Consider the following 57,671-nt stretch of genomic DNA (forward strand, 5'->3'; position numbering starts at 1 on the left):
ATGATGAGCAAGATTCTCTCATTCAGCAGAGTCTTACCGTATCAAGGATAATAGGACTGCTAATTACCCGCCCGAGTTCAATGGCGACAGAGAGTTCTGCGGAAAACTTGGTAGCTCTTGCATTGGGGTAGGGATGCTGTAAAGCGCGGTACGACTCGGATACGGTTACTGGATGGCAACTCTCGGGTTAATCCGGCACACAGCGTTAAGAGAACCCGGTAGAGGTGGCAATCGCCGGTAGTCAGGATTTCGCAGGTCAAGAATTTCTGTCGGGAGTATCGCTTCGAAAAAACTGATACTCTGCCGCGGATAGCCAGTTCATCACCTCATGAAAGCGGGCCGTGTACAATTTATCCGAACCGAACCTTTGGCGGCGTCGGTCGGATCGTGCAAACGTCTCGTCATTTTGAAGCTATCATGAAACAAGGGCAGTGTATCTGACGATGATTGTCATCGCCGGATTCCCCCTTCAGGATCTCCCATCATGCTAGTACCTTGGTCCGATGGTCAAACGATTAATACAGGTAAGATAATGTTCCATCGCTCACTGAAAATTACCACTTTACTTTTCTCCTCAAGATAGCAAGCGCCAATTTTATAAGATGAACGTCATATGGAAAACTTGAGTACGGCGTTATCAGTGGTGGCGGTGTTAGCGGAACCGCTGGGGGAAAATGCTACGCTGATAGGTCCTGTTCATTATCAGTCCTTCGCAGCCAGCCGTTTTGCCCGCGCTTCATTCGCGTATTTTCACCTTGAAGATTTCGAGAACGGCATCCTTGATACTTTCAACGCTCTGGCACCGCATGGAATGGTGTTGCAGCCTGCCGGCCAGGCCGCGCCGGCCGAAGCGGAAGATGGCTCGACAGATAATTCGCACTCTTTGCGTAATACATGGTATGCAGACGGCGACTCGATCCTGACATTCTCGTTCAGTAAGGAATTACTCGGCGAGCTGCCTACCGATGCCGGTTTGATATGGACTGACATGGGGCTTGCCAACATTCGCGGCGGTTTTAAAAGTGTGCTTTTTGAAGCTTTCGATGTGTCAAATAATTTGCTGGGAGCGATCGGTCCATCCGCGATGGGAGATGGATTATTCGCGGGTCAAACGGCGGAAGACCGGTTCTTTGGCGTTAGCAGCGCCAACGGCGTCGGTTCCATACGAATAACTTCGTTGAGCAGTACCGAGCAAGGGATGGATCAGTTCCGGTACCACCTCCCGGAGTCTGCGCAATTCGACGCGAATTCTGAATCAGCCGCCCTTGCCTTGCTTGTGGTCGGACACGGGGGAAGCGGGTTTAAACGACGGCATTTGCAAAGCTGAATCCGTAAGGCCCGGATTCGGGCACGCATAAGCAGGGTTGCGCAATGCGAGAGAGATGCAGTTGCGACGAATAGACCGCCAAGAGATCGATGCGGATATACGCGCATCAACCACCCGCCTGCTGTTTTCCCAAATGGCTGCGTTTGCGGGCATAAGCGAAATAAACGATGAGGCCGGTCAAGGCCCAGTACAAAAACAATCTTATCGTGTTCCAGCCCAGGCTGACGAATAGCAGTGCGCATCCTGCCATGGCCAGTGGACCGACGATCCAGATCATCGGTGTTTTGAACGGCCTGTGCCGCTCAGGTTCGCGGCGGCGCAGAATCATCACGCCCAGCGCCACCATGAAAAATGCGAAGAGGGTGCCGGAATTCGAGACATCGGCCAGCATGCCGACCGGGAACATCGCAGCGAAGAAGGCCACGGCGATACCTGTGACCAGGGTGACGACATGCGGGGTATGAAAACGCTTATGCACATGGGAGAAGAACTTCGGCATAAGCCCGTCGTGCGACATGGTAAACAGAACGCGGGTTTGCCCATAAATCATCATCAGCACCACGGAGGGCAGGGCGACGATGGCGGCAGAAGCCACCCAATTGCCGACCACCGGGTAACCTACCTCACGTAACACAAAAGCCAGGGGTTCCTTGGATAAGGATAGTTCGGCACCTGGCTGGGCGCCGACAGCGCCCACTGCGGCATACGCGACGATTAGGTAAAAAACCGTGCATATCGTCAATGAACCTATGAGCCCAATGGGTACGTTACGGTTGGGGTTGGTGGTTTCTTCCGCCGCCGTCGAGACGGCATCGAACCCGATATAGGCAAAAAAGATGGACGCGGCGGCGCCGAGTACGCCCACACCGGAAAACGGTGTACCCCAGCCATTGGGCAGCATAGGTTCAAAGTGGGCGGCATTGACGGCGGGCAGGGCCAGAATGATAAAGGCAGAGAGCGCGATTATTTTTACGATGACAAGAATAGCTGTGAACCTGGCGCTCTTTGAAGTGCCTATGATCAGGAGAAACGTAACCAAAAGCGAGATCAGGAATGCCAGCAGATTGAAACCGCCTGCAGAGGTTGTGCCCGCTGTTGTGCCTGTTTCGGTTTCAGTTGCAAGAACAATAAAATCGTAAGGTCCCGCGGTCAAAGCCAGGGGCAGCCCATACCCTATCTCATGGAGGAAGCCATTGATATAGCCGGACCACCCGACGGCAACCGCGGCTGCTGCGACCGCATATTCGAGAATAAGCGCCCAACCCACCATCCATGCTGCCAACTCTCCAAATACCGCGTAGGAATAGGTATATGCGGATCCCGCAACGGGCACCATCGCTGCGATCTCGGAATATACCAGCGCTGCCAGTGCGCAGACAAAACCAGCAATGACAAACGAAAACATCATGCCTGGCCCGGCTTTATCTGCAGCAACCGATGTCAGCACGAAAATGCCGGTGCCGATAATAGCGCCGATACCAAGCATGGTAAGGTCGAAGGCCCCGAGCTGGCGCTTGAGCCCTCTCGTGCGTGCTGACTCAAGTATGTGATCCAGGGACTTGACGCGCTCAAACAACATCTGTTTCTCCAGTAAAAAGGGAGCAAAACGAATTTGCTCGCGCTCTGAATTCAATGAGGATCTAATGAGCTATCGGCGGGCGCGTTGTACTCCGCGGAGACGTACTCAGCGGTTCCTCAGGTCCAGTGGGAGTTTTCGCAAGGCGCATTCTAAACCAGCCGAGCGCGACGCGATGAAAATGCTGCTTTGAACCGCAGAAATTGCCTGAAGCGCAGTAAAATATCGGCATTACCGGCTCAATCCGGCAAATTGTCCGGATATACCAGACTAGCTACCCCTTCTTCATCCTCTTCTTGATTTTTGTATAGCCAGGCAGTGAGGGGACACGCCATAAATACCAGGATGCCACTGTTCGATAAGGGCTGCAGGGCATGCCGGCTGTTTCCATCGCTTTGCGAGTGGGAATAGTATCAAGAGTTTTCAGGAACCGGTAGCCCTCGCGCACGCCAAAATCATCGACCGGCAATACATCGATACGGTCGAGCGTATAGATGAGCAGCATTTCGACCGTCCAGCGGCCAATACCCGGCAGCGCTACAAGGCGGGCGATGAGTTCATCATCGGACATTTCGCCCGCGATATCGCGAGTTGGCACAAGGCCGCTCAATGCGCCTTCAGCAATGCTTCTTATCGTGCTGATCTTGCGGGTCGAAAAACCGCACAAACGAAGTTCTTCAAATTGGGATGCCAATATTTGGGCCGGGCTGGGAAATGCATCTTCGGGGTACAAATCCAGAAATCTGCCGATAATGGCGTCGGCGGCCCGAGCGTGCAATTGCTGGTATGCCACCGCTCTCACCAGTGCTTCGTAAGGCTCACGCGCTGGTTCTGGCCGATGCATGCATGGCCCCACCGATTTTATCAATCGTGACCAGTCCTCATCAATGAGAGAGAGATGGCTGGCGGCAAGGCAATATATATCAACTGGAGAACTCGTGTCCTTCGTTGCTGTGTTTGCCATTTGTCGGATCTCTTGCCTGATTTTTGAACTGAATTGTTGCCTCTCTGCAGCCCGGCGCGATAGTCACTGTACTGGATAAGGAGAATTGGAATGATAGCGTTTTCCTCGAACTATCGTTTGAACGTTCCCGACGCCTCGTTGATATTGGACGAGTTGTAACAGGGGCACCCTGCAATATTAATGGCGGGGGGCAGTTTTTTTGAGTGCGAGCACTACGGTGTGAATGATTACCGGCGCTATCAGTATGAGAACTATATTGCCGAAGATTTTGAGGAGACGAAATGCGGGAATTTCGACTCGACATGGATCGATCCAATTGGACAGTACGGTATCGGTGGTTTATTCTTGCCGGAGGCGAAAAGCAACAGTATCTGATGCGCACGCAGCGGCTAAAAAGCATTGTCGCCAGGCAGCATGAATAGAACCGCTGATGCAGGAATTCAACCGAGGAGAGCAATCAATGGATATTCGTGGATGGGCCGCGCACGGTGCAAAACAGAAGCTGGAGCCATTTTCATACAATCCCGGTCCCCTGGGTCCGGAAGAAGTGGAGATCGCTGTCGAGTATTGTGGTCTTTGCCACTCCGATCTGTCGATCTTGAATAACGATTGGGGCTTATCCAGATATCCGGTCGTACCGGGCCATGAAGCGGTAGGCCGGATCGTGGCGTTGGGCCAATATGCGAAAGGCTTACGGATGGGCCAGCGTGTGGGCGTGGGCTGGAATAGCAGTAGTTGCATGCACTGTCACCAGTGCATGACCGGCAACAACAACCTTTGTGCGGAAGCGGGTGCGACCATCATCGGGCACCATGGAGGCTTCGCAGAAAGAGTGCGTTCGCATTGGGCCTGGGCAATTCCTTTGCCTGATGCGCTCGATATTTCTTCCGCCGGTCCGCTGCTGTGTGGGGGAGTCACGGTATTTGCGCCACTGGTCATTTATGGCGTCAAGCCAACGGATCGAGTGGGCGTCGTGGGTATCGGCGGTCTCGGTCATATGGCCATACGATTTGCCAATGCCTGGGGTTGCGAGGTCACGGCGTTTACCTCGAATTCGTCGAAGGCTGACGAGCTACGGAAGCTGGGCACGCATCGCATGGTATCGAGCCGCGACAGCGCCGATATTCTCAAGGCGGCCAATACACTTGATTTTCTACTCGTCACCGTCAACATTCCGCTCGATTGGAGCGCGCTGCTAAAGACACTGAAGCCGAATGGCCGCATGCATGTCGTGGGCGCTGTGCTGGAACCGATGCCCATTCCGGCATTTGACCTGATCTTTGGCCAGAAAAGCGTTTCCGGATCGCCGACGGGCGCCCCCGCGATAATGTCATCCATGCTGGATTTTGCCGCGCGGCACGATATCGCGCCACAAGTCGAACACTTTCCGCTAAGTAAAGTGAACGATGCGATCGAGCACCTTGCGGCTGGCAAGGCGCGCTATCGCATTGTCCTGGATGCTGATTTTCACTGAGAAAATCAGGGAGAAACTCTATTTACAGGGGTATATCGAATAAAAAACAGCAAAAGGTATTTCGATAGCCGGGATAACCCTTCCGTAACGTCTTGTTACAGAAGAAAGCAGGAGAACGGGAAAGGAAAGATGGTATTTCCTGTATCTTGAATGGTTGAGGCGTTTTGCCAATGTCACTTTATGGGACCAGGCCGCGTTGCGGCTTGGTCAATGCTTGTCCCTGACCGAGTGCTTCCGCGGTCTTGCCGTTCTTAAGACGATAAACGCGTGTTCTGGATTTTGTTGCGCCCACACGTTAATCTGGACCGGTGGAATTGGATTGCACTGGCATATCATCAAAATCAACAGTTGCAGGCGAGCTGTAAGAAAAACCGGGACAGTATCGGGCGTGTTTTTAGCGTTATGAGATCTGTCATCGTAAGGCCGATAGCTGATACTGATGCTGTGTCAATGTAAATCAGTGGTCACGGGCAAGATGCGTTTGAAATGATTTTCCTACAGCCTCGTCAGGTGGCGGCAGGCCTCATCTTATTCTTTCATGATGCACTCTGAATTCCATCGTACGGAGCGTATCGGATGGCTTCGAGCTGCTGTGCTCGGCGCCAATGATGGTCTCATTTCGACCAGTAGCCTCGTGGTGGGCGTTGCGGCTGCCCAAGCTGGTCGCGAGCCGGTTCTCCTCGCTGCTTTGGCTGGGTTGGTCGCTGGTGCTCTCTCCATGGCCGCCGGCGAGTATGTTTCGGTTAGTTCGCAGGCCGACGCCGAATGCGCCGATCTTGCTCGCGAACGTCGCGAACTGGCCTCTGACCCGGAGCGCGAGCGCGCCGAATTGGCCGGCATCTACGAAGCTCGCGGGCTGACTTCCGATCTCGCCGACCAGGTCGCTGGTCAGCTTATGGCTCATGATGCGCTTAACGCCCACTCCCGGGATGAACTTGGGATTTCGGAGACGACCCGAGCCCGGCCTCTTCAAGCCGCTCTGGCCTCGGCGCTGGCATTTTCAGCAGGCGCGGTTCTACCCGTTCTTCTGGTCTGGTTTATTCCGATAGCTCACCTAAACTCATTGGTTGTCGGAAGCTGCTTGATCCTGCTGGCAATTCTCGGGACTTTGGCTGCGCACCTGGGTGGCACCTCAGTTCTCCGCGGGGCAGCGCGAGTCACCTTCTGGGGAGCGGCAGCAATGGGTGGTAGCGCACTTGCTGGCCATCTTATCGGCACTGTTGTCTAAGTGTTCTCATTGAACTCCATATGTGGGGTACCGCACAGACGTCAAACTTCCCTGAATGGAAAGATGTCTTGCTTGCAGGTGCCGCAGCAATGGACGATTGCTGCCGTATCGCTGAGTTGCTTTACGGCGGAGTACCTAGCTCTTCCATACCTCTCACTGTCGGCTTCCTTGAGATTATCAGTGATCAGGAGTTGCACGTAACAGCCTCTATACAGCCTCTGACCTAAAGGGTAACGGACTCAGTCTCGAAGTAAAGACCGTGCCCCACAGATTGATTTAGATATAAAACGGGATTCCACGCATCTTAGCTTAGGGGTGGTGATTGAGCCGATGGTCGGGCGACATTTGACGTTTCCCGACCGTTTCCCGATACGGCTACCATTACATCGGTGTTGCACTTCAAACTCGATAAAGCCATGGTTGCATCAAGGACAATAATCCCCACAGTTCTAGTCCTGTTAGTGATGTTCCTTGCCAGCGTTGAAGTCAAGGCCATGCCCAGCTTTGCCCGTCAGACCGGCATGCCCTGCATCGCCTGTCATTTACAGGCCTTTGGCCCCAACCTTACGCCTTTCGGCCGGAATTTCAAACTGACGGGCTACACGATGTCTTCCGGTAATAATACGAAACTGATTCCGCTCGCCGCGATGGTTCAGGGGTCGTTCACACATACCCAAAGAGGCCAGCCTGGCGGTGCGGCTGATCACTTCGGTTCCAATAACAATGCCACCATGGACCAGGCTTCCATTTTTTACGCCGGTCGTGTCACATCCAAGGTGGGCGCTTTCGTCCAAACGACTTTTGATGGCGTGGAAGGAAAAAATCTGATTCTCGATAACACCGACATCCGTTTTGCGGATCAAGCAAGCTCGGGGAGCCAGCAATTTGTTTATGGCATATCAGCGAATAACTCCCCTACGGTTTCAGATCTTTGGAATACTACGCCCGCATGGAGTTTGCCGGCAACGTCGTCAGCCCTGGCGCCGACCCCGGCTGCTGGAACACTGATCGAGTCGCTGGCCGGTCAGGTCGGTGGCGTAACCGCCTATATGATGTGGAATAACCTTCTATACGTTGAAAGCGGTGGCTATGCCAGTCTTCCCAAAAATGTGCAGCAAACTGTGAATACGTTTGACCCCGAGCAAAATAAAATCGACGGCGGCGCGCCTTACTGGCGTGTCGCGCTACAGCACAATCATCAGGGACACTACGGCGCAATCGGCTCTTTTGGCATGAGAGCAAATGTAAACCCGCAGCGAATGCAAGGAGCCGGCACCGACCAGTATACTGATTTTGGGTTTGATGCTACCTATCAGTATCTGGCAAATCTCAGGCATATCTTCGAACTCACTGCCACTTACATTCGAGAGAACCGGAACATGAATGCCAGCATGGCGTTAGGACTCGCGGAAAAAAAGCACAGCAGCCTTGATACGGTCCGCGTCAGAGCCGCGTATACATACCAGCAAACCTATAGCCTTAGCTTGCATTATGGCCAAACTTCGGGAACAGCGGATAATGTCATATATTTCTCTACTGACCCCATCAGCGGCAGCCGGTCGGGCAAGCCGAATAATCAAGCATTCACTGCTGAGCTGAGCTACGTTCCTTTTGGCAAAACTACCTCAACCTTAAGTACATTAGCGAACGTGAGACTTGCAGCGCAGTACGTCCACTATTTTCAGTTCAATGGAGGTATTCGCAATTACGACGGCTCGGGTCGCAATGCGGCCGGCAACGATACGCTGTTCCTGAGCGGTTGGCTGGCATTCTGATTTAACGGATAAATCGGGCATTCGCGCCGCTCTCTCGATACAAGACGCGTCGCGCTGAACGAATGAAAGAAGCGCCCCCGTTTCCTCACCTGCTCGCCGTTAGTTCAAGCTGCTCATTATTGGAGGAGGGGCATCTGCCGCTGCTACCGCTAACGTTTTGTCCAATGGCAATTCGCCGTAACCCATTGGGTAATGGGCGACATTCATTGCAAGTAATCTGGCGCATTCCGCCCACTCTACCTTATCTGGAGTATTCATCAGTTTATCTATGTGAGCTATACGATGCTCAAGTCTTGTCAGGTAGGACATAGTATTTTTTTCTTGTAGGTTGATTGAGGACGAAAAAGAGGCCCACGCGGGGGGCGTGAGCCTATAGAGAAGCGAAGCACTATCTAGTCAAGGATGGCTTCACAATTAATTCTGCCTCAATACGAATTGTTTGAACCCGAGAATAGAGGGGTAATTCCTTCTTTACTGATGAGTTTGAGGTATAGAAAATGTGATTCCCGTGTTCGGGAACAGCAAACAAAAAAATGCCCTTTGGCGAGGGTGGAGAGAAGTTTATTCCCGTGTACGGATATGTTGGGCAAAAAAAACCCCCACCGAAGCGGGTTTGAAGGACCTTAAGGAGAAGTAAACCACCTCAGGTTTTTTGGCCGAATCAGGATCGAATTTGAAAGCAAGACGCGGGGTGCGACAGGGGTGCCTACATTGATAAATTGATAACGTTACCAATGTCATGCAACTTCTAAAGGAGCCCATCATGAACACTTTAGCAAAAAAAGCACAACGCACTGCTGAAACGGTTAGTGACCCCCGTTGGGCCCCCGTTGTCGCGCGTGATACCAGTGCTGACGGCAAGTTTTATTACGCAGTCAGGACCACGGGCGTGTATTGCCGACCTTCCTGCGCAGCCCGTCCGGCGAGGCCCGAGAATGTCGTTTTTTACGCCACACGCGAAGGAGCGGAGAAGGCGGGTTTCAGGGCCTGCAAACGCTGCCAGCCGGACAAGCCCCCTCGGGCTGAGCAATATGCGACCAAGGTCACGCAAGCCTGCCGAATTATCGAAGAATCGGAAACGACCCCAACCTTGGAAAAGCTGGCGATGCAGGTTGGCATGAGTACCTATCACTTTCATCGCACGTTCAAACAAGTTGCCGGGCTGACGCCAAGGCAATATGCGGCGGCGCAGCGCGAGAAAAAGGTGCGCGATGAACTTGGCCGTGGCAGTACGGTAACGGATGCCATTTTTGATGCTGGCTATAATTCCAGCAGCCGCTTCTACGAAAAATCCAACCAGGTTCTGGGCATGACGCCGAGCAGTTATCGCGCTGGGGGTACGGATAGCGAAATTCGCTTTGCCGTTGGGGAATGCTCACTCGGATCGATATTGGTTGCTCAAAGCAGTCGTGGCATTTGCGCGATTCTCCTCGGTGATGATCCCGATAAGCTGGTACATGACCTGCAGGATGGTTTTTCGCACGCCTGCCTCATCGGCTGTGATGCCGATTTCGAAGAACTTGTCGCAAAGGTGGTCGGTTTTATCGAGGCGCCGGGTATCGGCCTGGATCTGCCGCTGGATGTGCGCGGGACCGCGTTTCAGCAACGGGTGTGGCAGGCCCTGCGCGAAATTCCAGTGGGACAGACCGCAAGTTACACTGATATCGCCAGGCGCATCGGCGCGCCGAAGTCGGTGCGGGCCGTGGCGCAGGCATGTGCGACAAATAAATTGGCAGTCGCGATTCCGTGTCATCGGGTGGTGCGTAACGATGGAGTGCTGGCAGGTTACCGCTGGGGCGTGGAGCGTAAGCGTAGCCTTCTTGAGAAAGAGGCGGAGGCGAAGATGCAAGCATGAATACGCCGACAAGCGAATTATGGAGTATCGCTCCCGCGCGGAATACAGCGCACCGGGTGAGTGCGTTTGATGGGTCGCGGATATCGAATGATCTGGACGCGCGGGGCTGCGCGGTGATCAAAGGATTTGTTTCGCTTGAAGAATGCGAGGCGTTGGCACGATTATATGTGCGGGACGACATTTTCAGAAGCCGGGTCGTCATGGCGCGCCACGGTTTCGGGCGCGGGGAATACAAGTATTTCAGCTATCCGTTGCCCGGCATCATCACCGAACTGCGCACGTCGATATATCCTCGGCTTGTGCCGATCGCCAATCGCTGGAATGAAGCAATGGGCATAGCGGTGCACTATCCGGAGAAACTTGCTGATTTCATCAAACGCTGCCATGAAGCGGGTCAGCTTCGCCCGACCTCTTTGTTGTTGCAATATGAACCGGGTGATTATAATTGCCTGCATCAAGACTTGTATGGAGAGCATATATTTCCGATCCAGATCACGATACTGCTATCCGAGCCGGGCCGGGATTTTACGGGTGGTGAATTCGTGCTGACCGAGCAGCGGCCACGCATGCAATCACGCCCCGAGGTCGTATCTCTCAGGCAAGGAGACGCAGTGGCGTTTGCTGTGCATCATCGGCCTGTGCAAGGCACACGGGGCGTATATCGGGTCAACTTGCGCCACGGCGTCAGCCGCATCCGGTCGGGCTGCCGTCAGACCGTGGGCATCATTTTTCACGATGCAATGTGAGAGCCAAAGGGATAAACATGACGCTCAGCCTGTTTGAAGACCTGACGCAATGCCAGGCGCAGCGGGAGGAGTTATGCGCCGGCGCGACCGTGCTGCGTGGCTTTGCGATGCGGGATGAAGCTGCCATTTTTGCACAGTTATGTGATATCACAACCGCCGCACCATTTCGCCACATGGTTACACCAGGCGGTTTTCGAATGTCTGTCGCGATAACGAATTGTGGTTCTTTTGGTTGGGTAACGGATCGCACGGGCTATCGCTATGATAGGGCAGACCCGGAAAACGGCAAGCCATGGCCTTCCATGCCGGGTATATTCCTGAAGCTGGCGCAAGACGCCGCGGCAAACGCCGGTTTTCCGAATTACGCGCCAGATGCATGCCTTGTCAATCGCTACGAGCCGGGAGCGCGGCTATCGTTACATCAGGACAAGAATGAGCGAGACTTCGGCGCGCCTATCGTTTCCGTGTCACTTGGGATTTCGGCTGTGTTTTTATGGGGAGGCTTGCGGCGCGGGGATAAGCCGGTGCGCATACAATTGACACATGGTGACGTGATGGTGTGGGGCGGACCAGCGAGGCTGCACTACCATGGCGTGCTCCCGCTTAAGGATGGGTATCATTCCCTTGCGGGTGCCTGCCGGATAAATCTGACCTTTCGTAAGGCGGTTTGAGGGTATCCAAAAATCGCGCGACTCCGGCAAATGAATTGGAAAGCAAGCATAAGGTTCCTTAGCGCCTGGTTCTGTTCTATGTTTTTGAAAGTAAATGTGGAATTCCCATTGGCGGTTGCGTCCTCACGATATAAACGAAGACAAAGAGACAAAGAGAGACAGGGTGAATCTGCCTGAACGAAATTTATCGATAGCATTCGGTTTGGCATTCGGCATAATGATGTCATTCGGGTCGGCCGCCCATGCGCAACAGGCTGAGGTTATCTCCGGCGGTACAGCGAGCCTTTATCGTCCTGATAATCAGGCAAAACAGAAAGAAGCTTTCACCGGCGGCACATGCGTCATCGAAACCGGCGCGTTCCCGATCGGCTTCAATGCTTACGTGGTGCCGGATGGCGATCATCCTTCTTACCCTCCATTTTGTTCTCCCGTACCGGCAGGACCGCTGAATCTGGTGATGGATATACTGGTGTCGGAGATTCGCGAAATACCACTGATCGTACGGTTGGTGAAAATAGAAGGTGGGGAAGCACGTGAGGTGCTGTCGATACCTGCTCAAGCATACACATCCGGCAACATCCCGCTTGCCGTCAACCTGGAACCGCTTGCCAAGTACGAGGTGCTGCTGATAGGCGATGATGGCAATGGCAAGGTTGCCAATCTGGTCAGCATCCCCTTTGATGTAAGAAGAGCGGGCGATTTTGTCAATACGGGAACAGGCATGGGGTTTGGTTTTCTATTTCTGGTTTTGGGTCTAGCGGGACTTGTAGGTGGCTTGATCCATTTCTGGCGCCCCAAACCGTCGACGACGAATAACCCCGTTAACCGCCTCTAGCAGCCTCGAAAGACTGAGGGCAGTTTGCGTTCACCTCGGGTGGGATATCGTCTATATTAAGGATGCGACTTAAAGCACAACGCCGTGTGCGGAAATCCGCTATCCGTGTTAGCGTGTATTGCCGATTTCAGAATTACCGAGGGTCAATGGTGCTGCGATTGAACGCGGCCACGACCTTATCGGCTGGGACACGAAACGGCCATATTCATTCAAATTCATATCGGATTAACGTCATTTCACAAACGATAAGGAGACAGCACGTCATGAATCAGACGATTCTCTTTGCGGCTTTTTTTGCGCTCACTACCGCATTCACAGCAAATGCAGGCGTGCTGGAAAATGGGAGTTGGTCCGCTAGTGGATGCGGCGCCATGCCAGAAACACCGGTTATCGACTCGAGTAGCGTTGCTGCTTTCAATCGAAGCGTTGGTGCAATTAATGCCTGGCAAAAACAAATGCAGGTCTACCATGACTGCATGATCAAGGAAGCAAATGCCGACAGCGTAACTATTAATCAGTCTGCAAGGGCAGGGCAGGGCAGGGGCGGATAAATGGGATAGTGGAAAAGATAAATGCGGAAGTCGCCGCCGGAAAGCGGAAAGTAGAGCAGAGCCAAAGCGCTTCTCCGTCTTTATCTTCCCCACCGGGGGCAGCCCCTGGGAGTCTGGCGTATTAAACCCGGATAATTCATTAGGCGGCTCTGCAAGCCTACGCGAGTGCTGGCGGTGAGTTTGCGGCCATTTTCGCCGCCATTTTTGCTACCTGCGCGGCGTTCATAGACCAGGCTATGGATTTCTCTCAACCGGCAATACTGTCTCGCAATCTGCCTTGTCATCATCTCGCGTCCTAATGGATTATCTGGGTGAACGAAAGAGGTTATTCTTTCGGCTCATGGCGGCAAGGACGCTATATATGCCGATTATGCCAATGACAGCTTCAACTAACAGCTGAGCAACTCGAAATATTGTCCCTTCTTCATATTGGAATGTATCGGTCACAGCAAAATCATTGAAGACGTTAAGTTCGATGCCGGTCACTGCGGTAGTCGTATTGCTCATTCTGGCACCGGCATCAGGTTCCTTGTTGGCACAGCCGGATGCTGAGTCGGATACTCAGTTGCCGACTCAACCAGTCACCCGGCCAAGCGTCTCATCGTCAAGCGCTCTGCCCACCCTCCATCCTGTTGTCATTACGGGTACTCGTATGGAACAATCGAGTTTCTTGCTGCCTATGTCCATTGACGTGGTGGAGGGGTTGGTGATCCAGGACTCCCAGCCACGCGTCAATCTCTCTGAAGCGCTCGCGCGCGTTCCCGGCCTGGTCATTCAAAACCGCCAGAATTATGCGCAGGACCTGCAGGTATCCAGTCGTGGTTTTGGCGCACGCTCCACTTTCGGCATTCGCGGCATACGGATGATCGTTGATGACATCCCTGCTTCAATGCCGGACGGGCAGGGCCAGGCCGCTAACATCAACCTGGGCTCGACCAAGCGCATTGAAGTGCTGCGCGGCCCCTTCTCGGCTATCTATGGCAATGCCTCCGGCGGCGTGATACAGGCATTCACCGAAGACGGCCCGGCGGAACACACGATATCCGGCACGCTGCTGGGGGGCAGTTATGGCACGACGCGCGGCGAGATCAAGCTCGGCGGCACGCTGGGTGGGTCGGGTGCGGCAGATATGGCAGGTGCAGCAGGTGCAGTAGCAGGCCCGTTCAACTATGTAGTCGATATTTCACGTTTTCAAACGGATGGCTACCGCGACCACAGCGCCGCTACACGCTACCAGGCAAGTGCAAAGCTTACCTATCGGTTCAATCAGGATGCCACGCTCACCCTGATAGCAAACGAGCTGCACCAGGGCAATACGCAGGATCCACTCGGGCTCACCCGTGCCCAAGTGAGCGCTAATCCGCGCCAGGCGGATACAACTGCAATCACCTTCAATACCCGCAAGAGTATCGACAATACACAGGGCGGCCTTGTCTATACGCATAAATTTTCACCCGCTAACACTGTCAAGCTCATAGGTTATACGGGAACCCGGCAGATTGAGCAGTTTCTCGCCGTGCCGCGCGGCGCGCAGATTCCGGCCACGAGCTCGGGGGGCGTTGTCGATCTGGATCGCGAATTTGGCGGCCTCGGTTTGAGATGGATGCATCGCAGCAGCGGGGAGCGTCCTCTGACGGTCACTGCGAGCATCGATTACGAGATTTCTAAAGAAAGACGCAAGGGATTCGAGAATTTCTCGGGGACGGCGTTGGGTGTGCGCGGAAATATGCGTCGCAACGAGGACGATACGGTCTCCAGCTTCAGCCAATATTTACAAGCCGAGTGGCAGTTTGCGTCAGCGTGGATACTTTCTGCCGGCGTGCGCCATACGGAAGTGAAATTCAGGTCGGAGGACTTTTTTATCCGGCCCGATAACACCAATGACAGCGGAAATCTGACTTTCCGCAATGTCATTCCAATACTGGGATTGCTGTATAAGGCGACGCCCACGCTTAATCTATACGTCAGCGGGGGGGAAGGTTTCGAGACACCGACTTTTGCCGAGCTTGCCTACAGGCCGGACGGCGCAACAGGTCTCAATTTTGCGCTTCGGCCGAGCAAGAGCCGGAATGTCGAAGCAGGGGTTAAATGGCTGGCTACGAGCAATACGCGTGTCAATCTGGCATTTTTTGAAACGCTGGTTAGCGGTGAGATACTGCCTGCGACGAATTCCGGAGGGCGAACCACTTTTCAGAACGCGGCCGACACGAGGCGCCGCGGTCTGGAATTTTCAGCCGACTCCCGCTTTGGCGCTGATCTCTCTGCCTATTTATCTTATACCTATCTCGATGCTGAATTCCAGGATTCGTATACCTACCTCCGAACCGGAGGGTTTTCCACAACCGTAGCCAACGGTAATTTCCTGCCTGGCGTACCTCGAAATACCGCATACATGGAGCTGGCATGGCGGCGCGGCTTGCCCGGTTTCTCGGTAGTAGCTGAGGCGATCTATCGAGACAAGGTTTTCGCGAACGATACCAATACCGAAGCCGCTAAACGATATGGCATCGCAAATATCCGGTTCTCCTATTCGCATCAGATCGGCGGCTGGAAGCTCAGCGAATTCCTGCGGCTGGACAATATCACCGATACGCGATATGTGGGCTCGGTAATCGTCAACGAAGGGAACAGTCGCTTTTACGAACCCGCGCCGGGGCGGAACGTAATGGTGGGCATGAGCGCAAGATATACGTTTTAACCAGAAGTTGTTCATGCCGCGTTGGGGGCAACATCCCAAGAGCTGATTACAAAGTGAGCTAACCCGGCTTTTCCGGACACATTAAAGGTAGATAATGTGAACGGAGGTGCCAAAATGGAGAAGAATGTTAGGAAACAGAATCCGGAGCGTGAGCAAAATCGCTACAGCAAGGAATTCAAACTTGAGGCAGTCAGGCCTCTGGAACTTGGACAGAAGCCTGCCACAGAGCTTGCATTGGAACTGGGGATTAAACCGTCCTGAAAACGCGGGTTAGCTAACCTTGCATTGTTTCCAGTAACTGGGTTTCAACAGGTGATGGCTCATGTGTCAAGAAGGCTGTGAATATTGGTTTATCTGGCTACTGTGCGTATGCCAGATAACACTTATCGTCGATCCGATGCAATCGTGACCCAAACTCCCGTGAAGTTGGCGTATCAGCGTTGTCATTTGAGACCACGCTTGAATAAAGGTTTGCTCACTTCCTGTTTTAAGTTTCCATCGATAAATTACAGTCAGCACAATTTGTAAATTCCTGATCAACTTATGTAGATACCTCAGAACCCTGTTAAACCGGACAGCATGCGGTTAGTCACCGGTTGCGGATGAATTGTCGGGTTTCACCCTATTTCCACAAATGGTCTGGTTAAGCATAAAGCAGGCTGCCGACGTATTTCCAACTGCCTCCATTTGAATTATGGAATCGCCCGATACTAGCAAGCGAAACCTGTCCGCACTTCAGTCCAGGCTTTATACTGTCCTTTGGATCATCCCAATCGATTGATAATCCGGATTTCCTGACGTCCTGCACAATCCTAATTCGGCTGCAGCGTAATCACCAACACCGATTTACCGTCGACGGTCTGGGTTTGCACAGACTGGACCAGAAACGTTGTTTCAGGCGCAAAGGTGTATTCGATCTTGGTCGGATCATCGGATAGCGGCGTAATGTAGCTCGCACTGCCCCACACCACGGCGCCCACGGGCGGGTTTGCCACGAGAATGATGCCGTTCTGGTACTCCATTGCATCATCCATCGAGTTGCTGAAGCTCCATACCATCTTGGTGGTGATGCTGTCGCCAACCTGGATGTAGCTCGCCAGCGCGTCGGCGAGCGGGATCTGCAGCGGGATCAAGGTCGACCCGGCGTTACGCGGACATTGCAGGAACTCGATACCGAAGTGCTCGGTGCCGAGTTGATATATATCTACCTGCCAGCTGAAGAGCTGCGGTATGGCTCCCGTACCGGTACGCGGCATGGACTGGAAAGCGGCCGTAAGCAGCCGATTTTCCATAGCGCTGAAATTCTGCAGTTCAGTGTAGTTGGCCTCCAGCTGTCGGAGCACGTCCTGCTGGCAGCTTGCCGGCTCCATCATGAACGAGTGCATGTAGTCCACGTTTTGGGGATTGTAGGTACCCCAGTTCGATTCCCATATTGCGGTGGCGATGCTGGGCAGGTCGAGCGGGTAGGGCGGACTGCCGATGCCGGTATACTCGAAGATCTTCATCAGCACCATGCGCGTGAAGGACGCTGTGGTCCAGTCGTACACTGACATTGCGAGCTGGAAGCTCCAGGGCGTGAAGGGGAAGTACTGCTGGCCGAGCGCGGCGATCTGTTGCGTGGTCTTGCCGGGAGCATCTGGAATGTTCTGATAAGGTACGTACTTCTTGTTGAACATCTCGGTGAGATATGCCGCATCGGCGGCTGAGATGGTCGGAAACGGCTTGAGCGACCCCGAGACCTGCGGGTCGCTGCAGTTGTCGAGCTGCACGGTGAAGGTGCCATTGCCGGGCAGCGTGAGGGTGAACGATCCAAAGGGTGAATTGTAGCCGAGCTGCCGGCCGTTGAAGTCCACGTAGGCTGCCCCGTGGCCTGGACAGAAGTCGGTGATGTCGAGAAACCCCTGGCCGTTGACTATGAGGCGGGATGAAATACCGTTGCCGCCACGGTTCGCGTTGAGCGACATGCCATCACTGAAGCTGAGCTGCGTTCCGGTCGGATTGTTGATAGTGTTGAATGACCACATTTTTTTATTTTCTTCTTATGGGTATGTATACGCGACCCGGCGCGTATCAGCCTGGATGTCCCATTTGAAGAACCACAGTTGGGACATACGTTTTAACCGCAGCAATACCCTTGACATACATTGCGATCGGTTCTCAGAGACGACCCATTTTGGTTAGTTATTGATGATGCTGGTATTGCTATTCATTCTGTAATGAGAGTTCCAGGACGTGAATGTATGTCGATTTCAACTCCGCCTGTCGAAATGGCGCCGGTCAAATAAGCGTCTGTGCGTTATGCGTCTCTGAGCAAATCGCCGCTCTATAGCTTGTGGGGGAACAGCCAGATCGTTCAAAGGAGGATTTCCTTCGCCGGTAAGCAGCCAATCAAGAGAGAAATCAAGCTGTGAACGAAGCTCAAGAAGTTTCTTTATTTCCGGCATGGAACCGCCTGTTTCCCATTGGCAAACAGCGGCTTTTGAAACACCGCATAATTCACCTAGTTTGCTCTGGCTAAGTTTATATTTACGACGCAATTGAATAAGCCGGGGGCCCATATTTACCTCACAAGTGCAAACAGAATTCAGGCAGATGAGTAAGCAAGAGAAGTTAAACCTTGTTAGACCACTGCGAAGAGCTTACCGTATAATTTTCGCTATTGTCAATTGTTGGTTTACTTTTAGCCTGCCCCTACCATTAGCGTAGTGGAGTCAACTCACGCAAACGGAGGAAATCGTATTGTTAAGCTTAGGCGAGCTTACGCAACAGCTGAAACTTACCCTGTTTGGCCTGCCTGTTCGGCCGCCATGTAATTCCAGGTCAGGTTGGTGTACTCCAAGCCGAGTGGTGCAGACAAGCTCTCTGCCTGGCGCGATACCCGCCAGCGAGGAAAGGATAGCCAAAACGCAGGTACTGGAGTTGGGCGCGACAACAATAACGACATGGAGCAGGTCGCAATCAGGCGTCGATGATCTCAAGGGAAAGTTCGCCCGGCCCACGAAAGATATCTGCGGCATAATTTTTTTTTGCCAACCGGATTCCCGAGATGCTGATGCAAATCAGGTATTCCCAACCATCATATTTTTCAAGGCATGGGTTTCATTCGAGCCCTGCTCCGCACCGCCAGCATAATTGAAAATTGCGCGGGTTTTCCTCGGTGCATGCCCGGCAGAATACGACGCGCGTTTCAACCGGGGTTTTTTCGAAAGCCCTGACAATTGCCTGTCCTCTTGCAAGATCATTGTCGTGAACGACCCACACCTCCGGATATGCATGGGTAAAAGGGATATCTCCCAGACCGCCCTGCGCGTGTTCATTAAACAGTCTTGCGTCTATGTTGGCGTGTCCGAGGAGATCGAGCTTGATTTGCGCTTCCATGAGGTTGGCGGCAGTACAGAGTTTTTTCATATTCGAAATTTCCTGCACGGTTATTCGCCGAGCTTATCAAGAAATACCCTGCAATAATTCTCTTCAGGGCACATCGCGGATAGATTGACGCGCATGAGCGATCTGCTGATCAGCATAACATAGAAAAAATATCACAGTTCATGGCGACAGAAGCCGCCAGCGAGCAGGGAGAACGGCGAAAGCGGCAGTAAAAGATCGGCTCTCCATCCGGAAAACTCTTCAGCGGAACCCGGGGCTACTGACTGTAGATCAGCGCTAATACCCACTAATCAGTTGGGGTAGTAGCCAATACTCGTCCATGATATAACGGCTGCTGAGCTGTCAGCTTGGATAGGTGGTAATCGGGTTTAACCTAAATCCGGTAGTTGGACGGGGTGAAACCGTGCAATTCACCTCGTAGCGCTTTCACCCGGAAGGTGAGTGTCAAATAATATGAAATATTGTTATTAATCATAATGTTGATCTATAAAATGAGCGATCAACTACCGGATTTAGGTTTAAGTGCAATAACGAAATTATTTATCGCAGTTGCGGGTTCAGTGAGATGGGCGAATTGCGGCGGTCGTGACGTATCGGGAAGCTCGAACTTCCAAGATGAAATAGGGTGTGATTGGGCATCGCCCGGAAGCTCTGGCTCGTGTGATCGATTTTCCTGCTCTTCCTCTTGCTGCCGATGTTCATGGACAAAAGCCGGAGGAATGAAACCATACCAAGGAGATCTGAATGATTGCATCGCGAGGAATGCGTATTTTTGGCATGATGGTGGCCTTGATGGGCTTATGCTGCGCTTCAGTAACCACCTGGGCTGACAGCGATCTTCTTGTCGCTGCTAGAAGGGGTGATCTTTCCCAGGTCAAAACACTGCTTGGAACTAAAGCCGATGTAGATGCCAGGAGGGGAGATGGCGCCACAGCGTTGATGGCAGCATCGACTACAGGTCATCTGGCAGTAGTGCAGGCATTACTTGCCGCGAAGGCCGATGTGAACGCCAGGATGACCAACGGTGCCACCGCACTGATGGCGGCTGCTGCAGTGGGCAACCGGCAGGTGGTGCGGGCGCTTCTCAATGCGCGAGCCGATGTGGACGCTAAGGCAAACGATGGTTTGACAGCGCTGCTGATCGCGTCGGAGGGCGGTTTCCCCGGGATCGTACAAGCGCTGCTTGAGGCCAAGGCCGATGTCAACGCCAGCACCGGCAATGGCGTGACCCCGCTAATGGCGGCGTCGCAAGAAGGATACCGGATAGTCGTGCAAACGTTGCTCACGGCTGGGGCCGATGTAAATGCCAGGACAAGTGATGGTCTCACAGCGCTGCTGATCGCGTCCGAGAATGGTCACCAGCGGGTAGTCCAGGAACTGCTGGCCGCCGGAGCCAACGTCAATGCGGGCATGGACAATGGCACAACGCCCTTGATTATGGCATCACAGAATGGGCACCAGATGGTGGTGCAGACATTGCTCGCCGCGAAAGCTGAAGCAAACGCCAGGACGCAAGATGGTCTCACGGCTTTACTGATGGCATCGGAAATGAACCACCCGGACGTGGTACAGATGCTGCTCGCCGCCAACGCCGATGTGAACGCCAGGACGAACAATGATGTCGCCGCATTGATCGCGGCGGCGCAGGAAGGTCACCTGATGGTGGTGCATGAGCTGCTTGCCGCCAAGGCCGATGTGAATGCTCATGCAGATAACGGCGTGACCGCTTTGATACTGGCATCGGAGAGGGGCCATCATAAGGTGACACAAGCACTGCTCGCGGCTAAACCTGATATCAACGCCAGGACAACCGACGGGGTTACCGCGCTGATGGCGGCGGCGAAGGAAGGCCATCAGTTGGTAGTGCACGAGTTGCTGGAAGCCGGGGCCGATGCGAACATCAAATCGAACGGCGGTATTACTGCCTTGATGGCGGCTGCGAAGGATGGCCGGTTGGAAGTGGTATATGTGCTGCTTGCCGCCGGCGCGGATGTAAATGCCAAATCGAAAGATGGCTTCACCGCGCTGATGATGGCGTCCCAGGATGGACGCCAGGAGGTTACACGCGCGCTGCTCGACGCGGGCACCAGCTTGCATGCCAAGTCAAAGGATGGTGCCACGGCGCTAAAGATAGCGATGCAGAATGGTCACCAGGAAATAGTGCAGCTCCTCGAAAAGGCCGGCGCCAAAAAATGAAACCGGCGGATTCTTTAGGATAATCGGCTTGGTCACGGCCGCTGAAACAGAGGGGTTGCTTCTCAGAGGAATGACTTCTGACCTCTGTATGGCAATATCACAGCCTGAGGCGATTCGCTCCGTTTGCGAGAGGTCGCGCTCGCCATCCCATTAATGGATCGTCTCAAAGCGCTGCCACGCAGGGCCGGCAATTTGATATGCTCATCTCTCCCATTCCGGCTCCAATCCCGGGCTCGCGGGATGGCGGCACCATCGTCAAGTGCATTGACTTCAACGTGTGTCGGCCCTTTATCAGCGAGCGGAGCCGTATGCGTAGATCATTACGTCAGTGTGCTTTATTAAACCTGAATCCGGCAGTTGGACGGGATGGAGTGAGCTCACCAAAAAGGTGAAGCTCACGGGATACGAAAAATCCTTTTCGGTTATGGCGCTGAACCGGAAAATGAGCGGTCAACTGTCGGATTCAGGTTAATTTATGGCGGAGTTTCAGGGCAAGCCAGTGGTACCGGGGCTTCAACTCCTATTGAGGAGATGACGTGCAAAACATCAGAACAATTCTTGTGGCAACCGATTTATCCGAGTTTTCCGGCCGTGCCGGGACACGCGCCGCAATGTTGTGCGCCAGCCTGAACTGGAAGTCGGTCGAGTTGTTGAATGTCAAGGAAAGAGGCTTACCCGACGCGCTGGGGCTTGTCCTCAAGAAAACACCCACGGTGGCCGAGGCCGCCTTGGTTGAGCGCGCCATGCGCGAGTTGCGGCATATCTGCAGTTTGTTGCAAGACAATCATGGCGTTCGCTGCACAAGTACTGTCAAGTTTGGGCGGCCAGAGGCGGAAATTGTTGCCAGGGCAGATGAATTAGCCGTGGGATTAACGGTGATAGGTGCGCATGGCGGCAATTTCTTTACTGACCTTTTTCTTGGCAACACCGCCGATAAATTGGCCCGCATGAGTAAAACTCCCTTATTACTGGTAAAGAACCAGACTACAGAGCCTTATCGCCGGGTATTGGTTCCAGTAGACTTTTCTGAAAATTCGCGGCGCGCGGCGCAAATGGCGCTGGAAATTGCGCCGGATGCGCATATAACTTTTCTGCACGTGTTCGATGTCGTGCTGGAAGAACAAATGCAATACCTGAATGCTGCTCATGACACCATCCACGACTATCATGTCAAAGCCGCGGAAGAGGCGCGTCTCGATTTAAACAAGTTTATAGCGGGCCTTCAAGCGGGTCGCGAGGCTGATCATCGGCCCGGCCGCCACTCTTTTTTCCGGACAGTCGCTTTCGGTCATCCGGGGCACGTCATTTACGACCACGCCAAGTCTATAAAGGCGGATTTGATCGTGATGGGAAAGCATGGGCGGTCCCGCTTCGAGGAGTTGCTGCTGGGAAGCGTCTCACGCCATGTCATCGAGCAATGTTTTTGCGATGTGCTGATTGTGACGGGGCCGCTCCAACTGGCGTAGCGGAAAAGAAACTTGGCCAGGTCTTCCCGGCATTCCCCAAACTCAGCAACGCGCAACGCCGCCCTTTTCCGTCTACAATAAAAATGAGCTGAAAAGTGGAACCAGCATCTCAATCTCCGCGATATTCCAGTTCAGAGAACATCCGTTATTTAGTGCTATAGGAAATAACCTATGGTTCGTGCTCTTGAAATAACTGGACTCCTCCGGTTGGCGTTAACCATGGTCTTCCTGGTGACTTCTGTGTCCGGATGTGCCAATTTCAAGGAAATAAAAGCATTTGCGTCGCTTTCATCGAGTGCTGCCACCCATGATGCGCTTACAAGGGACTACATCGGGGCACTCGACAGGCGCAAGCAATATCAGCCGCAGAAATTCCATAGCGAACTGGAAGCGCAGAAGATGCGCCGGGAAGCGCAGCGAACCAGTCTCGATGTGCTCCAGCAAACCGTGGCGGATTACATGCAGGGTCTTGGCGGTCTGGCCGCCGGCGAAATCCGAACCTATGATAAGTCGCTTGACGACCTCAGCGACCGCCTCAATAAAGTGACGCTGCTCAGTGATGACGAGAAGGACGCCGTTGGCGCGCTATCGACCCTTCTTGCGCGTACTGTCACGGCCGCATACCGGGAGCACGAAATCAGGAAACTGATTCGCGATGGCAATCAGCCGCTTCAGGAGGTGATCAAGGCGACCCGCAAGATTGTCGTGAAGGGCATGGCCGCCGATTTGCAGGTCGAATCCGCGCTGGTGGAAAGGTATTACGATAATTTCATACTTGCGCCAAATAATCCCCAGGAACCCATTGCAATGGCATTGGCAAATGAGGCCAAGGTAGAAGCCCTCGGCCGTGTGGATAATCGGCTCCACGCCGCCCAAAGTTATGACGTTATATTGGAGAAAATTGCACAAGGCCACCAGTATTTATTTGACCATCGTCATAGCCTTGGCGATGAAATGCTGGAACGGCAATTCAAGCCGTACGTCGATGCGCTTCGGGCAGCGTATGCTGATTTACTTGATGTCTCACGATAAAAAGAGAACAAGGCTATGGACAAGCTTTCAGCGGATGAGGCTTTCGAACTAGGCAACCAGTTTCGCGATGCTGCGATTATGCTTGGAGACTGGCGTTTCAAAAACCGGGCCAGCCTGAGCAAAGCCCAATGGGATGAACTCGATGAACAGGAGATTACGCTTCTAAACGCCGCCTCAAGCATTTACGCCAGTGCGGTAAGCCTCGTCCTGAAGGATAGCCAGGCTCCAGTTGTACGCCTGCAGTCCAGCGTAGAGAGCGCCAAGTCCGCGATTCAGCATATCGCAAGCTTCAAGCAGGTGCTCGACCTTGCCTCGGCGCTGATCCTGCTGGCTGGCGCAATTTCATCCGGCAACGCGGCGTCGATTCCCGCCGGGATAGTGGCGTTGGAAGATGCCGCCGAAGCTATTATCGGGCCCCGTGATCCGGTTTGATGATGGCGCTGAATAGCGGACTGAGGTCTTCAGCACAATGATGTCCCGGCTTCTTGTGGCTGGTATTGGCCTATATCGGTCGATCTGAATTTGAGCTCCGCGATGGATTAAACCGACCTCACTCATGAAGAAAAGGCTTGTCCTGGTGGCTGTGCTTGTCATCATCGTCGCGGTGGTGGCAGTTTGGTATTTCACCCGGCAGCAGAATGATAACGATACGCTCGTGCTTTTCGGCAATGTCGATATTCGCCAGGTCTCGCTAGCCTTCAACGGGAGCGAACGGGTCGCCGATATGCGCGTGCAGGAAGGCGACCGGGTGGAGACCGGACAAGTCCTTGCTACGCTCGACACCCGCACCCTGAGGCTGCAAATCGCTCAGGCCGAAGCACAGATCAACGTACAGGATCAGGCCTTGTTACGGCTGAGGAACGGAACACGCCCCGAAGAAGTGGCTCAAGCCAAGGCTGAGGTCGCTGCTGCTCGCGCCGACGCGGATCTCGCCGCACGACTCCTCAAACGTTTGCAAAATATCGAGCACGCTGCCGACCAGGCGGTCAGCCAGCAGGATCTGGATAGTGCCCGTTCACGCCAGCGTGTGGCCCAGGCACAGCTGGAAAACAACCAGAAGGCGCTGCAATTGGCTGTGATCGGTCCACGCAAGGAAGACATCGCCCAGGCCGAGGCACAATTGAACGTTTCGCAGGCTGAGCTGGCTTTGCTCAAGCACCAGCTCAGCCTGTATGAATTGAAGTCGCCCATCAATGCCGTCGTGCGCTCGCGCTTGCTGGAACCGGGCGATATGGCTTCACCGCAACGTCCGGTGTATGCGCTAGCGATTACCGACCCGAAATGGATACGCGCCTATGTATCGGAAGTGGACCTGGGCCGCATCAAGCCCGGCATGAGTGCGCGCGTGGTCACTGACAGCCATCCCGATCAATCGATTCCGGGCCGCATCGGCTATATCTCCTCGGTTGCTGAGTTTACCCCCAAGATTGTGCAGACCGAAGAACTGCGCACCAGCCTGGTCTATGAAGTGCGTGTCTTTGTCGAAGATGTCGGTGATCGCCTGCGTCTGGGCATGCCGGCCACGGTGCTCATCTCCTTGCAAGACGAGAAAAATCTCGCTGGAACGGGGCATCGATGAGCGACCCGCCAGTAGCGCTGATTGCAAATCGCATCCATAAACGCTTTCTGGTCAAGGAAACGGGGAAATCGACTCAAGCGGTCGCTGACGTTTCGCTTGCGGTGCAGATGGGTTCGCTCACGGCCCTGGTTGGTCCTGATGGCGCGGGTAAGACCACCTTGCTGCGGATGATAGCCGGGCTGATGACGGCCGATGAAGGTCGGCTTGAGGTATTGGGCATTGATGTGGCAGCCGACCCGCAGGCGGTGCAGGACCGCATCAGCTATATGCCGCAGCGCTTCGGCCTGTATGAAGACCTCAGCGTGCAGGAAAACCTCGACCTCTACGCAGATCTGCATGGCGTGCCGCAAGCAATTCGCCGGAAACGCTACGCAAGGCTCCTGGAAATGACCGATCTGGCGCGCTTCACCGCGCGTCCGGCGGGCAAGCTCTCTGGGGCATGAAGCAGAAACTGGGCCTGGCCTGCACCCTCGTGCGCTCACCCGAGTTGCTGTTGCTCGATGAGCCGACGGTGGGTGTCGACCCATTGTCGCGTCGAGAGCTCTGGGAGATTGTTCAGCAAATGATTGACGATGAGCAGTTGACGGTACTGGTTACCACTGCTTATCTGGATGAAGCCGAGCATTGCGCCCGTGTTTTCGTTCTTCAGGAAGGCAAGCTGCTGGCTGAAGGCACCCCCGAAGAAATTCGCCAACATGCGCGCAACCTGTGTTTCGTCGTTACACCGCCGCGAGGCCAACCATCGCGTATTCTACAGGCGCGCTTGCTGGATGACGCCGATTGCATCATTGATGCGGTTCCTTACGGCGGTGCTGTGCGCTTCATCCGCCGCGCCGAGGTGGACGGGCAGCGCCTGGACAGCTTGCTTGGCGGTATTCCAGCCACAGCGGTCGAAGCACGCGTGGAAGACGGGTTCATGGTGCTGCTGCGTGAACGCCACGATGTGGCCCCGCTGGATACGGCGGCACTGAAGGCCACTAGCGGAATGAGAAACGAAGGTAACGGTGAAGATGATGCTAAAGGAGGTGAAGATGATGCTAAAGGCGAGCCGGATGAAGTTGTCATCGAGGTGCGTGACCTGGTGCGCAAGTTCGGCGATTTTACCGCGGTGGACCATGTTTCATTCTCGGTTCGGCGCGGCGAAATCTTCGGCCTGCTGGGCCCCAACGGTGCAGGCAAGACTACGACCTTTCGAATGCTTTGCGGCCTTCTGCCGGCCACAAGCGGTTTTCTTCAGGTCGCCGGCTTCAATCTTCTACGTGCTCGCGCGGTAGCACGCCGCAGGATAGGGTATATGTCGCAGAAGTTTGCGCTTTACGGTGATCTCTCGGTAATGGAAAACCTGGCGTTTTTCGGTAGCGCATATGGCTTGTACGGCAAGCGCTTGCGCGAGCGCATCGATACCGTTATGCAACAGTTCGACCTCGAGGGCAGGGAGAAATCGCCGAGCGGGCAATTGCCCGGTGGATTCAAGCAACGCCTGGCGATGGCGGTCGGCCTGTTGCACGAGCCTGATATCCTGTTCCTTGACGAACCCACCAGTGGCACCGATCCGCTTAAGCGCCGGGAATTCTGGCGGCGTATCACTGCGCTGTCGGAGGTAGGTACGACGATTATCATTACGACCCATTTCATGGAAGAGGCCGAGTACTGCGACCGTATTGTCATCCAGGATGCCGGCAGGCTGCTGGCACTCGGCACCCCGGAGGAGGTACGGATGCAAGCCGGTGGAGAGGGCGCCCGTTTGGATATGGAAGAGGCCTTCATCCGCATCGTCGAGCAGGAGCGGCAGAAAAACAGTGAAAGTCCCGCCAGGGAAGCCAACCCATGAGCAAAGCCGGAACAGAGGCAGGCAGCAAGCAACCTACCGCGTATAAACCGGGCAAAGCGGATAATGGGTACGAGGGACATAAAGGTATCAGGGGATTCCGGTCGCGCCTGATCTCTCTGATCCGTAAGGAAATTCGCCAGCTACTGCGTGACCGGAGCAACCTGGTCATCGGTATCGGTCTGCCTTTCGTATTGATTCTGATTTTCGGCTATGGACTTTCACTCGATGTCAGGAATGCCACGGTGGCGGTGGTGCTGGAAGATCCTTCGCCCATGGCGGCTGATGTCATCGCAGGTCTGGAACTCTCCGCATATATCTCGCCGGTAGTGGTTACCTCCATGCATGACGCGCAGCGCCTGATGCTGGCGCGCGAGGTGGATGCCATCGTGCAGGTGCAGAGCGATTTTTCGCGCCGACTGACGGCTGGGAACGCGCAAGTGCAGTTACTGCTGCATGGTTCCGACGCCAGTCGTGCACTTATCATACGCAGCTATGTCAGCGGCGCCTTGGGCCAGTGGGCCCAACATCAGAGCGATCAAGGAATGGTTACAGGAGCAGGCGTGGACAGTGCCCCCTCGGGCTCGGTTACGCTGATTCAGCGGATGTGGTTCAATGCGGCCAATACCAGTACCTGGTACCTGGTACCTGGGTTGATCGTACTGATCACGACGCTGGTCGGCGCCTTCCTCACAGCGATGGTAATGGCCCGGGAATGGGAACGCGGCACGCTGGAAGCATTGTTTGTCTCCCCGGTGGGGCCCAACGAGATACTGCTGGCGAAGATTATTCCGTACTTTATGGTCGGGATGCTTGGCCTGGGCATGTGCCTGCTCGCCGCGCGCTTCCTGTTCGAGGTGCCAATGTACGGTTCACTGCTGATAGTGCTTGGCAGTTCGATGCTTTACCTGCTGGTGGCGTTGGGCCTGGGCCTGCTGATTTCTTCGGTGACCCGGAACCAGTTCCTGGCCAGCCAGCTTGCACTGATCACCAGTTTCATGCCGGCACTGATGCTATCGGGCTTTTTTTTCGATTTGCGTAATGTGCCGACTGTCATCCACCTTATCGGCAATGCGCTGCCGGCTACCTATTTCATGGAACTGATCAGGACGTTGTTCCTGGCGGGCAACATATGGCCGCTGATTTTCAGGAACTGCGCGATCCTGGCGGGCTATGCCGTAGTGCTGCTGGGGCTGGCACGAGCCGTCACGCGCAAGAAGCTGGATTGAACCTAAGTCCGGTAGTTGACCGCTTATTTAATAGATCAGTGTCATGATTAATAACAATATTTCATATTATTTGACGCTCATCTTCCGGGTGAGGACGCTACGGGGAGAATTGCACAGTTTTTGCGGCACATGGCTGCGTTGCAACTTCTTGGAATGGAATGACCATTCCAAGGAGTTGCGCCTTGCCCTGCACCTCAAAAACCGTACACTTCCCCCCGTCCAACTACCGGATTTAGGTTGAAAATGCTGGATTTCCTGCGCCGTATCGCCAGCCTGTGCCGGAAAGAGTTGCTGGCTATTTTCAAGGATCCCGCTAATCGCGTCATTCTCGTCGTTCCATCATTGATAGAGAGTTTTCTTTTCGGTTATGCGGCCACCTATGATCTGACCAATGTGCCTTACGCCTTGCTGGATCAAAGCCGTGGCTCCGCATCAACCGAATTGATCGCTCACCTGGACGGTACCGGCGTATTTCATCGTATCAAAATGCTGCAGACGCAGAGCGATATCGCACGGGTAATCGACAGCGGAGATGCGCTGATCGTGATCCAGATCGGACCAAGGTTCGAGCAACAACTGAACGCAGGCGAATCCGCGCCGGTGCAATTGATCCTGGACGCACGCAATTCGAATACGGCCGGCTCCGCTGCGATCTATGTCGGTGCAGTCATCGATTCGTTTAACGCGACGCTGCGCGGTGGAACCGGCCCGCCGCTCACCATCGAATCGCGTGCCTGGTACAACCCGAATCTGGAGACCCGCTGGAATCTGCTGCCCGGCTTGATTGCCTCGTTGAGCATGATACAAACGCTGATGCTATCCGCGTTGTCCGTTGCTCGGGAGCGCGAAAATGGCACTTTTGACCAATTGCTGGTGACTCCGTTTTCGCCAACGGAAGTCATGATCGGTAAGGCTATTCCAATCATCATGATTGGCTTGACGCAATCCACCATCGTACTGTTGGTGGCGCTGTTCTGGTTCAATATACCGATGGCAGGTTCACTGGTGACGCTCTACGCCGGGTTGGGCCTGTTCACTATTGCCAGCGTCGGCATGGGGCTATCGATCTCGGCGGTTTCGGCAAACATGCAGCAAGCCATGCTTTACACTTTCATGCTGATCATGCCGCTGATACTGCTTTCCGGACTGGCCACGCCGGTGCGTAACATGCCGCCATTCTTGCAGACCGCCACTTTGATCAACCCGTTGCGCTTCGCGATCGATCTGGCGCAGCGCGTCTACCTGGAGGGTGTCGGGTTGCTCACAGTCGTCCATGACCTGATTCCACTGCTGGTCATATCTGCTATCACACTACCCCTGGCTGCCTGGTTGTTCCGCAACCGTCTTTTGTGAGGACTGTAAGGAACTGGCTGTGCCTGTTCTGCTTCCGTAAATGAAATATGCCTGCGGATACGCCCGGCTTTTTTCGGCTGCCTCAAAATAACGGGAAGCTTATTCCTCGATCAAAGTCATGGACGCCGCAATCTCATTCTTGCCTTTTCTATTTTCTAAACTATAAAGAACATAGAAACCGGTCGGTGCACAGTACTGTCTGGCCCGCCTCCAACGTTCCTGGGAACTGATATGGAAAAAATTCTGGAAGTTACTGAAATCGCACTTGCCATTCTGGAAAGTTTCCCGCCCAAATTAAGTATTACGGCATCGGGTACCGTGCCCACCGGTGGCTGGTCCAATCCCAAGCTGGATCCTTACATCTATATCCAGGCGCCCCCGGATGGTATTTACGATTTCGATTTTGTTGCAGATCCTCCCGAGGGAGTTGCGACGCAGGTAATTTCTCCCATCGAAGCCGTTTATATCAGGGAAAATTTAACGCCAGATGTGAAAGGGGTCCGGATACATGCTTCGCAAAATTCAAAAATGGCGATGCTGGATAATTCCGGTCAATCTGATCGGCATCCCAATCGCTTTACCCTGAGCGATTGCGACGGCCATACGCACATCGTATTTTTTCCCCAAGCGCTCACTCCATTGGGAGCAAGCGAGTCTCCTGCAGGTGCGCAATTTCAATACGATGGTCCGGAAGGTCAGTTGATATTCCATGGAGAAGATATCACCCAGGAGCAAACTATTCTCGGGTCGCTTATCTCAGTCACTCTCAGACCGGATGCCGATGCGGGTGGTATCGATTTCGCGCTTGTTCTGCCTCCGGTTAATCTGGGAGGTGAAGCACGGCAGAATTTCGAAACACTGGGAATCAAGGCACGCAGCAGGGGCCGTGTGATAAACCCGGCCGGCGCGGAATTATCTTACGATGTATTGAAACTTAAAGGTATTGCGGAAGATATTCCCATTCTTTGAGCCATCGTTTGAAAGTAATGGAAGGAGCGCCCTAAAAGGCCCTTTCAAAATTCTTGATGTTTGTGTGTTACCGCACCGAAGGAGTCTGGACACACTTTTATATTACTTCCAGATTATAGCGAACGGCGTTTAGTTGGCTCGAAAATCGAATACAGGATTTCAACTCACGGACAATCAGCGGCGACGAACTGCCGCATTTATGACGTTATGATAAATCCAAGGGGAAACTGGTGAGCGCTTCGGACTTGCACCCTCAGTTGCATCATATGGCCACTGCCGCATCCGGCGATCAACCACATCATACGGGTTCCGATCACACCCACCCGGAGGCGCATCAGCACGTTGCGCACACCGAGGAATGCCCCGCGTGTGCAGCGGGCCGTAACGACCACCCGCTTCCTAAAGAAGTAATCGATATGATGGCCAGCCGCGAGCACCGTATGCACCACTGGCTCTGGCATGAGGTGCGGAACAACTGGTATCAATACCCACATGATATTCAGCAGAAGATCGATGAACTTGGCTGGAAACCACCCCGGCCGGTTCTGGATGAAGGCGGTAACCCGAATCTCGAAAATGATTCCGGCGAAGATTTTCTTTATATGCACCGGCAGATGATCGGGGACGTCAATGCTATCCTCAAGCAAGTCGGGGACCCGAATTATCCGCGCGTACAGGGCTGGCTGGTACCGCCGCCGCCGGATGATGCAAGCTACCCCGTGCCGCCAGCCTGGTTTGATCCAGGGGGGCAAGATCAGGCGCCCTTCGCGAATCTTGATCGGATCAAATCCAACATCTTCTATGAGAAACGCTTCCGTTTTTGGCAAAAAGCGTTCATTGATCCCGTATTTCTACGTAGTGTAACCCTCGGAAAACTCGGTGGAATCATAGAAATGACGATTCATAACGCCATGCATATGAGATGGGCGGCCTCCACGGGCACCGTTCGTCCTGATCCTCTGCAAGCCACTGGAGATATCGATCCAACGAGAGGTGAGGTGATTGGCGTGGAATGGGATGACCCACGGTACGATTTTTTGGGGGATACGTATTCAAGTCACGTCAACCCCATATTCTGGAAACTGCACGGCTGGATCGATGATCGGGTTGAGGGCTGGAAGATCGCCAATGGCGTGTTCGGGAATAATTTCTGGAAAGGAACATGGATAGGGAAGATGCCGGGCCACGAGGAGATGGCCGCCCCGCACGCATTGCATGGGATGCCAGAGCATGCGGTTTCCCTTATGGCCGAGTCACAGCAAGTCGTGAATCTGATCGCCCAAACGGGCGTTTTTCACCATAACCCATTCATGCCATCGTTTTCGATTGAAGCATGGTAGGAATGCAAGGCTTTAAGCTAGTTCTGGCAGCCAATTAAGAAGGGCCTGGAGAATTGGCAATAAAGGAATTTGCATGAGAGGGGATTTTTACCAACAGCAGCACATAAATGAAGGAGATTCTTATGAACGGTTGCCCACAACTTGAAGCCCAACGCGGTTATGGCGGCTATCCGTCACTTGAAGCCCAACGCGGTTATGGCGGCTATCCGTCACTGGAAGCCCAACGCGGTTATGGCGGCTATCCGTCACTGGAAGCCCAACGTGGTTACGGTGGTTATCCATCACTGGAAGCCCAACGTGGTTACGGTGGCTATCCGTCGCTTGAAGCCCAGCGTGGTTACGGTGGCTATCCGTCGCTTGAAGCCCAACGCGGTTATGGTGGCTATCCGTCGCTTGAAGCCCAACGCGGTTACGGTGGCTATCCATCCCTGGAAGCCCAACGTGGTTACGGCGGCTATCCATCCCTGGAAGCCCAGCGCGGTTATGGCGGCTATCCGTCACTAGAAGCCCAGCGCGGTTATGGCGGCTATCCATCCCTGGAAGCCCAGCGCGGTTATGGTGGCTATCCATCCCTGGAAGCCCAGCGCGGTTACGGCGGCTATCCATCACTTGAAGCCCAACGCGGTTACGGCGGCTATCCGTCGCTGGAAGCCCAGCGCGGTTATGGCGGCTATCCGTCGCTGGAAGCCCAGCGCGGTTATGGCGGCTATCCGTCGCTGGAAGCCCAGCGCGGTTATGGCGGCTATCCGTCGCTGGAAGCCCAGCGCGGTTATGGCGGCTATCCGTCGCTGGAAGCCCAGCGCGGTTATGGCGGCTATCCGTCGCTGGAAGCCCAGCGCGGTTACGGCGGCTATCCATCGCTGGAAGCCCAACGCGGTTACGGCGGCTATCCATCACTGGAAGCCCAGCGTGGTTACGGTGGTTATCCGTCGCTGGAAGCCCAGCGCGGTTATGGTGGTTACCCATCACTGGAAGCCCAGCGCGGTTATGGTGGTTACCCATCACTGGAAGCCCAGCGCGGTTACGGCGGCTATCCATCACTTGAAGCGGTACGTGGTTGTCAATAATCCATGAGCAGCCCGCGAGCCTTTTCTGAGAAACGTTTTTGTAATTGAGGAAAGATACGGTGACCCCTCCCGTTCCTGAACAACTTGTCGATGCGATGGCTGCCCGGGCATGTCGAATGCATTACTATCTTTGGCATGAGGTGCGTGACAATTGGGTAAATTATCCAAAAGACCTGCAGGATGAGTTGCGGAAGGCCGGGTGGGAACCACCCCGACCAGCCTTGGATGAAAATGGCGATCCGTTCGTGAACAATGGTTCTGGCGAGGATTATCTCTACATGCATCGTCAGACTATCCAATATGCAAACAAGATTCTCGCGCGGGCAGGTGATCCGAGCTATGGGCGTATAGAAGGCTGGCTGGAGATACCATGTCCGGATGACCCCGACTTTCCCGTTCCGGCACCGTGGTTTGATCCGGGAGAGTTCCCGGTAGTCATCCAATTCATGACGCGATCCAAGACCGACCTTACCTTCGCGAAGTACCTCAAGCCCTGGGAGAACATGTTCACCGATCCGGGGTTTTTGAAGGATATAAGTCTCGGCATGCTGGGCGAGCTTATCCACACTACGGTGCATGACACGGTGAAGCGGAGATGGTCGGCTGTTCCCGGTGCCAGGCGCCCCGATCCTGGTCCCGAGGTTGAGACAATACCGGTCAAATGGGACGACCCTCGGTACAACTACCTCCCTGATTTTTATTCGATGCAGATTAATCCCGTGTATTGGAAGTTTTATGGGTGGGTGGATGATCGAATTGAAAGCTGGAAAGTAGTTCATGGCGTTTTTGGAAGCAATTTCTGGCAGGGTAAATGGATGGGGAAGATACCTGATGCGGCAGAAGGAGCGCCCGCTGGGCTCTACGAGAGACTCGAAGATCCGGCAGTTGCCAGCGTGCACGCGGCAGAAACTGAAAAGCTACTTCTGACCATCGGACGCCGCCTTGCATCCGGAGATTCACCCACATAGCCTGGCGAGATGAGCAGCTGGTCATTATTGATAAACAAAGGTCTGGAAAAATAATTTTCCCGTACCGATACTGGAGACTGCTATGGCAGAGATTGATCCCAAGCTAAAACAGGCTAAGACGGCCGTGGAAAAAAATCTGCTGAATCGCCCGGGAGTTACGGGAGTAGATATCGGCTTTAAGGAAGTAGGAGGCCGGCCCACCAATACCATGGCGATTCGCGTGCTTGTCGAGAAAAAACGGGATGTTTCGCCAGCGGATAGTATTCCCCAGGCCATTGAGGGATTTCCCACTGATGTGATCGAGCGAAGGTTCGTATTGCAACCTTTGGCCGTGGATGCCCTTGATCTCGTCCTGGAGGCGGATATGAAAGAGTATCCCGTTTTAAAGGGCGGGATGAGCATCGGTCCGTGCCGCCTGGTGGACCGAATGACTTGGGGTGGAACCTTGGGCGCGCTCGTCACGGATAATGCGACCGGTAAGCCCATGATCCTGAGTAATTTTCATGTGCTGTGCATCGACAAGTCGTGGTCCGTCGGCGACGCGATTGTGCAGCCCTCCCGGATTGATGGGGGCAAGTGTCCCGGTTCGGAGGTCGCTATACTGAAGCGCGGGATATTCGGCGATCAGGTTGATTGTGCAGTAGCGGAGCTTTCGGCCCGTCAGGCAGACTGGGAAATCCTTGATATCGGCAAGATAGCGGGAACCAATAAGGCAACCCTCGGCGAGTCCGTGCGGAAGCGCGGACGGACCACGGGGCTGACCTACGGCATTGTCGATACGGATGAACTCAGCGTGAATCTCGACTTTGGACATGGTATTGGTCAGATTCAGCTTACTAACCAGATCGGAATAAAGCCCGATTCAACCCGGAATGCGAAGTTTGGCGACAACGGGGACTCCGGCTCCTTAATACTCAATGATGCCAACGAGGTTGTCGGCCTTTACTTTGCGGGTGACCCGAAAGATCCTTATGGCTTAGCAAACCCCATCGCGGCGGTTTTGGCGGCTCTGGATGTGAGCATGAGCACTCAGCCAAATCAACCAGGTCAGACGGGCCAGCCAAATCAACCGGGTCAGACGGGCCAGCCAAATCAACCGGGTCAGACGGGTCAGCCAAACCAACCGGGTCAGCCAAACCAACCGGGTCAGACGGGGCAGCCAAACCAACCGGGTCAGACGGGTCAGCCATGCCAGCCATTCGAGGAACCGGCGCTTATTCCCTATCCGCCCCCTCCGCCGTTTCCCCCGCAGCCGCCATTTCTGATTCCCTACCCGCCCCTGCCACCATTGCAGCCCGCGCCGGGGATTTGCTAATACCATGGGCTCCACAATATTTACCTTGCATTCATCGTTTGTTCGGGGTCATCGGAGTGCTGAATGGATATATGCAGGGGCGTCACGCCTTAAGTCTCACCGGTCATAAAAAATACCGATGAGTTTCATAAACAAAATCAAGAGGTTCGAACCATGACCATGCAAAACTGCATTTTGCCTCCACATTCGGTACTAGGAAGCTGGACGTACAGAAGCTTTATCAACGAACCCGATGTTTCGAAGGAATTCAATGCGCTTGAGTTCGGAAGGGGAGAACTTATCATCGAAGAATTCGGTCCGGAAGTGTTTGCGGGGCGACTGTCCTTCGGTGATACCTATCAATTCCGGTTATCGGGCTGGACGACTTTTGTTCTTCCATGCACGGTACGATTTCGGGGGATTGGCGACACCAAGGATTCCTATGGGCAGGTCTATGACTATGTGGGTTTTTTCACTCCGATGTGGTCGAATGGCATCAATCAGCGTCCAACGCTGACAGGTTCCGTGGTACGCACGGTCCCTCACAGTGATGGCCGGGCCAAGGCGGGTGATGTCACTTCCTGGATTGCTGTAAAGAGGGATTAGGAATCTTCTGAGCAGGTCGCTCCACAGCAGCTTAAAGATTATTCCTTACGTGACATTAGCTCGCAATCCCACGTTGGCAGCGGCGGCTTTTGCCAAACCGCTGTTGACACTGTCGTCAGGCGTTACACTTTACCCGGTTGCCGTATTCATGCTAGATCGTAGCCAGAACCTGGGCTTTGGATTCAATCTGTTTCCACAGATGAGATGCTGCGGTTTTGTGCCGTCCCTCGGAAGGTTCGTATGCACCTTCCGACAAACTCATCCTCTGGAAAATTGTGAATGCAGAAGGAGCTTCCTGGGCTACCCCATCATCATTTACCGTGATGCAGTTAATGTCTTGGCATGATCCTGCCGTATACCCTCGACGATCAATCGCTTTAACGGAAACTATCAGGCATCAATAAGGAGAGCTTCATGCCGAAATGTGATGGGTGCGGTAATGACTACGACAAATCTTTTCAAATTATCGCTTCCAGTAAAACCTATACTTTTGATAGCTTCGAGTGTGCAATACAGATGCTCGCTCCCACCTGCGCGCATTGCGGAGTGCGAATCGTAGGTCATGGTCTGGAAAAGAACGGGATAATATTCTGCTGTAACCATTGTGCGGAGCGAGAGGGTGTGACGGAACTGCGTGACCGCTTATAACGCATCCGCGTATTGCGCTTGCTCGACGGTTGCATCGATCCGGTGTCCTTTCGGTATTCGTTGCCCCTGCCGGCACCTATTCATGAGTTCGCAAACGAAGCGTATGAATTTCAGATCGATGAATGACAGCGGCCGCTTTGGCAAGCCGCTGTCGGTCGTTACGCTTTATCCCTTATCGTGATGCTCATGTCCGTCATGCCCGCCATGCTTGTGCTTCGAGCGCATCTGTTTCATCTGTTCCCGTTGCGTATCAGTCAAAATCTGCTGAATATCACTGCGTATTTTGCTGCGCTCAATGACCAGGTTTGCCACCAAGTCACCTCGTTCTCGTGCCAATGCTTGTACCCGGCTATCGTCGCTGCTGCCATCTCGCCCGAGTTCTCTTAATGCCTTGCGATTTGTCCGCATCTTTTCCTTAATCGCTGTCATTTGCGGCTTCGACTTTTCCAAAACGGTTTTAACTGATGAACGCTGTTCCGTAGTAAGTTGGAGGCGATCCGCCATCTTGTCCAGGAAACGCCCTTCGCCTTTCATGCCATGCCTCATCATCCCGGCATGTGTGCCGTGATGACATCCCCTCGCGCGATCTTTAGAATCCGTATCAGGTTGCGGAGCTGCCAAAGCGATACTGCTTACTAATAAACCACCTATCAGCGAAATTTTCATGATTGTTTTCATTAGCCAAATCCTCTTGATTGCATTGTTAACGAATGTCGCCATGAACCTTCACGGCTTGAACAAAGAATAAGGCCAGGCAATGTCAAGTAGGGTTAAGGAAGCGTAAATTTGTGTAAAGAAGCCAGAGGCCGCTATATTTGTTCGTTCTGATTTGGCAATATTCAAAACAGAACAGATTACACTTGCATTTACAGCAGCTTGACTTGGGAAAAGGGATGGCGAGCATACTCCTGGCGGATGACGATATCGAACTGAGCAGCATGCTGGTCGATTACCTTTCGGAAGAAGGATTCAGCGTCGATGTGGCTTATGATGGCGACATGGCCTTGAGCAAGGCGCTGGCTAACGAGTATGATCTATTGATACTGGATGTGATGATGCCGAAGCGGAATGGTTTTGACGTATTGCGTGAACTGCGAGTGCGGTCCTTGCTGCCCGTGTTGATGTTGACCGCACGTGGAGATGACGTCGACAGCATCGTCGGGCTTGAGCTCGGGGCGGACGACTATCTGGCCAAACCATCCAATCCCCGCGTCATGGTGGCGCGGATTCGCGCGATCCTGAGAAGAGCAGAGGCGCAAGGTGAGTTGCATAATGGAAACGAACACCCTGATCAGATTGCGCTGGATGATCTTGTCATGCATTTTGGCTCACGTACCGTAACGTGCGGCGATAATCCCGTAGCCATGACCAGTACGGAATTCAGCCTGCTGAGCGTACTGTTGCGCGAAGCCGGTAATGTGGTGTCGAAAGCGGATCTTTCCGAGCGTGCGCTCGGGCGTAAATTGAACCGTTATGATCGCAGTCTTGATATGCATGTAAGCAATCTGCGTAAAAAGCTGGGTCCGCTATCCGATGACCAGGAGCGGATCAAGACGGTCCGCGGCGTCGGTTATATTTATTCACGGAACTGACGGTGCACAGACTTTTCTGGAAAATATTTCTGTCGTTCTGGCTTACGCTGATTATCTTTTCTGCATTGGTTATGTTTGCTGCTTCGAGTTATCTCGAACATACACGAACACAACAAGATATCGGCAGCATGCGCGTACGCCTGTCGGAATACTTCAATCAAGGTCAGACAGCCGCAAAACAGAAAGGTATCGAAGGTCTCAAGGAATGGCTGGAAAATCTGGATCGCAGCGAAGCAATACCCATTTTTCTTATCGATGAAACAGGGCAGGATGTGCTTGAGCGAGAGATTCCCGCTTATATCATTGCAAGACTGGATCGAAGGCGGGAACACGCTGAACGCATGGAACGAAAAGGATCGCGCCACCTGCAGTCCATACGGTTGGCGGATGGAAGTGCCTATCGCATGGTTCCCGACTTCCAGAGTATTACCTTGCGTAGAGTCTTGCAGCGCCCAAGAGTTATTGCGCTTCCCGTGGGGGTGGCAGCTCTGGTCAGCGCGCTGATTTGCCTGTTGCTCAGCCGTTACCTGACCTTTCCGCTCGAGCGGCTGCGCCGCGCCACCCAGCATATTGCAGCCGGTGATCTTACCCAACGTGTTGCCCCATCCATGGGTAACCGCCGTGATGAAATTGCGGATCTGGCGGGCGCATTCGATAGAATGGCTGAACGGCTCGAGAAGGTATTTGGCGCACAACGGCAGTTATTGAGTGACGCCTCCCATGAGCTGCGTTCTCCACTCGCGCGTTTGCAGGTCGCGTTGGGCCTTGCCCGGCAGCGATCAAACGGTCAGGCGGAAAAAGAGCTCGACCGCATCGAAATCGAGATAGAACGGCTGAATGAATTGATCGGGCAACTTCTTGAACTCTCTCGCCTGGAAGCAGGGGTGGATGCTGCGCATATCGAGAAGGTCGATATATGCGAACTGCTCGAAGGGCTTATCGATGATGCACAATTCGAAGCGGAATCAAGGGACTGTGAGGTCAAGCTGAAGAACGCTTTTCCGGCCAGTGTCAAGGCAAATACCAGGTTGCTTCGCAGCGCCATTGAAAACATCGTGCGCAATGCCGTCAGGTATACCAAACCGCATACGGCAGTAGAAATAAGCATGCTGGCCGATGCGGGTAATCCGGATAGCATCGTTATTCAGGTTCGGGACCACGGACCCGGCGTACCCGAAAAAATGTTACCCCGTCTTTTTGAGCCGTTCGTGAGGGTAGAAGAAGCCAGAGATAGTCTAAGCGGCGGACACGGGCTCGGGCTGGCCATTGCTGATCGTGCCATTCGGTTGTATGGTGGCGAAATTGTGGCAAAAAACGAACCGGATGGAGGGTTGAGTATTCTCATCCGCTTGCAGCTTGCCGCGAGTTGATTGGATAAGTAATTTTGCCGGCAGAAGGGAAGGGGACCAGAGGTCCTTTTCTGCCAGAAGATTCAGGATGACACCGGATTAATATATTGTCGACATGCTGCGGCAGTCCGGCCGCGGATTATGCTCTATTGATAGCTTTCTGTGATGCCAATCGGGCATGCACTTGCGCGACGGCCGCAGCGCCTTCGCCCACGGCGGCGGCTACACGCTTGGTTGAGCTGGCACGCGCGTCGCCGATCGCGAATACCCCCGGTACCGACGTTTCAAGCGGCAGGGGATGGTAACCGTCCGTCGAATACGCCGACCGTGCATAGTCGGCCGGTAACAGATCGAGGCCGGTGCAAACGAATCCTTTATCATTTACTTTCACGCCGCAATTATCGAGCCAACCGGTGTTTGGATCTGCCCCCACGAACAGGAATATGCGCCGGGTAGACTTGGTTTGCATGCTGCCGTCCTTGCGATGGCGCCAGCGAACGCCGCTCACGCCTTCCTCGCAGCCTTCGATTGCAACAATATCTGATTCCGGATGCAGCGTAACATTCGCGAGTGCCCCAATGCGGTCAATGAGATATTTCGACATGCTTTTTGCAAGGTCGGGGCCGCGAATCAGGTGATGCACATGCGCTGCGTGGTTCGCCAGGAATACTACTGCCTGCCCGGCCGCATTGCCGCCGCCAACCAGTATGACTTCTTCCTGTCCACACAGCGTGGCCTCGATCGGCGACACCCAGTAATAGACGCCGCGACCTTCATATTTCTCGAGTTCGGGTATGGCGGGACGCCGATATTTTGCGCCTGTCGCGATCACTACGGTTTTGGCCGAAATCCGTGTGCCGCAATCCAGCTTGATTGCGTGGGGAACAGAGGTGCAATCCAGCGATGTCACTTCGACGGGCACCACCATTTCAGCACCGAATTTCTGCGCCTGAACATAAGCGCGTCCGGCGAGCGCCTGGCCGGAGATACCGGTCGGGAAACCGAGGTAATTTTCGATCCTGGCGCTGGCGCCCGCCTGGCCGCCGAATGCAAGGGTGTCGAGCACCAGCACGGAAAGCCCTTCCGATGCCGCATATACCGCGCACGCAAGGCCGGCGGGCCCGGCGCCGACGATCGCAACGTCGTAGACGCGGTCAGCGCTCAGCTCGGTATACAAGCCGAGACGGTGCGCAAGTTCCCTTTCGGTGGGACACTTGAGGACCATTCCATCGGGGCAGACAACCAAAGGCAATTCATTCGGGCGCGGTTCGTGGAGCTTCATCACGTCTTTCGCAATGCTATTCAGCTTCGGATCCAGCGCCAGATGAGGATGGCCGTTCCTTGAAAGAAATCCCCGCAATCGCACCATGCCTGCACCGTCGGCGGGACCGATCAATATCGGACCGCCTGCGCCGGTTTCGATCAATCCCATACGCCGCAGGATCAGGGCTCTCATGATTCGTTCCCCGAGCTCGGCTTCGGCCACGACCACGGCGCGCAACGAAGGTGAATTTATCACCAAGGCTTCGACCACGTCGAGCGCGTGTCCATAGACAAGAGAAGGGCGTCCCGAAAGCTGGCCGATTTCAGCCATGAAGTCGCCCGGTCCGTTTTCAACGATGGGAACCTCGATTCCAAGGCAATTTTTGCGCGTAACCAGGACGTGCCCGTCCAGCAAAACGAACATGCCGGGCCCGGTCTTGCTGGCCTCGAATAATAATTCGCCGGGCTGCCAGGTATGTACCTCACCGAAACGCCGTAACCGATCAACTTCTGCCGGGGCCAGCTTGGGGAACATCTGATCGCGGCGCGATGCCAGACTTGGAGGCAGCGACATACCCACCGCGTTGGCAGAAATATCGTCCACCTGACCAGGCGTCGACGAGAGCAAACTACCGGAAACTTCGTTCATCATGGCTTGCAGCCGATTTGGCCATACTGGCGCACACGGGAAGATGTGCCTCTGAATCTCCGGGTCTTCAGGCGATCTCCACAGCCATTTGCCGCGGGTATGGTCTTGCAAGGATTACCGAGATGCGTACAAACCATGCAGCCTCCAGAACTCAATGTTTCGTGCGATCCGGACCCCACCCTATTTAACAATAGCAGAGAATTTGGCTTTGCTGCAAAAAAGAGCGAAGGGCGAATTATGGAATTAAAAACAATGGTGGTCGAACTTGAGGTATCCATGATTGGTATTACAAATCCTGGCGGGAGCAACGAAGGTACTAGCGCTACGAGCGGATGAGATTGCTAATAGCTATGCTAAGCGGTACGGAAATGAGGATTAACTATTGATACCTATACTCGCTATTGATATTCTGCTTGATATTTCTCTTGTTGCCATCCGCCTGTTTTGCAATTTTGAATGGCATTGATCGATGGCCCCACCAATAACCGTCAGGGGGATGTTTTCAATCACAGTAACAGTAATGGAGTCTCATAATGAATCTGGACTTGAATGGCAAGACCGCCCTGGTGACGGGTTCCTCCGGCGGCATAGGCTTGGAAATCGCCCGTTCTCTCGCCGCCGAGGGTGCCAAAGTAATCATCAGCGGCCGTACGCAGAGCAACGTGGAAGAAGCCATCGCGGACGTGCGCGCCGGTCTTCCCAACGCCGAGCTGGTCGCTTTGGTCGCTGACCATGGAAATGCCGTGGGATGCGACGAGACCCTATCGCTGTTGCCCGAAGTAGATATCCTGGTCAATAACCTCGGCATCTATGAAGCTGTCGGGTTTTTTGATGAGACCGACGAGGCATGGCATAAGCTTTTTGAAGTCAATATCATGAGCGGCGTGCGTCTTGCCCGTCATTATCTTCAGGGAATGATTCGCCGCGGTCACGGGCGGGTGGTATTCATTTCCAGCGAATCGGGAGTCTCCCCGGCGCCCGAGATGGCGCACTACAGCGCAACCAAAACCATGCAGTTGGGAATTTCCCGCTCATTGGCGGAATTAACCAAAGGGACAGAGGTGACAGTGAATTCGGTGCTTCCCGGACCCACGCGCACTAAAAGCGTAGAGAAATTCATCCAGGACGTGTTTCCCGGCCTTCCAACGGCCGAAGCAGAGCGCCGATTTATGTCAGAGAATCGTCCGGCATCCCTCATTGGCCGTTTTATAGATCCAAAGGAAATTGGGGGCATCGTGGCTTTCTTGTGCAGTGCTCACGCCTCGATCATTAATGGTTCCTGCATCCGCGCCGAAGGGGGCCTCGTGCGTAGCGTGTTCTGAGCGAAATCTGCCTGACAAGCGCTGTACCAGACTGGTATTCCTCCGCGCTGCATATGGGGTAGGGGATCTTTAAGGTTAATGGACCACGCAACATGTTGGAACCAGAACCGGTAAGGGTGAGGGGAACCGTGGCTTATCTCCGTCTTTATTCCCCTAATCGATCCAGTAGCGATTCTGATCAAAGATCAATCGAGTCTTAACCTATTGATTGATTACTCTCTGGCTTTGCGACGTTACTATTGCACTATAAACGGGGGCAGCAATCGCTCACGGAACACAACTGGGGACCTCTCTCCACGCTCAGCCCGCAGATCCTGTTTGCTCTACTCGCTCTAGTACAAGCCCTTCCCCACACATCGGGCAGCGAGTGGTAAACATGGTTGTAGATTCGAGAGGATTAAGCGGGAACTGTACACGTATAAGATCTGATGGTGCATCAAAAAGCTCGGAAAATCCACACTTGCCACAGGGAGGAATCAGCCAATCTGCACGCTCTTCCAGATATTTTTCGTTAATATAGATAGGCCACTTGCTATTAACAGGAACGATGAACAGTATCAGATCCCCTTCTTTCACTGTTTGTAGCTGATGTGGTCTGTTGAGGACCCGGCCTCTATAAACGTGGGCAACATAGCCTGTAACTCTTGCATATACGAGTTCGGGTCGACGATTCGTCACGTTGGGACCGCCGTCGTGAATCAATACTTTCAAGTCATCAGGGTATCCCGGAACAGAAAATTTCCCCTGAAGCCGTGGATGCGTTCGCCATGGGTCTATATCCAGGCCTGTGTCTTGCGGGAACGATTGCAAACACTTGAGTGAGTCTCCGGTGGATCGTAATCGTTTCATGGCTGAATATACTGATGTGGATATAAGTATGTATTGGGTCGCTTTTAATAGCTCATCTTGAACGTCAGGTTATCCTCTGGTTCGGCCCACAGAAATAATGCCATTTGAAATCTGATATTGAGAGCTGCCGTGAAAAACACAATGGTGCACTACGCTTCTTATTTTTTGCAACAGAGCCAACTTTGACAAGCAGACAATATAGCCATTATCGCTGTGCCGTGCGCCGAAGAGTAGCTGTAACGGTAGTGCCATTATCGCGTGGGGGATTAATTACCAGCTCTCCGCCAATCGCTCCCAGTATTCTTTTAAGAGCGTCCATTCCACCGGTTGATCCACCGCTGTTCTGCGCCACGTCAAAACCCTTCGCATCAGTGCAAATAGCTAGGGCGACCAATGAAGCATTGAGTTCGGTCAGGTGAATAGAAACCTTGCATACAGAAGTGCATTGCCTGATAGTTCTCAAGGTTTCCTCCACAGTACGGATTAAGGCCCTGTTGGTCGCATTATTGAACTCGACGATTCCTTCGGCGAGTTCAACCTCTATGGTTACTTCCTCGGCGGGTTCAACCTCCGTGTCGGCCTGCTTCTTGATACGTTCTTTGATCTGTTTCTTGAATTCATCCGTGAGTTTGGGCAATTCTTTCGAGAATTTCAGATCTGGAGGAATACCATAAAGTTCCATACATTTTTTAGCAAAGAGCGTCAGTTTTCCCGGGGTATTGATTCCGTATTTTTGCCTGATATTGCTGCGGTGAGTGGATACTGTAGCTTCCAACATAGCAAGCTCAATCCCGATTTGGTCAGTTTGCATTCCCATGGCGAGATATTTCAATACCTCCATCTCGGTTGGCGTTGGCTTAGGTAGAGGATAAGAATCAGGGTAAAGTTCACGATCATCAATCCAGAATTCTCCCCCCTTCGCTACTTCACGGATCCCGCGAAAAATATATTCAGATGAGTCATCCTTAAACACATAACCACTTGCGCCCACCTCTTTGGCCCTCTGGATATAAGCAGTATCTTTTTGGAAACTACATATCAATACTTTTACCTTTATTTTTTGGAATTCTGCTTTTGCTTTGATTTGGTTGATCTGCTTGGTTAACTCTAGCCCATTGATATGTGGGTAATGTTTGAAATGAATATCCATCAGTATCACGTCAAGCTCAGAATGATCAAGGCAAAAACTGATTACTTTCTCCGGGTCTTCTATCGTGTCAACCACGTGAAGATCGGGTTCAGTAGCTATGAGGCTTTTCAAACCATCGCTCATTAATCTATGGTCTTCGGCGAGAAGCAAGTTTATTTTCTTTTTCATGGGAATAAATTAATTAAAAAAGTATTACGAGGTTTGCGGGGTACTCTAGCCATGACAGTGGTGCCTTGCGGCGAAGAACGAGGTATCAGCTTTCCATCAACCCGCTCATCCTCCAACCTTCGCCTCATATTGCGCAACCCCATGCCACGGCTTGAATCGCTAGTGTGCTTGCTCACGTCAAAGCCGGTACCATCATCAATGATGGTCAGCGTAACATAACGCTCATCTCCTTCCAGTCGAAGCGTTATTTGATTAGCAGCCGCATACTTCCTGGTATTCTCGAGTGACTCCTGAGCCATTCGATATAGCGCCAGGTTGGCTGGGTTTGACAACCCGTTAACGTCACCCAACGAAAAAAAATCGATTGAGGTGGCGGGATAATCGTGAGTGAGCTGGCGAAGCGCTGATTCAAGGCCAAGGTCTGTCAGAATTTCCGGGTAAAGTCCGCGTGCGATGCCGCGTACTTCATCATTAACCTCATACAACCTTCCTGCCATTTCTTCCAATATATCTAACGTTATGGACATATCCTGAGGTGGTCCAGCTAGTTTCTTTATAAGTTCCTCGATACGCAATTTGATGGCTCCCAGCTTTTGGCAGACGCCATCATGCAACTCCCCCGCGAACCGCATACGTTCTTTTTCCAGTGTATCCCGCTGTTCCCAGATATTCAGGGCCAAACCGACAAAGATGACCATTAGTAAACTCAGTAGCATAATTGCCAAAATCCACAGCATGGTGCTGGTGATATTGTTCGATGCTTTTTGGTCGATCTCCGTCAACGCGTCGTCAATGTCATCCAGATAAACTCCCGTCCCCAGCATCCAGCCCCAGGCGGGAAGCTCGATGGCATAGCTGCGTTTCGGCTTGGGATCATTACTGTGTGTGGAAGGTTTTGGCCAGACATAGTCGTAAAAACCACCCCCGGTACGGGCTATATGGATCAGATCCTGGATAATCATCTTCCCGTTTGGATCCGTAAGATTCCACATGTTTTTGCCGATCGATTCTTTTTGCCTGGGATGCATCAGCATCGTTCCCTTCAGGTCATAAAGAAAGAAGTATCCATCCTCACTATATTCCAGCTTTGCCAGGATAGCCCTGGCTGCATCTTTGGTAGCCGTATCCGTTTTGCCTGATTCATACAAGTGAGAGATCGCGTGCGTTGCCAATGCCACGTAATTCTTCAGCTCGCTTTCCTTGGTGGCAAGGTAGGCGGGTTTAATAACCTCCCGCTCTTGCTGAACCAAAGATGTCGCCTGATGGTAAACCGTCAGCGAAATAGCTGAAAGCGCCAGAACGAGTGGTGCAAGCGCAAACAAAATAATCTTCTGTCGTAGGTTCATATTTTTATCATAACAAGGCATCTGTACCTATGTCTGTACCCAATATCAGGTATGTGTAAATCCGAACTTAATATTAGGTGCGCATAAATACGCTTTATTCCCCTCAGATTTTCTCTGGCGGCATTTCCATATTTGTTACGTTTCCACGTAATGAATAGTGTGGCCACTAACACGTATCGGTCCTGCGCAACTGCTTATTCCAGCAACTGACGGTGAAAAGGCAAGTTGGAGTTCTATAACCAACAAGTGGCGCAATCGCAAGCAGAACAATCTGCTGTCTTTGTCTCATGCGTCATTATATAGAAGCCCCTGAGCCTGAATATACCCAGTATTGAGTACATGTAAATCTGTATGCAATATCGAGTACGCATAAATCCTCCTATTTTCTTCGGTTTTATTCAGGCAGCATCTCCACATATTCATTTATGACGTCGTTGCATAGCGTATCGCAGGAGAGCTGCCGCTGATACAAGACATCCAGGCCCGCGCCTGTACCTGATATTAGGTACGTATAAATCCATATGTAATAAATAAGTACGCATAGATGCATCTATTTCCTTCGAGTTTACTCATGTACTCTTTTTACATATTCATTCATGACGTTGTTGCAAAGCGTGTCACGTGAGTGCTGCCGCTGACACGTATTGGTGCTGTGTTGCCATATCTCTGGTAACGGCTTTGTGTGAAAGCAATCGAGGTTAATAACCAGAAACCTTAGGAGGAAAACAATGAACAGATTAGTTAGTCAGGTCACATGGTTCGTAATCACCGGTCTGGGCACCGGCGCATTCGCTGTCATCGCCCTTCAGCACAATGAGCCCATCGGTGCCATCTGGATCGTAATCGCCGCGGTCTGCCTCTATACCATCGCCTATCGCTTCTACAGCCAATTCATCGCTCGCCGGGTATTGCGGCTGGATGCCACCCGCATGACTCCGGCGCACAAGCACTGTAATGGGCAGGACTACGTACCTACCAACCGCTATGTTCTGTTCGGGCATCACTTTGCCGCCATCGCCGGCGCCGGTCCGCTGGTAGGCCCGATCCTGGCCGCCCAGATGGGCTACATGCCCGGCATGCTGTGGTTGCTGATCGGCGTGGTGTTTGCAGGCGCAGTGCAGGATTTCATGGTGCTCTTCATCTCCACGCGGCGGCACGGCCGGTCGCTGGGCGAGCTGATCAAGCTGGAGCTGGGCAAGGTTCCGGGCATGATCGCCCTGTTCGGCACGTTCTTTATCATGCTCATCCTGTTGGCGGTGCTGGCGCTGATCGTGGTCAAGGCGCTGGCGGAATCGCCCTGGGGCACCTTTACCGTTGCCGCCACCATTCCCATTGCCTTGCTCATGGGGGTTTACAGCCGTTTCATCCGCCCCGGCGCCATCGGCGAAGTTTCAATGATCGGCTTTGTCCTGCTCATGCTGTCGATCATAGCAGGGCAATATCTGCCGGAATTTCCCGCCCTGGCGGAATTCTTTACCCTGACGGGCGAGCAGTTGGCCTGGCTGCTGATCGGCTACGGTTTCGTTGCCTCCGTGCTGCCGGTCTGGCTGCTCCTGGTGCCGCGCGACTATTTATCCACCTTCCTCAAGATCGGCACCATCGTTGGCCTGGCCATCGGCGTCATCTTTATTTCGCCCGAACTCAGGATGCCGGCCTTCACCCAGTTCGTGGACGGGTCCGGCCCGGTCTGGTCAGGAAGCCTGTTTCCCTTCCTGTTCATTACCATCGCCTGCGGCGCGATATCGGGCTTCCACTCTCTTATTGCTTCCGGGACCACGCCCAGAATGATCAGCAATGAGCGCGATATCCGTTTCGTTGGCTATGGGGCCATGCTAATGGAGTCGTTTGTCGCCATCATGGCGCTCATCGCCGCCTCTACCATCGAGCCCGGGGTGTATTTCGCCATGAACAGCCCGGCTGCGATCATCGGTACTACAGCGGAGTCCGCGGCGCAGGCGATCTCGCAATGGGGCTTTTATATCACGCCCGAGATGCTCGCGCAGACGGCACGGGATGTGGGCGAGCACACCATCATTTCCCGTGCCGGCGGCGCACCCACTCTGGCGGTGGGGATGGCGCAAATCCTCTCTGAGGTAATCGGAGGGAAAACCATGATGGCGTTCTGGTATCACTTCGCCATTCTGTTCGAAGCCCTTTTCATCCTCACAGCGGTCGACGCGGGCACGCGGGCCGGACGCTTCATGTTGCAGGGTTTGCTCGGCGAATTTATCCCGTTGATGAAGCACGATTCAGTGGCTGTCAGCCTGATCGCGACGGCGCTTTGTGTCGCCGGCTGGGGTTACTTCCTATATCAGGGAGTAGTAGATCCCCTGGGCGGCATCAATACCTTGTGGCCGCTGTTCGGCATCGCTAATCAGATGTTGGCCGGCATTGCGTTGATTCTGTGCACCTGCGTGTTGTTCAAGATGAAGCACGACCGCTTCGCGTGGGTCACCATCGTTCCCGCAACCTGGGTGCTGGTCTGCACGCTGACCGCCGCTTGGCAGAAGATATTCGACATGAATCCGCGCATCGGGTTTCTGGCACATGCCGACCAATACAAGGAGGCATCCGCATGTGGGATGTTTCTTGCGCCGGCCAAATCGATGGAGCAGATGCGGCAGGTGATCTTTAACGACTATGTCAATTCGTCGCTGACAGGCCTCTTCATGCTGGTGCTGGTCAGCTTGCTGGCATTCGGTATCCAAACGGTGATACGTGCACGCGGTACGAACGCACCCACAGTCAAAGAAGCGCCATTCGAACTATTATCCGCGCCCGCCACCACTCACCGGCCTTCCAGCCATACCTGAAAGATAAGGAACAGAAACCATGCTGAATAAGATCGATAGTCAAAAAATTAGCGCACTTGCCGGGTTGCTGAGAATGACAGGTTATGTCGGGCAAAGTCTGCGTTTGATGGTAGGCGTGCCTGAATACAGTACCTACGTCGCGCATATGCGCAACAAGCATCCTGATAAACCACCTATGTCCTATCAGAAATTCTTTCGGGAATGCCAGGCGGCACGGTATGGCGGCCGGGTGGGAAGGTGTTGCTAGGATCGAAATGGATCAGCGGTAAAACCCGCGATACGTATTTCTACGTAGCTTTTAGACGTAATTATGCGGATTCCGTTAGAGGTGGACATAGCTACAGTTCAACCTGAGCAGTAAATGAAACCGATACAAAACCGGTAGCTTTTTTTCAATCCCAACCTGAGGAGATTTCATGATACATCAGAACCGAAATCGGATGCTGCGCACCATACGCGTTGCGCTACACGGCGGACTGCTGGCAGGCTGTTTGTCCCTGGGAACGGCGGCATATGCGGGCATCACCTTCCAGTTTCAATATGGCGATCCCGCGGGAACCGGATTCCTTGATCCTATCTACGGAACGAGCCGGCAAGCAGCCCTGAACACGGCAGCCAGCAATTTCTCCAGCATGTTCGGCAGCCATTTCGGCAATTCGGCCACGATCGTGCTGACAGCCAAGGCTCAAAACGATCCTTACAGTGGGACGTTGGCGTCCGCGGGCAGTTACTTTACCAATCCGGGCAGTGCGGGATTCAACCTGGGAGAGGTTGTCCGGACCAAGCTTCAAACTGGAATCGATCTGAACGGGAGTGATGCGGATGGTGTGGTAAATGTGAATTTTGGTAAAAACTGGGAGCTTGATTTCAATACGCCGCCTGCTTGGGGATGGGGATGGTATCCAGGCACATACGACCTCTACGGTACGTTGTATCACGAATTTACCCATACGCTTGGTTTCAGCCCGGTAATGACGCAATCCGGCGCAAGCATATTCGGCACGAAAGATGCCAGAAGCTGGAGCACCTTTGCCAGCTTCATTGTCGACCAGAACAACAATCCGATCATCGATCCGAATACCTTCGCGCTGAACCAGGGAGTCTGGGATACCGGTAGTGTCGGCAATTGGGGCGGAGGGGGCTCCGACGGCCTGTTCTTTAATGGGACTAACGCCGTGGCCGCGAATGGGGGTTTTTTGGTCACTCTCTATACAGCGGACGCTTGGGAACCGGGCAGCAGCGTTTCCCATCTGGACGACCGGATGCCGGGTATCGAGGGAACGCTGATGTCACCGGCCACCTACGCAGGCCCGCAGATGCGCGACTTCAGTGCGATCGAAGTTGGCATTCTCAAGGATCTCGGCTATGTGGCGGTTGTGCCGGAACCCGAAACTTACGCCATGCTGCTTGCGGGTCTGGTTGTTCTGGGTGCGATTACACGTCGCCGCGCATCCAGTATCACGATGGGCTAAACAATTTGGGACCCCGGGCGGGGTCCCAAATTTCTTGCCGGTTAAAACTGCCGGCAGCAATTTTCAAGAGGGTCAAGTCAAATGATATCCAAAGCCGGCAAAGCCAACACGAATCAAGGGGCTAATTCTAAATACGGGGCTAGGAATGCGAAATTCATTGCCGAATTGAAGCTCAAGCACGGCTCTCCCATTCGGACAACGAACGAATTCCTTGCCGGCACTCTACTGATCATTATCGCGTGTGTTGGAATGCCGACTGCTATGTCCGCCGAGTCTGTCATTACCGGCAGTCTTGGACCAAGCGGACCGCCGTTGACCTATCCCATCGACGATGTCCACATCCGCCTGACTCGTCATCCCGGCAACGCCGCCTTTCCGGTTCAGCGGGTTAACTTGTCCGGTTCCGGTAGCGCAACGCTGGAGCGGGACGGCAAAATCATGCCATTCACCTACCAAGTGAAGAATCTTCTGGCCCTGATGAACGAGTTCTACAGGATTCGGTTCTTCGACATGCCAGATGATTATGCCAACCGGTATTCGGTCTTCCTGAAGGATGAGGGGACTGTCGAAACGAGCGCACTTCACATGCTAGATGCTGGGGGCATGCGAATCTGCTTTACAGCGGCCCGCTATGAAAAATGCGTCAACTATGGCGATGAGGGGCCTTCCGAACTGGAGGATATCGCTAGACAAATTTTTTCCGCGGCCGATATATTGGTGAGCAAATAGGACTCGGATTGCTGTTCCTGTCATCGGAAAATTTGCTTCCAATTCGAATATACCGCTTCCTGGTTATAGCTATTTTTAAACACAATTACATAAATTATCGTAAACTAGGGGCGCTTTTGTTTCAAAGGAAAGCCCGGATTCATACACATTCGTCATTAACTTTCGAGAGCAAAAAAATCATGACACATAAGTTATTGGCAGTATTTCTTCTCGCGCCTGTATTGCTCTTCAACTCGGGATGCTCGGTTTTTATGGCGGCGAAGCAACCCGACAAGAAGAATGTGGATTTGTTCAGGTCAGGCACTCCAAGAAATATGCTTCTGGGTGAGTTTGGTCCTCCTGCCGTATCGGAGACGAGGGATGGCAGGAAATATGAGGTTTTCAAGTTCATCCAGGGTTACAGCACCGGGGCAAAAGCCGGCAGAGCGCTGTTTCATGGTGCTGCCGATGTGATGACGCTGGGCTTATGGGAGGTCGTCGGCACACCCGCGGAAGCGGTTTTCAGCGGTGATGAGATGGCTTACCAGGTTTCATACGATAAGGACGACAGGATCGACCAAATTACGGTGTTGAAGAAATAAATGCACCGGCTGATGAACACGAATATTTTAACTTAAAAAAAGGAAATATCAATAAAATGTACTATTCAATCAAGATATTGCGGGTTGGTCTCCTGGCAGCGATAGGCGCCGGACTATTGCTTTCCGGGTGCGCGACAACATCCCCTAATGCGGCATTCAGGCAAGCATTGCCGAAGGACCAGCGCCTGGACGCGAACGACACCGCCGATGTAAAAATAGAAGCGGCAGAGGGCATTTTTATCGACGAATATGAGAAACAGCGGCTAGCCCGGAACATTCTGGGAAAGATCGACATGCAAAAATTGCAGAATCCCGATTCCTCGGGCAAGCGTGAGTATGAGATCGCGGTGTTGCTGACAAGATATGAAAAAGGCAATGCTTTCGCCAGATTCATGCTTGTCGGGCTTGGGCAAATTCATATTGATGCCAAAGCATCCGTATTCCTGCTGCCCGAGCGTGTGAAAGTTTCCGAATTCGATATCGACAAGACGTTCGCATGGGGTGGAGCCTATGGCGGCCTCACAACGATTGAAGACGTGGAGCATGGATTTGCGGAAGGCGTGGCACAGGCGGTGACGAGCGCGAAAGAATAAAGAGGTCGCCCCGTTCTTTTATCGAACGCGCAGAAGGCAGCATGTGAAAGTGGAAGACTCCACGATACGTATGCTTTCTGCGCCAGGTTCTCAATGTCAAGCATTGCGAACAATAAAAGTGCATGACACAGATATCCGCAACCGCGCGTGTACCCAAAGTATAAGCCGTGCCGCTGATCGATAATCGACGATCGAGGCTATCGTTAGTGTGCGCCGTAATAATTTACGAAAATGTCTCAATTTTAACCGATGCGTTCGATAGCTTACTCGATGCCGAGTCAGCTATCGAACAGCCAAGCAGCGAAAGGGCAATGGTGGTCTCAAAGACGAGGCGCACTCGCCAAAGTAATTAGTGAGAGGATCCATCTTTCATTTTCGTATCAATGATGATGGGGAAGGGACAGCGATCTCTATACCTTGTGGCAATATTTATCAGAACCGTTGGATTCTCGCTGTCTTCTTCCGACAGATATTCTTTTAATTTATCCCAGATATTGGAGCGATGCTTTTCCACGGTGCGCTTAGTTATACTGGTTTCACGGAGCTTGGCAGCAATATATGCATTGGACTTCCCATCGCCAAGAAGCCATAGGACTTGTCGTTCGGTCGGAGTCAGATGCTCTTCGGGTTTTAGTACCGGAGGAAAGACTTTGTGGCCGTTAACGATCCTACGGGTTGCTTCTATGAGAAGGCCTGCTGATTCAGCACCTTTCGTCACAAAACCCCAGGCACCCGCTTCGATTGCTTGAAATATGTACTTTTCTTCATCGTGGTAGGTATATACCAGAACGCGTAAAGCGGGAAAGCGGAAGAGCAGCTTTTTGGTTAATTGGATGCCGTTGATAGTTCCGCGAGGCATTTTCACGTGAGGCATTTCCAGATCGGTCACCACCAGATGTAGTGCCTCCGGACCGTTTGCCTCGTGTAATTTGTTTGCCTTGTGAAATTCGTTTGCCTTAAGCAGGGCATCCTCTTCGCCAGTTGCCTCGGCAACTACTCGAAAGGCTGTCTGTGTTTCCAGCAGGCCTCGCACCCCTTTTAATATCATATCGTGGTCATCGACTAGCATGATGTTGATGAGTTGACTGTTTATCATGGCTTTGGAAAGAAATAATTTAATAAGTAACGTAATAGAGATATTGGAACGGTGGCGGTTATCGTGGTGCCGCTGGTTGTAGAATCGGTTGGAGAATTGATATCCAAGTGCCCATCGATCTTTTTCATCCGCTTTTTCATATTGCGCAAACTCACGCCGAATTCTGGTTCGCTGTCAAACCGGTTAGTGTCAAAGCCGGTGCCATTATCACGGATGGTGAGCACCACCTGGCGCTTGCTGCCTTCCAGCCGCATCCATACCTGGCTGGCAGCGGCGTGTTCCATGACATTTCTTAGGGCTCCCTGCGCAACCCGGAACAAGACTTCTTTAACCGAAGCGGATAGATTCTCTGTATTGTCCACTGCGGTGAAGTCGATAGGGGTCAAGTCAGTTTGCATATTACGAGCCAACTGACGGAGCGACGGCGCCAAGCCGGTTGTGTCCGAATAAAATTTACGGCTCAGGTTGCGAGTATCCTTGAGGATTTTATTCAGTTCGGCCGCCGCGCGCTTGAATGTATGCTGCGCCTGCATGAACTGCTCAGCTATTCCCAACTGGATAATACCTGTTTCGATTTGCAGTCCGACGTATACCAGCCTTTGGCAGATGTCGTCGTGCAATTCACCTGCCAACCTGATCTGTTCCTCCACTCGCGCGGCGTGGCGCTCGTTGATGCTCAGCACCAGGCCGGAAGCAACCACCAGGACCACCCCTAGAAATGCAATCACGCCAATCCAGCGCATGGTGTCGAAATTATTGCTCGACACTTGTGCATCTACGGTGGCTAATGCATTTTCGACGTCATCGAGATAAATTCCGGTCCCTATCACCCATCCCCACTCAGGTAGCGGAATTACATAGGTGAGTTTGAGAACAGGTACTTTAGTGGTTGGTTTTTCCGTTGCGTACTGTACATAACCGCCCCCTTCATTCGCCCGGCCGATCAGGCTCTGGATGGTGGGGTAACCGTTAACATCCTTGTAATCCAGGCGATTGCGACCGATCAGCTCCGGCCTGCGTGAATGAACAAGTAGCGTGCCTTTGAGGTCGTATACAAAAAAATAACCGTCCTCCGAGTAATCCAGGCGCGTCAGAATCGCTTTGGCCGCGTTCATTGTCGCGGCATCGGTGCGGCCTGATTCATAAAGATGGGCGATCGAATGCCTGGCCAGTGTCACGTAACTCTTCAATTCCGCCTGCTTGCTGGCGCGAAAAGCCGGTTGAATGACCTCTTGTTGAGCTTTGCTTAATTCCGTTGCATGGTGATAGACAGTGAACGCAAAGATGCAAAGCGCCAGAACAAGCGGCACAGTGGCAAATACAATGATTTTTTGTCTTAGCTTCATAAACACCATTTTATGGTTTGTGCGTCATGCGTGAATACATAGAACTATGTATTTACGCTACGTGTTTGTGCGCTTGCTCTAGAAAACAGATTGTTGCCAAATGTCAGCTGTATGAAAGCAATAAAGCATTGATGAGTTGTAGATCCGGCTGAACCGGTCTTCCACGAACGAGAACGCATCGGACATGGTGCATCCTGTTCAGTGGGAAAAGCTCTAACTCAGCCAGAATAGGTGGGGCATAATATCAGCCGCGTTTTTCCCGATCAATCACTTGTATGGGCATCGACCGGGATGTAGAGGACTCATTTTGCTGTCTATGAACAATTATGGTAAATGAATAGTCATTTATATTCTTTCTTGCCTTTTCTCGGCATAAAGTTGCCAGCAGATACTGTTGTGTTTGGGTGATATGTCGGCCCTGGATTCAAGATAAGCGGTTGTCCATTTTTTACCTGGGAAAATTGAGCAGCATGGATTTCCTTCTGGAACTGGCTATCATTCTTGCCTGCCTGGTTTACGGCACGCGAAAAGGGGGCGTCGCGCTGGGCTTGCTAAGCGGCATTGGCCTCGTCATATTGGTATTCGTTTTCCGGTTATCGCCGGGAAAACCGCCGGTGGATGTGATACTTACCATCATCGCGGTCGTGGCTGCCTCGGCAACGCTGCAGGCTTCGGGAGGATTGGAGGTGGTGTTGCGAGGAGTCGAAAAACTCTTGCGGCGCAATCCGAAATACATATCGGTGCTGGCGCCTTTTACGACCTGCGGATTGACGATGGTATGCGGCACAGGCCATGTCGTTTATACGATGCTGCCCATCATTTATGACGTCGCGATCAGGAACGGCATCCGCCCGGAGCGCCCGATGGCTGCTTCCGCTGTTGCCAGCCAGATGGGCATCGTTGCGAGTCCGGTATCGGTGGCAATGGTTTCGCTGGCGGCATTTCTTGCCGCCATACCCGTGGAAGGCGCGGCAATCGATTTCATTACCGTGTTGTCAATTACAATTCCCTCAACATTGGTCGGCGTATTGATAGTTAGTATTTTCAGCGCGTTCCGCGGCAAGGAGCTCGATGACGATAAACGGTTCCAGGCGCTTATTGCCGACCCCGATAACTGGAAGCGCGTGTATGGTGAGACCGTTCCATTGGAAAAGAAGCAGTTGCTGCCTGGCCAATGGATCGCGATGGGCATATTTGTCGGCGCGATAATGGTGGTGTCCATGCTCGGCGCAATCGAATCGCTGAGACCCATTGTCGATGGTAAACCATTATCGATGGTGATCACCATTCAGATATTCATGCTGTTGGCCGGGGCCCTCATTATTTTATTTACGGAAACGGATCCCGCAGCCATAGCCCGAAACGATGTTTTCCGTGCCGGCATGGTTGCTGTCGTTGCGGTATTCGGTGTTGCCTGGATGGCTAACACCGTATTCGAAGCGAATCTGGAAGATGTGAAGATCGCGTTGTCGGGGTTGGTGGAGGCCCAGCCCTGGACTTATGCGATTGCGTTGCTGATGGTTTCCAGGCTGGTAAATTCCCAGGCAGCCGCCATCACCGCAATGGTACCGCTGGCTCTGTCGATCGGTGTGGCGCCCGGATATGTCATTGCTTTTGCGGCTGCGAGCTATGGCTATTTTATTCTGCCCACTTATCCAAGCGACCTGGCAGCCATCCAGTTCGATCTCTCCGGCACCACGCATACCGGCAAATACCTGATAGATAGCAGCTTCATCCTGCCCGGACTGATTGGCGTATCCACTTCGTGCGTGTTCGGATATTTGTTTGCCGCGACACGCGGACTCGTCTAGCGCAGAAGCAATCTGTCATTCCGACCTTGATCTATCGAGTGGTATGTCCGCTTTGATCGGCATTCAGGCTTTTTCATATGATCGTCATGATGGGCCCAGCAGATAACGATTGCCGGTTGTCCATGAGTAAAGCCTGCTAACCATCCGGAACCGGTTTATACCATCCCCGATCCAGTGCGCGACTTACTGGATGACCTCCAGGCTTTTTAAAAAACTGCTGGACGCCTTTATACAGCTCAGGTTGGAAGCGAGACATCTGCAGGCAACTCCACATGCATTTTTTTCACGCTTTCCCGACGCATCCATCGCGTGCGCGTCACGACATTCATATAGGCCATCAACTGCTTCAGGTGCGTTCATATACTCCAATTTATTTATGGTTTTATTCAAGCGCTTGTGGCAACTACGTATCTGTTCTCCGTATTAATACGCTTACCCAGGGAAATGAAATATCGTCGAATATCGATTGTGGGTTACGGAACGAACCAATGAGCACGTCAGTGACATACTGGGAGGGTCATGAACGTGAGGGAATATTCGCCGATGAAAGCAATAGTTCCATTGAGGCCTCTTCCTGAAAGAAAGGAAGAACCACACTCGGATTTTTGAGCTGATCTTCTTTTATGGAATAGTTGTCGTTATGTATGGAATGTTTAAATGGGTGGCGGAAGCAAGCGATATCCTGCTTTTTTCTCTTTATTTGAGCTTAATTCTATTTTTTCCATTGTTTCAGGCGAAAAGACCTCGAAAAAGAAGACCCCGAAAAAGTGCGCAAAACGGGTATCGTTCCGCATTCATTAATGAGTTCGCGTTCCCCGATTCAATAAAGGAGCAAGTCAGGAATCATTATCCTCATCTATCCGACGAGCATCTGCGCCTC

General features: G+C 53.1%; 50 protein-coding genes. 38 read left to right on the forward strand and 12 right to left on the reverse strand.

Features of this window, described 5'->3' with window-relative positions; genetic code table 11:
- Positions 1–613 precede the first annotated feature (613 nt).
- The gene (locus KJS40_RS06165; protein ID WP_213539470.1) at positions 614–1,327 is read left to right on the forward strand and encodes a hypothetical protein; all 714 of its coding nucleotides are present in this window, start codon (positions 614–616) and stop codon (positions 1,325–1,327) included.
- A 106-nt stretch (positions 1,328–1,433) separates the two neighbouring features.
- On the opposite strand, the gene KJS40_RS06170 is transcribed toward KJS40_RS06165, so the two are convergent.
- A complete protein-coding gene (locus KJS40_RS06170) occupies positions 1,434–2,906 on the reverse strand; it encodes an amino acid permease (protein ID WP_213539471.1) in 1,473 nt (490 codons plus the stop codon).
- 271 nt (positions 2,907–3,177) lie between these two features.
- A complete protein-coding gene (locus tag KJS40_RS06175) occupies positions 3,178–3,747 on the reverse strand; it encodes a DNA-3-methyladenine glycosylase 2 family protein (RefSeq protein WP_244859724.1) in 570 nt (189 codons plus the stop codon).
- A gap of 401 nt (positions 3,748–4,148) precedes the next feature.
- Between KJS40_RS06175 and KJS40_RS06180 the strand changes: the two genes are divergently transcribed.
- The 4 genes from KJS40_RS06180 (at position 4,149) to KJS40_RS06195 (ending at position 8,344) form a co-directional block, all read left to right on the forward strand.
- Positions 4,149–4,289, forward strand: a complete 141-nt coding sequence (locus tag KJS40_RS06180; RefSeq protein ID WP_213539473.1) for a hypothetical protein — start codon at positions 4,149–4,151, stop codon at positions 4,287–4,289.
- 38 nt (positions 4,290–4,327) lie between these two features.
- Positions 4,328–5,341, forward strand: a complete 1,014-nt coding sequence (locus KJS40_RS06185; RefSeq protein WP_244859725.1) for an NAD(P)-dependent alcohol dehydrogenase — start codon at positions 4,328–4,330, stop codon at positions 5,339–5,341.
- Positions 5,342–5,879: 538 nt separating this feature from the next.
- The gene (locus tag KJS40_RS06190; protein ID WP_213539475.1) at positions 5,880–6,569 is read left to right on the forward strand and encodes a VIT family protein; all 690 of its coding nucleotides are present in this window, start codon (positions 5,880–5,882) and stop codon (positions 6,567–6,569) included.
- Between the two features lie 416 nt (positions 6,570–6,985).
- Positions 6,986–8,344, forward strand: a complete 1,359-nt coding sequence (locus KJS40_RS06195) for a cytochrome C (RefSeq protein ID WP_213539476.1) — start codon at positions 6,986–6,988, stop codon at positions 8,342–8,344.
- A 99-nt stretch (positions 8,345–8,443) separates the two neighbouring features.
- Here KJS40_RS06195 and KJS40_RS06200 read toward each other — a convergent pair whose 3' ends face one another.
- On the reverse strand, positions 8,444–8,602 hold the full coding sequence (locus tag KJS40_RS06200) for a hypothetical protein (RefSeq protein WP_213539477.1): 159 nt from the start codon (positions 8,600–8,602) through the stop codon (positions 8,444–8,446).
- Positions 8,603–9,107: 505 nt separating this feature from the next.
- Between KJS40_RS06200 and ada the strand changes: the two genes are divergently transcribed.
- From ada to KJS40_RS06235, 7 genes are all read left to right on the forward strand, one after another.
- Complete coding sequence (gene ada, locus KJS40_RS06205) at positions 9,108–10,199, forward strand: bifunctional DNA-binding transcriptional regulator/O6-methylguanine-DNA methyltransferase Ada (protein WP_244859726.1); 1,092 nt, start codon at positions 9,108–9,110, stop codon at positions 10,197–10,199.
- On the forward strand, positions 10,196–10,945 hold the full coding sequence (locus KJS40_RS06210; RefSeq protein ID WP_213539479.1) for a 2OG-Fe(II) oxygenase: 750 nt from the start codon (positions 10,196–10,198) through the stop codon (positions 10,943–10,945). The genes ada and KJS40_RS06210 overlap by 4 nt, the downstream gene beginning before the upstream one ends.
- Before the next feature lie 17 nt (positions 10,946–10,962).
- Positions 10,963–11,616 (forward strand): DNA oxidative demethylase AlkB, encoded by a 654-nt coding sequence (gene alkB, locus KJS40_RS06215; protein ID WP_213539480.1) that lies wholly within the window; start codon positions 10,963–10,965, stop codon positions 11,614–11,616.
- A 163-nt stretch (positions 11,617–11,779) separates the two neighbouring features.
- On the forward strand, positions 11,780–12,451 hold the full coding sequence (locus KJS40_RS06220) for a hypothetical protein (protein ID WP_213539481.1): 672 nt from the start codon (positions 11,780–11,782) through the stop codon (positions 12,449–12,451).
- A gap of 263 nt (positions 12,452–12,714) precedes the next feature.
- A complete protein-coding gene (locus tag KJS40_RS06225) occupies positions 12,715–13,002 on the forward strand; it encodes a hypothetical protein (protein WP_244859727.1) in 288 nt (95 codons plus the stop codon).
- A 457-nt stretch (positions 13,003–13,459) separates the two neighbouring features.
- On the forward strand, positions 13,460–15,700 hold the full coding sequence (locus KJS40_RS06230; protein WP_244859728.1) for a TonB-dependent receptor: 2,241 nt from the start codon (positions 13,460–13,462) through the stop codon (positions 15,698–15,700).
- 114 nt (positions 15,701–15,814) lie between these two features.
- On the forward strand, positions 15,815–15,961 hold the full coding sequence (locus KJS40_RS06235) for a hypothetical protein (protein WP_213539482.1): 147 nt from the start codon (positions 15,815–15,817) through the stop codon (positions 15,959–15,961).
- A gap of 551 nt (positions 15,962–16,512) precedes the next feature.
- Here KJS40_RS06235 and KJS40_RS06240 read toward each other — a convergent pair.
- Together KJS40_RS06240 and KJS40_RS06250 are read right to left on the reverse strand one after the other, a co-directional pair.
- Positions 16,513–17,724, reverse strand: coding sequence for a hypothetical protein (locus KJS40_RS06240; protein WP_213539483.1), 1,212 nt, complete (start codon positions 17,722–17,724; stop codon positions 16,513–16,515).
- A gap of 1,075 nt (positions 17,725–18,799) precedes the next feature.
- Positions 18,800–19,108, reverse strand: a complete 309-nt coding sequence (locus KJS40_RS06250; RefSeq protein WP_107730447.1) for a DUF2007 domain-containing protein — start codon at positions 19,106–19,108, stop codon at positions 18,800–18,802.
- 723 nt (positions 19,109–19,831) lie between these two features.
- Here KJS40_RS06250 and KJS40_RS06255 point away from each other — a divergent pair.
- From KJS40_RS06255 to KJS40_RS06320, 15 genes are all read left to right on the forward strand, one after another.
- A complete protein-coding gene (locus KJS40_RS06255; protein WP_213539485.1) occupies positions 19,832–21,283 on the forward strand; it encodes an ankyrin repeat domain-containing protein in 1,452 nt (483 codons plus the stop codon).
- Positions 21,284–21,819: 536 nt separating this feature from the next.
- The gene (locus KJS40_RS06260; protein WP_213539486.1) at positions 21,820–22,749 is read left to right on the forward strand and encodes a universal stress protein; all 930 of its coding nucleotides are present in this window, start codon (positions 21,820–21,822) and stop codon (positions 22,747–22,749) included.
- 171 nt (positions 22,750–22,920) lie between these two features.
- A complete protein-coding gene (locus KJS40_RS06265) occupies positions 22,921–23,781 on the forward strand; it encodes a hypothetical protein (protein ID WP_213539487.1) in 861 nt (286 codons plus the stop codon).
- A 15-nt stretch (positions 23,782–23,796) separates the two neighbouring features.
- A complete protein-coding gene (locus KJS40_RS06270; protein WP_213539488.1) occupies positions 23,797–24,213 on the forward strand; it encodes a hypothetical protein in 417 nt (138 codons plus the stop codon).
- Positions 24,214–24,337: 124 nt separating this feature from the next.
- On the forward strand, positions 24,338–25,360 hold the full coding sequence (locus KJS40_RS06275; RefSeq protein ID WP_213539489.1) for an HlyD family efflux transporter periplasmic adaptor subunit: 1,023 nt from the start codon (positions 24,338–24,340) through the stop codon (positions 25,358–25,360).
- Entirely contained in the window at positions 25,357–25,803 is a 447-nt protein-coding gene (locus KJS40_RS15235) for an ABC transporter ATP-binding protein (RefSeq protein ID WP_244859729.1), read from the forward strand. Before KJS40_RS06275 ends, KJS40_RS15235 begins: the two co-directional genes overlap by 4 nt.
- Positions 25,800–27,191, forward strand: a complete 1,392-nt coding sequence (locus KJS40_RS06280; RefSeq protein ID WP_244859730.1) for an ATP-binding cassette domain-containing protein — start codon at positions 25,800–25,802, stop codon at positions 27,189–27,191. The genes KJS40_RS15235 and KJS40_RS06280 overlap by 4 nt, the downstream gene beginning before the upstream one ends.
- On the forward strand, positions 27,188–28,417 hold the full coding sequence (locus KJS40_RS06285) for an ABC transporter permease (RefSeq protein WP_213539490.1): 1,230 nt from the start codon (positions 27,188–27,190) through the stop codon (positions 28,415–28,417). Before KJS40_RS06280 ends, KJS40_RS06285 begins: the two co-directional genes overlap by 4 nt.
- 243 nt (positions 28,418–28,660) lie before the next feature.
- Positions 28,661–29,770, forward strand: a complete 1,110-nt coding sequence (locus KJS40_RS06290; protein ID WP_213539491.1) for an ABC transporter permease — start codon at positions 28,661–28,663, stop codon at positions 29,768–29,770.
- Between the two features lie 231 nt (positions 29,771–30,001).
- Positions 30,002–30,739: a hypothetical protein gene (locus KJS40_RS06295; protein ID WP_213539492.1), complete on the forward strand. Its 738-nt coding sequence runs from the start codon at positions 30,002–30,004 to the stop codon at positions 30,737–30,739.
- A gap of 230 nt (positions 30,740–30,969) precedes the next feature.
- Positions 30,970–32,079, forward strand: coding sequence for a hypothetical protein (locus tag KJS40_RS06300; protein WP_213539493.1), 1,110 nt, complete (start codon positions 30,970–30,972; stop codon positions 32,077–32,079).
- Between the two features lie 107 nt (positions 32,080–32,186).
- A complete protein-coding gene (locus tag KJS40_RS06305; RefSeq protein WP_213539494.1) occupies positions 32,187–33,146 on the forward strand; it encodes a hypothetical protein in 960 nt (319 codons plus the stop codon).
- 59 nt (positions 33,147–33,205) lie between these two features.
- Positions 33,206–34,114 carry a hypothetical protein gene (locus KJS40_RS06310; RefSeq protein ID WP_213539495.1) on the forward strand — a complete coding sequence of 303 codons (909 nt, stop codon included), beginning with the start codon at positions 33,206–33,208 and terminating at the stop codon, positions 34,112–34,114.
- Positions 34,115–34,196: 82 nt separating this feature from the next.
- A complete protein-coding gene (locus KJS40_RS06315) occupies positions 34,197–35,429 on the forward strand; it encodes a hypothetical protein (protein WP_213539496.1) in 1,233 nt (410 codons plus the stop codon).
- Between the two features lie 153 nt (positions 35,430–35,582).
- Positions 35,583–36,014, forward strand: coding sequence for a hypothetical protein (locus KJS40_RS06320; protein ID WP_025039605.1), 432 nt, complete (start codon positions 35,583–35,585; stop codon positions 36,012–36,014).
- An 813-nt stretch (positions 36,015–36,827) separates the two neighbouring features.
- Here the strand turns inward: KJS40_RS06320 and KJS40_RS06325 are convergent.
- Positions 36,828–37,340, reverse strand: coding sequence for a Spy/CpxP family protein refolding chaperone (locus tag KJS40_RS06325; protein WP_213539497.1), 513 nt, complete (start codon positions 37,338–37,340; stop codon positions 36,828–36,830).
- 215 nt (positions 37,341–37,555) lie between these two features.
- On the opposite strand from KJS40_RS06325, the gene KJS40_RS06330 reads away from it, so the two are divergent.
- Both KJS40_RS06330 and KJS40_RS06335 read left to right on the forward strand, forming a co-directional pair.
- Positions 37,556–38,254, forward strand: a complete 699-nt coding sequence (locus KJS40_RS06330) for a response regulator (protein ID WP_213539498.1) — start codon at positions 37,556–37,558, stop codon at positions 38,252–38,254.
- Positions 38,255–38,256: 2 nt separating this feature from the next.
- Positions 38,257–39,624, forward strand: a complete 1,368-nt coding sequence (locus KJS40_RS06335; protein WP_213539499.1) for an ATP-binding protein — start codon at positions 38,257–38,259, stop codon at positions 39,622–39,624.
- A 118-nt stretch (positions 39,625–39,742) separates the two neighbouring features.
- Here the strand turns inward: KJS40_RS06335 and KJS40_RS06340 are convergent, their stop codons facing one another.
- On the reverse strand, positions 39,743–41,518 hold the full coding sequence (locus tag KJS40_RS06340; RefSeq protein ID WP_244859731.1) for an FAD-dependent oxidoreductase: 1,776 nt from the start codon (positions 41,516–41,518) through the stop codon (positions 39,743–39,745).
- Between the two features lie 132 nt (positions 41,519–41,650).
- On the opposite strand from KJS40_RS06340, the gene KJS40_RS06345 reads away from it, so the two are divergent.
- Complete coding sequence (locus tag KJS40_RS06345) at positions 41,651–41,851, forward strand: hypothetical protein (RefSeq protein ID WP_213539500.1); 201 nt, start codon at positions 41,651–41,653, stop codon at positions 41,849–41,851.
- Positions 41,852–42,048: 197 nt separating this feature from the next.
- Positions 42,049–42,837, forward strand: coding sequence for an SDR family oxidoreductase (locus KJS40_RS06350; protein WP_213539501.1), 789 nt, complete (start codon positions 42,049–42,051; stop codon positions 42,835–42,837).
- 300 nt (positions 42,838–43,137) lie between these two features.
- Here the strand turns inward: KJS40_RS06350 and KJS40_RS06355 are convergent, their stop codons facing one another.
- From KJS40_RS06355 to KJS40_RS06365, 3 genes are all read right to left on the reverse strand, one after another.
- Positions 43,138–43,548: a hypothetical protein gene (locus tag KJS40_RS06355; RefSeq protein WP_213539502.1), complete on the reverse strand. Its 411-nt coding sequence runs from the start codon at positions 43,546–43,548 to the stop codon at positions 43,138–43,140.
- A 343-nt stretch (positions 43,549–43,891) separates the two neighbouring features.
- Positions 43,892–45,004: a response regulator gene (locus KJS40_RS06360; protein ID WP_213539503.1), complete on the reverse strand. Its 1,113-nt coding sequence runs from the start codon at positions 45,002–45,004 to the stop codon at positions 43,892–43,894.
- Positions 45,001–46,350 (reverse strand): cache domain-containing protein, encoded by a 1,350-nt coding sequence (locus tag KJS40_RS06365; protein WP_213539504.1) that lies wholly within the window; start codon positions 46,348–46,350, stop codon positions 45,001–45,003. Before KJS40_RS06365 ends, KJS40_RS06360 begins: the two co-directional genes overlap by 4 nt.
- Before the next feature lie 728 nt (positions 46,351–47,078).
- Here KJS40_RS06365 and KJS40_RS06370 point away from each other — a divergent pair.
- The 6 genes from KJS40_RS06370 (at position 47,079) to KJS40_RS06395 (ending at position 52,538) form a co-directional block, all read left to right on the forward strand.
- On the forward strand, positions 47,079–49,163 hold the full coding sequence (locus KJS40_RS06370) for a carbon starvation CstA family protein (RefSeq protein WP_213539505.1): 2,085 nt from the start codon (positions 47,079–47,081) through the stop codon (positions 49,161–49,163).
- Positions 49,164–49,236: 73 nt separating this feature from the next.
- A complete protein-coding gene (locus tag KJS40_RS06375) occupies positions 49,237–49,410 on the forward strand; it encodes a YbdD/YjiX family protein (protein ID WP_244859770.1) in 174 nt (57 codons plus the stop codon).
- 169 nt (positions 49,411–49,579) lie between these two features.
- Positions 49,580–50,635 (forward strand): PEP-CTERM sorting domain-containing protein, encoded by a 1,056-nt coding sequence (locus KJS40_RS06380; protein WP_213539507.1) that lies wholly within the window; start codon positions 49,580–49,582, stop codon positions 50,633–50,635.
- A gap of 81 nt (positions 50,636–50,716) precedes the next feature.
- On the forward strand, positions 50,717–51,364 hold the full coding sequence (locus KJS40_RS06385) for a hypothetical protein (protein ID WP_213539508.1): 648 nt from the start codon (positions 50,717–50,719) through the stop codon (positions 51,362–51,364).
- A 179-nt stretch (positions 51,365–51,543) separates the two neighbouring features.
- Positions 51,544–51,945 (forward strand): hypothetical protein, encoded by a 402-nt coding sequence (locus KJS40_RS06390; protein WP_213539509.1) that lies wholly within the window; start codon positions 51,544–51,546, stop codon positions 51,943–51,945.
- Between the two features lie 56 nt (positions 51,946–52,001).
- A complete protein-coding gene (locus KJS40_RS06395; protein WP_213539510.1) occupies positions 52,002–52,538 on the forward strand; it encodes a hypothetical protein in 537 nt (178 codons plus the stop codon).
- A 349-nt stretch (positions 52,539–52,887) separates the two neighbouring features.
- Here KJS40_RS06395 and KJS40_RS06400 read toward each other — a convergent pair whose 3' ends face one another.
- Together KJS40_RS06400 and KJS40_RS06405 are read right to left on the reverse strand one after the other, a co-directional pair.
- Entirely contained in the window at positions 52,888–53,634 is a 747-nt protein-coding gene (locus KJS40_RS06400) for a response regulator transcription factor (protein ID WP_213539511.1), read from the reverse strand.
- Positions 53,631–54,980 carry a cache domain-containing protein gene (locus KJS40_RS06405; protein ID WP_213539512.1) on the reverse strand — a complete coding sequence of 450 codons (1,350 nt, stop codon included), beginning with the start codon at positions 54,978–54,980 and terminating at the stop codon, positions 53,631–53,633. The genes KJS40_RS06400 and KJS40_RS06405 overlap by 4 nt, the downstream gene beginning before the upstream one ends.
- Before the next feature lie 437 nt (positions 54,981–55,417).
- Between KJS40_RS06405 and KJS40_RS06410 the strand changes: the two genes are divergently transcribed.
- A complete protein-coding gene (locus KJS40_RS06410; protein WP_280520250.1) occupies positions 55,418–56,791 on the forward strand; it encodes an anaerobic C4-dicarboxylate transporter in 1,374 nt (457 codons plus the stop codon).
- Positions 56,792–57,671: the final 880 nt, after the last annotated feature.

Source organism: Nitrosospira sp. NRS527, from assembly GCF_018406445.1.
In the GTDB taxonomy this organism is placed as follows: Bacteria; Pseudomonadota; Gammaproteobacteria; order Burkholderiales; family Nitrosomonadaceae; genus Nitrosospira; species Nitrosospira briensis.

Excerpts from the sequence above, each read along its gene's own strand:
- KJS40_RS06165 (WP_213539470.1), top strand. The coding sequence starts at position 614 with ATGGAAAACTTGAGTACGGCGTTATCAGTGGTGGCGGTGTTAGCGGAA.
- KJS40_RS06170 (WP_213539471.1), bottom strand. The coding sequence starts at position 2,906 with ATGTTGTTTGAGCGCGTCAAGTCCCTGGATCACATACTTGAGTCAGCA.
- KJS40_RS06175 (WP_244859724.1), bottom strand. The coding sequence starts at position 3,747 with ATGCATCGGCCAGAACCAGCGCGTGAGCCTTACGAAGCACTGGTGAGA.
- KJS40_RS06180 (WP_213539473.1), top strand. The coding sequence starts at position 4,149 with ATGCGGGAATTTCGACTCGACATGGATCGATCCAATTGGACAGTACGG.
- KJS40_RS06185 (WP_244859725.1), top strand. The coding sequence starts at position 4,328 with ATGGATATTCGTGGATGGGCCGCGCACGGTGCAAAACAGAAGCTGGAG.
- KJS40_RS06190 (WP_213539475.1), top strand. The coding sequence starts at position 5,880 with ATGATGCACTCTGAATTCCATCGTACGGAGCGTATCGGATGGCTTCGA.
- KJS40_RS06195 (WP_213539476.1), top strand. The coding sequence starts at position 6,986 with ATGGTTGCATCAAGGACAATAATCCCCACAGTTCTAGTCCTGTTAGTG.
- KJS40_RS06200 (WP_213539477.1), bottom strand. The coding sequence starts at position 8,602 with ATGAATACTCCAGATAAGGTAGAGTGGGCGGAATGCGCCAGATTACTT.
- ada (WP_244859726.1), top strand. The coding sequence starts at position 9,108 with ATGAACACTTTAGCAAAAAAAGCACAACGCACTGCTGAAACGGTTAGT.
- KJS40_RS06210 (WP_213539479.1), top strand. The coding sequence starts at position 10,196 with ATGAATACGCCGACAAGCGAATTATGGAGTATCGCTCCCGCGCGGAAT.
- alkB (WP_213539480.1), top strand. The coding sequence starts at position 10,963 with ATGACGCTCAGCCTGTTTGAAGACCTGACGCAATGCCAGGCGCAGCGG.
- KJS40_RS06225 (WP_244859727.1), top strand. The coding sequence starts at position 12,715 with ATGAATCAGACGATTCTCTTTGCGGCTTTTTTTGCGCTCACTACCGCA.
- KJS40_RS06235 (WP_213539482.1), top strand. The coding sequence starts at position 15,815 with ATGGAGAAGAATGTTAGGAAACAGAATCCGGAGCGTGAGCAAAATCGC.
- KJS40_RS06240 (WP_213539483.1), bottom strand. The coding sequence starts at position 17,724 with ATGTGGTCATTCAACACTATCAACAATCCGACCGGAACGCAGCTCAGC.
- KJS40_RS06250 (WP_107730447.1), bottom strand. The coding sequence starts at position 19,108 with ATGAAAAAACTCTGTACTGCCGCCAACCTCATGGAAGCGCAAATCAAG.
- KJS40_RS06255 (WP_213539485.1), top strand. The coding sequence starts at position 19,832 with ATGATTGCATCGCGAGGAATGCGTATTTTTGGCATGATGGTGGCCTTG.
- KJS40_RS06265 (WP_213539487.1), top strand. The coding sequence starts at position 22,921 with ATGGTTCGTGCTCTTGAAATAACTGGACTCCTCCGGTTGGCGTTAACC.
- KJS40_RS06270 (WP_213539488.1), top strand. The coding sequence starts at position 23,797 with ATGGACAAGCTTTCAGCGGATGAGGCTTTCGAACTAGGCAACCAGTTT.
- KJS40_RS06275 (WP_213539489.1), top strand. The coding sequence starts at position 24,338 with ATGAAGAAAAGGCTTGTCCTGGTGGCTGTGCTTGTCATCATCGTCGCG.
- KJS40_RS15235 (WP_244859729.1), top strand. The coding sequence starts at position 25,357 with ATGAGCGACCCGCCAGTAGCGCTGATTGCAAATCGCATCCATAAACGC.
- KJS40_RS06280 (WP_244859730.1), top strand. The coding sequence starts at position 25,800 with ATGAAGCAGAAACTGGGCCTGGCCTGCACCCTCGTGCGCTCACCCGAG.
- KJS40_RS06285 (WP_213539490.1), top strand. The coding sequence starts at position 27,188 with ATGAGCAAAGCCGGAACAGAGGCAGGCAGCAAGCAACCTACCGCGTAT.
- KJS40_RS06290 (WP_213539491.1), top strand. The coding sequence starts at position 28,661 with ATGCTGGATTTCCTGCGCCGTATCGCCAGCCTGTGCCGGAAAGAGTTG.
- KJS40_RS06295 (WP_213539492.1), top strand. The coding sequence starts at position 30,002 with ATGGAAAAAATTCTGGAAGTTACTGAAATCGCACTTGCCATTCTGGAA.
- KJS40_RS06305 (WP_213539494.1), top strand. The coding sequence starts at position 32,187 with ATGAAGGAGATTCTTATGAACGGTTGCCCACAACTTGAAGCCCAACGC.
- KJS40_RS06315 (WP_213539496.1), top strand. The coding sequence starts at position 34,197 with ATGGCAGAGATTGATCCCAAGCTAAAACAGGCTAAGACGGCCGTGGAA.
- KJS40_RS06320 (WP_025039605.1), top strand. The coding sequence starts at position 35,583 with ATGACCATGCAAAACTGCATTTTGCCTCCACATTCGGTACTAGGAAGC.
- KJS40_RS06325 (WP_213539497.1), bottom strand. The coding sequence starts at position 37,340 with ATGAAAACAATCATGAAAATTTCGCTGATAGGTGGTTTATTAGTAAGC.
- KJS40_RS06330 (WP_213539498.1), top strand. The coding sequence starts at position 37,556 with ATGGCGAGCATACTCCTGGCGGATGACGATATCGAACTGAGCAGCATG.
- KJS40_RS06340 (WP_244859731.1), bottom strand. The coding sequence starts at position 41,518 with ATGATGAACGAAGTTTCCGGTAGTTTGCTCTCGTCGACGCCTGGTCAG.
- KJS40_RS06345 (WP_213539500.1), top strand. The coding sequence starts at position 41,651 with ATGCAGCCTCCAGAACTCAATGTTTCGTGCGATCCGGACCCCACCCTA.
- KJS40_RS06350 (WP_213539501.1), top strand. The coding sequence starts at position 42,049 with ATGAATCTGGACTTGAATGGCAAGACCGCCCTGGTGACGGGTTCCTCC.
- KJS40_RS06360 (WP_213539503.1), bottom strand. The coding sequence starts at position 45,004 with ATGAAAAAGAAAATAAACTTGCTTCTCGCCGAAGACCATAGATTAATG.
- KJS40_RS06365 (WP_213539504.1), bottom strand. The coding sequence starts at position 46,350 with ATGAACCTACGACAGAAGATTATTTTGTTTGCGCTTGCACCACTCGTT.
- KJS40_RS06370 (WP_213539505.1), top strand. The coding sequence starts at position 47,079 with ATGAACAGATTAGTTAGTCAGGTCACATGGTTCGTAATCACCGGTCTG.
- KJS40_RS06375 (WP_244859770.1), top strand. The coding sequence starts at position 49,237 with ATGACAGGTTATGTCGGGCAAAGTCTGCGTTTGATGGTAGGCGTGCCT.
- KJS40_RS06380 (WP_213539507.1), top strand. The coding sequence starts at position 49,580 with ATGATACATCAGAACCGAAATCGGATGCTGCGCACCATACGCGTTGCG.
- KJS40_RS06385 (WP_213539508.1), top strand. The coding sequence starts at position 50,717 with ATGATATCCAAAGCCGGCAAAGCCAACACGAATCAAGGGGCTAATTCT.
- KJS40_RS06390 (WP_213539509.1), top strand. The coding sequence starts at position 51,544 with ATGACACATAAGTTATTGGCAGTATTTCTTCTCGCGCCTGTATTGCTC.
- KJS40_RS06395 (WP_213539510.1), top strand. The coding sequence starts at position 52,002 with ATGTACTATTCAATCAAGATATTGCGGGTTGGTCTCCTGGCAGCGATA.
- KJS40_RS06400 (WP_213539511.1), bottom strand. The coding sequence starts at position 53,634 with ATGATAAACAGTCAACTCATCAACATCATGCTAGTCGATGACCACGAT.
- KJS40_RS06405 (WP_213539512.1), bottom strand. The coding sequence starts at position 54,980 with ATGAAGCTAAGACAAAAAATCATTGTATTTGCCACTGTGCCGCTTGTT.